Origin of the sequence: Dyadobacter chenhuakuii, from assembly GCF_023821985.2 — a bacterium.
Lineage (GTDB): Bacteria > Bacteroidota > Bacteroidia > Cytophagales > Spirosomataceae > Dyadobacter > Dyadobacter chenhuakuii.
The window spans coordinates 1730142-1787812 of the sequence record NZ_CP098805.1 but is presented as its reverse complement, the minus strand read 5'-3'; the positions used below and the strand labels follow the sequence as shown (position 1 = coordinate 1787812).

Below are 57671 nucleotides of genomic sequence, written 5' to 3'. Positions count from 1 at the left end.
GCCTACAACAATCCCTTCATTATTAAGGTAACCCAATGACATATAGTAAGATACCTTGTCATTTTTGCCCGAAAGACTGATCGTATGATCCTGGCGCAAGGCTTTTTGATAGATCTTGTTATACCAGTCCACGCTGCGGCCTTCTTTGTAATTTTTTATTTCAACAGATTGTAAACCAAGTCGTTGCAGCCAGATGGTTTCCGGGTCACCGGCAGATCCGTCAAATGCGAGCCATTGGTCCACTGTTACGCCTGCGGGCAGGTTGTTGGGATTTGTAAAACGACTTGGCTGAGCGGCTGCATTAATGTTACGCATCACCTCGCCGCGCCAAGTGAGAAAACCGTCCGGACTCAGTACTTCTTGATTTTGAGCGACTTCGGCAAAACCAATGTTGGTGTTTACATTGATGATCGTTTTACCTTCTTTTCCTTTTTTGGTGGTCACAAGAATCACACCACTGGCTGCTTTTGCACCAAAAACAGCAGCCGAGCTGGCGTCCTTTAAAACGTCAACTGTCTCAATGTCATTAGGGTTAATGTCTTCCAGACCACCATAATAGATCGCTCCGTCCAGAACGACGAGTGGTGACGATCCCGCAGTCAGGGAGTTGGCACCACGCACACCTACATTACCACCGCCTTTTGCAGATGCCGAAAACCCAACGTTCATCCCAGGAATATTTCCTCTCAGAACATCCTGTACAGACTGCGGATTTTCGTTTTCAAGCTTCGTGGCGCTGATCTGCGAAACGGCGCCGGTAAGGTCGCGTTTCTTTTGTGTTCCGTAACCAACCACGACCACTTCTTCGAGCGTTTTCTGATCAGTTGATAAGGTAATGTCTACCACGCTGGCTGTTCCCACTTCTTTTTCTTGTGTGAGATAACCAACGGCGGAAAACACGAGTACGGAGCTGTTCGCAGGCACATTGATCTGGTACTTGCCGTCAACGTCGGTGGTGGTGCCGTTTGTTGTGCCTTTAACCACAACAGTCACGCCCGGGATGGGCGAGTTGTCTTCTTTTGACAAAATCCTCCCGGAAATTGCCTTGTCGATGGTGTGATGGGAACCGACTTTCCGGTTTTTAGGCACGTTGATGGCCATTGCAGGGGGCAGTAGCAGCGCTAGCAGCATACTTCCCGTCATCACAGGTCGAAGGAATACTGTATATCCTTTTCTCATTTGTTTGGGTTAGGAAATGTTTCACATTAGCTCGCATTCAGCTTCGCTATATCAATATTTCCAGACGAAATGCTACATTTCTACCCTTACATCCGAAGTTAACTAAGTATAAAGTAGTTTATTAAAACAAAAACCCCGGCAAGAGACGCGCTCTGGCCGGGGTTTTATACTTCATCTAAACTAAATCAGAATCAGTTCATTATCAAATCAGGATCAGTTTTTTGCTTCCTTAACAGCGGTGATCGGGAATTCGCCGTCCTGTGAAACAATGGTTCCTTTCAACGACTCGCCCTCCTGCATCAGGGTAACATTGAGCAAGCCGCCCTGAAAATCCAGTTTGAATGTTATTTTTCCCTGATCAACCACCAATTCTTTCATTTCCATTTTTTCCGTGGAACCAAGCGTGCCGCTTAGCTTACCATCTTTTTCCTCAAAAGTCATTACGCCGGTTTCATATTCAGGCGGAACATTGGTCACTGTGTATTTCCAGCTTCCCACAAGGTCATTGGCTTTTAAAGTGCCGTGGGCCTGCACTGAAAACATACTGATTGCGAAAATCGCAAGGAAGAAGAACTTTACTTTCAACATAGCATTAGGATTAAGTTGTTTAACATGACTAATATACAGCAAATCTGCACACGTCAAAATTAGGGAATCAATCCAGATTACTTCTACCCAATGTTCTATTTTTCCGCAAAATATTACTGAACGAGAGGCCTCACCAACAATGTAAACGGCATTTAATGCGCAAATGCCTCATTGATCAGCGATTGCATGAGCTGCTCCGCACTTCCAGGTTTTAGATTAACGGCATTCTGGCCCGACCAAAAAATACTGAGATCCGTTCGTCCCTGCGCCAGCGCTGCTTCCCGCAACGGTCCCATGAAGCGTGACTGCAACGGAAACGGAAGCACTTCGGTTGCGTAGGGAACTTCTTCGGTAACGCGGTTACGGATCATCCGTCCCATGCGGCCCGTGAGCGATTTGGAAAGAACAGTGTAACGCGACTCGTCCGAAAGAAGCATGGCCCTATGCGCGGGGGTAGCATTGGATTCGTCGGTCACCAGAAACGCAGTTCCGAGTTGAGCGGCGTTGGCACCCAGGGTCAATGCGGCCCTAATGCCGGCACCGTCCGCAATGCCACCTGCTGCTATAATGGGTGTTTTGATCTTGGCTTTCAAATGCTGAATAAGTGCAAATGTGCCTGTTAGTGACTCCGGGGCCGGTTTCAGAAACGAAGGCCTGTGGCCGCCAGCTTCGAAACCGGATGCAACTATGGCATCGACACCGGCTTGTTCCAGCGCCAATGCTTCGTCCAGCGTGGTCGCCGCGCCAACGGTTTTAATGCCCATTTTGCACGCCTCATCGAGTATATCTTTGGACGGAATGCCAAAAATGAAGCTGAAAACCGCAGGCCGCGCTTCGAAAACTGCTTCCACTTGTTTCAGGAATTTGGAAGGAATGTTCGTGTCTAAATCCGGAAGCGGAATACCCAGCGAATCGAAATAGGGCTTAAAAAGCTGCTTTACTTTTTCCAGCTTTTCTGCCGGAAAATTTTCCAGGCTTTGGTCCACATCCGAAACCCAAAGGTTGATATTGTAAGGCTTGTTGGTCTTTGATTTAATCTCCTTATCCACGGCCAAAATCTGTTCAGGAGTAAGCGTATAAGCGCCAAAACTACCCAGCCCGCCTGCATTTGACACTGCCGCCGTAAGCGCGGCATTTGAAAACCCGCCGCCCATCGGCCCTTGTAAAATCGGATATTGAATCCCCAGAAGCTCCGTTATTCTTGTTCGGTTTTCCATTTTTTCAGACACTTAATATTAAACGTTCCTTAACCCAAATGATGTCCCGCAACGTGACCGCCATCCAGATTGATGATTTCGCCCGTTACAAAGTTGCTTCCTGCCAGGTAAAGTGCCAGCTCCGCAACATCACTTTTCTCACCAATGCGATCAACCAAGTGCAGCCGGTCGTGACGGCCCAGTTCCTGATATGTTGCGTTCAAATTTACTTCGTTTGCGGCGTTAATGACAACATTATGCCCGCTTTCCAAAACAATGTGGCGATGATGACACAAAGTAAGTCTGCCGGAAGGCGCCTGTTACGTGACCTAGATCACAAAATGTAAGTTCCTATCTGTGATGGTTGTACAGGCGGCTGAGGGTCTCGCGCGAGACGCCGAGATATGCCGCGATGAGATGCTTGGGGACAAGATTGTAAAGTTGCGGATATAAGGAGAGCAGCTCCTCATAACGTGCTTTGGTATCATTGTTCATGAAGGAAAGCAGTCGTTTTTGCGAGGCTACATAACCTCGGTTTGTGCGCCACCGGAAGAAATGTTCGATTTGGTGCAGTTCGCTGCAAAGTCTTTCGCGGTCGTCACTGGAAAGGCAAAGGACTTCCGCGTCGGTAATGCAGTCTACTGTAATGGTGGCGTTTGTATGGTTGTACATGGCGGCGTAATCCGATGTCCACCAGGTGGGCATGGCAAATTGCAGAATGTATGTCTTGATGTCGTCGTTGACAAAAAATGCTTTCAGGCAGCCTGAGATCACAAAATATTCATGCACAACCGGTTTTCCGGCCTGAATCAACGCTTCGCCTTTTTTGCACGACAGGGATTTGAAATGGGAGAAGAAATAGTCGAACTGCTCGTCGGTGAGGCTGGCTGCCTGGGCGATATGTTTCCTTAAAATTTCTTTGGCTTCTATGTTTCCGCTCATAAATTGGTCTTTTTGCAGATCTCCCTTAAATTTAAATCCAAAAGTATTTTATATAATTAAACTGCGTTTTCCAAGCATGCATTCTTTGTTATTTTTAATAGGGCTCGCTTTTATCGGCATTTCGTGCGGCGGAGAGCGCGGGCCTTTGAAAAATAAGAAAGAAAAAACCGTTGAGACCATTGATGCGCTGGGGGCATTGCCCAAATACGTCACAGATCCGCCCGGAAACAAATCAACTCCCGAAAAGATACGGTTGGGCAAACTGTTATTTTTTGATCCCATCCTGTCGGGAAATAAAGATGTTTCCTGTGCAACCTGTCACCAGCCCGAGTTCAATTATGCGGAGTTTTTGGAGACGTCGATCGGCGTCAATGGCCACGGAACGGGCAGTAAGAGGAAGTTTTCGGAAAAGAACGACATACCATTTGTAAAGAGAAACTCGCAGAGCATAGTTAATACAGCGTTCAACGGCATTAAAAATGGAGAAAGTTATGATGCCGAGACTGCGCCGATGTTCTGGGATTTGCGGGCGAAGGGTCTGGAAGAGCAGGCGCTTATTCCGGTTCGTACATTGGAAGAAATGCGCGGACATTCCTACCCGGAAGATAAAGTGATCGACCAGATTGTGGCGCGGATCCAAAAAGTCCCGGCTTATAAAAGTCTCTTTCGCGAAGCATTCCGGGAGGACGCGAACCCTGTTAATGTCGTGAATTTGACCAAAGCCATTGCTTCCTACGAGCGTACGCTTATTGCCAATAACTCGCGGTTTGATCAGTATATGCGCGGAGATAGCAGCGCATTAACGACCGGCGAGAAGGAAGGGCTGAATCTTTTTCTGAAAACGGGCTGTGCCAAATGTCATTCCGGTCCCATGCTGTCGGACTACAAGCTGCATACCCTGGGCGTTCCGGATTCGCAAAACAGGAAAGAAACGGACGCAGGCGCCAATAATGATTACGCTTTCCGGACGCCTTCACTCCGTAACCTGCGTTACACCGGCCCCTATATGCACAGCGGAAAGTTCGCGACGCTTGAACAGGTTTTGCAGTTTTACGAAGACATTGCAGGCGGGAAAATCCCGAACCCGAATGTCAAGCCCAGCCAGATCGATACATTGGCGGCTGATATGGATGTTAATTTCAGGGATATTTCCCGGATCGTGGAGTTTCTGAATGCGCTGAATGACGATAATTTTGATAAATCCGTTCCGGAGCGCGTCCCCAGCGGTCTACCGGTGTCGGGGTTATGAGGTAGAACTTCGACGCGTGGCGCTTTACCATCATGTCAAACCAAAACTCAGATCCCATGAATTATATTGACAGAAAGACATTTCTGAAAGAGTTATCCCTGCTTGCGGGCGCGTCTGTCGTATACGGGCAAGCGGGCGCGGCGGAGTTCCGGAACAAAGCGAACTTCAAACTTGGATTTGTAACTTATCTGTGGGGAAAAGATTGGGACCTGCCTACATTGATCAAAAACTGCTCGGATACGAAAATAAACGGCGTTGAATTACGCGTCGAACACGCGCATAAAGTAATGCCAGATCTCACTAAGGCAGAACGTGCCGAAGTAAAGAAGAAGTTTGCCGACAGCCCTGTGGAGCTGATAGGGCTCGGTACAAACCAGCAATATGATTATCCGGACCAGGCCAAATTGAAAGCTTCCATAGAACGCACGAAGCAGTTTATCAGGTTGAGTGCTGATGTGGGTGGCTCGGGCGTGAAGGTGAAGCCCAATGCGCTTCATGCTGATGTTCCCGTTGAAAAAACACTGGCACAAATCGGTGCCGCATTGCATGAACTGGCTTCTTACGCGAAGGACTTCGGTCAGCAGATCAGGCTGGAAGTGCATGGCGAAAAAACACAGGAACTGCCAAATATCAAGCAGATCATGGAAGCTGCTGACCATCCCAATGCCAGGATTTGCTGGAACTGCAACAAGGAAGATCTGATCGGCGACGGCTTCCAGCATAATTTCGACCTTGTAAAAAAATGGTTCGGCGACACCATCCACGTCCGCGAACTGAATCGCACGGATTATCCTTATAAAGACCTGCTAAGCAATCTGGGAAAAATGAATTACAAAGGCTGGGTCCTGCTCGAATGTCACACGAATCCCGATGACAAAGTGAAAAGCATGATGGAACAGCGCGCCGTTTTTGACCGGATGGTGAAGGAAGTTTGATCATCAATGGTTTTGCAATAATTATACAAAGCACCGACTGAATTGTGTAAAACTTTACGGAGTGCGCTGTGATACATTTGTAAAAATGAAAACAGCGATGGCTACGATAGTTGAAAACAATATAAAAGAAACCTTTCCCGTGCTGGGCATGTCGTGTGCAGCCTGTGCGGTGAGTGTAGAAAGTATGCTCAAATCCGTCGAGGGTGTGCATGATGCAGGTGTGAATTATGCGACGCAGACGGCCTGGGCGGAATACGATGATACAGTTACACCCCTGGAACTTCAGAATGCGGTCCGCTCCGTGGGTTACGACCTTGTTGTGAATGTGGAAGACCCGCAGCAAGTGCAGCAGGAAGCACAATTAGCACATTATAATGGTTTGAAAAAGAGGACAATCTGGGCGGCTGTCTTATCGCTTCCGATTGTCGTTATTGGCATGTTCTTCATGGAAGGTTCTGCCAGGGCGTTGCCTTATGGGAACTGGATTATGATGGTGCTGGCTGCGCCCGTTGTGTTTATTTTGGGCCGGAGCTTTTTTGTTAATGCTTTCAAGCAAGCCCGTTACGGAAAGGCCAATATGGATACGCTCGTTGCGTTGAGCACGGGTATAGCATTCATTTTCAGCGCATTTAATACGATATATCCGGAGTTCTGGCATGCTCGTGGTTTGCATGCGCATGTGTATTTTGAAGCGGCTGCGGTTGTAATCGCATTTATTTCGCTGGGTAAACTAATGGAAGAAAAGGCCAAGTCCAACACGACTTCGGCCCTGAAAAAACTGATGGGTTTACAGCCTAAAACAGTTACCATCATCAGCGGCGGCACGGAAGCGGAAATTCCGGTTGCAGGAGTGAAGGTGGGCGACATCATTGTAATCAAACCTGGTGAAAAGATCCCGGTGGACGGCATCGCGACGGAAGGCAGCTCGTTTGTGGACGAAAGTATGATCAGTGGTGAACCGGTTGCGGTGGAGAAAAAGGCTGGCGAAAAGGTGTTTGCGGGCACAATTAATCAAAAAGGAAGCTTTCTGTTTGAAGCCACAAAAGTTGGTGGCGACACGATTCTGGCGCAGATCATCAAAATGGTGCAGCAAGCGCAGGGAAGTAAAGCACCGGTGCAAAAGCTGGTGGACAAGATCGCCGGGATTTTCGTGCCGGTGGTCATTGGTATCGCTATTCTGACATTCATCGTCTGGATGGTTTTGGGTGGAGAAGATGCATTTACGCATGCATTACTGACGTCGGTGACCGTTCTTGTCATCGCTTGCCCGTGTGCGCTCGGCCTCGCTACGCCCACTGCTATCATGGTTGGGGTAGGGAAGGGTGCGGAAAATAATATACTTATCAAAGACGCCGAAAGCCTGGAACTTGCACACAGGGTGAATGCCATTATCCTGGATAAAACGGGAACGATAACCGAAGGCAAGCCTGCTGTCACGAAACTGGTTTGGAGTGCAGCAGCGCGGAATAAAGCGTTGTCCGAACAAATTTTATTAGCCATGGAATCGCGCTCCGAACACCCGCTGGCCGATGCGGTTGTCAATCATTTGAAGAAGGAACACGTCGGGAAAGTGCCTTTGACATCTTTTGACAGCATTACCGGCCAGGGTGTTCGGGCTGTAAGTGACGGGGTGACGTATTTTATAGGGAACAAAAAACTGATGTCGGAAGGCGGCGTGGCGATTGGCGATGAGCTGGTAACATTGGCTGAAAAATGGCAGCAGGAAGCGCAAACGGTCATTTATTTTGCTGATAAGACACAGGTTCTGGCAATCATTGCCATTGCTGATAGGGTTAAGGCGACTTCAAAACAAGCCATTGAAAAATTGCAGAAAATGGGCATTGCGGTTTATATGCTCACCGGCGACAACAAGCAAACTGCCGCAGCCGTGGCTGAACAAATTGGTTTACAACATTATAAAGCCGAAGTAATGCCTTCGGACAAAGCAGATTTTGTAAAACAATTACAGGCAGAAGGAAAAATTGTGGCAATGGTGGGTGACGGCATCAATGACAGTCACGCACTGGCGCAGGCGGATGTGAGCATTGCGATGGGAAAAGGCTCGGACATTGCAATGGATGTGGCCAAAATGACATTGATTACCTCCGATCTTAACATGATCCCGAAAGCATTAAATCTGTCCGCCAGAACGGTTAAAACGATCAGACAGAACCTTTTCTGGGCGTTTATCTACAACCTGATTGGCATTCCCATTGCGGCTGGCGTGCTTTATGCCGTGAACGGGTTCCTGCTTGATCCGATGTTGGCAGGTGCCGCCATGGCGTTGAGTTCGGTTTCGGTTGTGGGGAACAGCTTGCGGTTGAAGGCGATGAAATTGTAAGTTTTAGTTGCCTGATGGTCGGGACAACAAGAACCAAAACTTGCGGTAACCCGTTGTAAAAATGTGCATTTGCTTCATTGCGGTGCACATTTTGAACGTTCAGTTACTCGCACCTTGATGAATTCATTCCTTAATAAGAAATACGACAAACCGGTTTTAAAGAAAAATCAGCCGGATGATTCCTATAAATTCCAGCCATTGCCGGCACCCACAGGAAACTATCCTTATCACCTTGATTTAGAGTCGGTTCAGGAATTAAATGACCGTAATAAGCTGGCATTTCACATGCTCGGTGACACGGGAAGCATTCGTAATCCGGATTTTCAAAAGCTCGTGGTTGCCGAAATGATCAAGCAATATCAGCAGACTGATGGCACGGGGAAGGAACCCATGTTCCTGTATCATTTGGGCGACATTGTCTATAATTTCGGAGAAGCAAGTCAGTACAAAAGGCAATTTTTTGATCCCTACCAAAAATATCCCGGCCCTATCTTCGCCATCCCGGGAAACCACGACAGTGATGTAAACCCAGACAGCCGAGTTTCCTACCGAAGCCTGGATCCGTTTAAGGCCGTTTTTTGTGATAAGCAACCGCAAACCGTAAGTTTTAGCGGCGGGGCGGAACGAAAAAGCATGACGCAGCCTAACGTTTTCTGGTCGCTCATGACACCGGTTGCGCGCATTATCGGCATGTATGGCAATGTTACCAAGTTCGGCGTAGTTACCCCGGACCAGCGTAAGTGGTTACTGGAAGAGCTTAGGAGTGCTGATGCTGATCGTCCTGAAAAGGCCATTATTCTCTGTATTCACCACGCGCCCTATTCTGCGGATATTAACCATGGATCGAGCCTTCCGATGATCCAGTTTTTTGACGGGGTTTTCGAGCAGACCGGTGTCCGCCCGGATGTTGTTTTCAGCGGGCATGTTCACAATTACCAGCGGTTTTCGAAGCGATATTTTGATGGCAAAACGGTTCCGTTTATCGTTGCCGGTGGTGGTGGTTATGATGAGCTGCATCCTGTTGCGACCACTTCGGACAGCCGTTTTACAGCCAATAATGCCGCTTTTAATCACGTAACCCTTGAAAATTATTGCGATAACAAGCATGGCTTTTTGAAAGTCTCGCTCGAAAGAACGGAAAAAGGGATCCGCATTACCAGCGAGTTTTACACGCTTCCGCATGAAAAAACGATCGAGCCAGGAATGAATGCCATCCTGGCCGACCGTTTTGTAATAGAAACCTAGGTTCTTACTGCTTGAAAGTGATCTTGGAAAGGGTCATCAATGGTTCGATGGGCTTCGCCGTTTCATTTTTAAACAATATATAAATGTCATGTTTGCCCGTGGTTGGCTTAATGTTAACCAGAACCGGCGCGCGGGTAGGGCGACGCGGCGGTTTTACGGTTTCACCCGGCTTTTTCTGGCTTTCCAATTCGGCCATCAGCTTGGCCATATCCACTTCCGGAGCAATTTCAACATTCTGTTCACCAACGAGCGTTCCGGTAGGTGAATCCAGCCGAATCTCGATCTTGCCGCCCATGGCGCCTTCCCGTTTCTGGGCCGCGGCATTCATTTCAAGTGCCTTTATATCAGTCAGATCAGTTTCTTTGAAAGCCAGAAAGCTGTTTGCAAAAGTCACCACGCTAAAACCAAGCCCGGCTGTTCCCAGTGCTTTCATATCTGCACCTTGCACAATCGGTGCTTCGGCCGCATTCAGTTCGGGGCTTCTCAGGACGATCATTTCTTCCGTTGTCTGGGCAGGGATAGCCTTGTTGCCGCTCATAGAGCGATCCGTAAATGCCGCCCTGATCAGTACGGAGCCTTTTCCATTATCCTGTGCAGGAATTTTCGGTGTAAATTCACCTTTGACAGGCAATGTACTCAATGTCTTGTCTGTGCTGTTGAGAATGTATTTTACAATGGTCTCGGCATCGGCCACAGGCAATGCGGGGTGTGCAGGCATAGCCACTTCACCCCAAACCCCGGCTCCGCCTTTGAGAATTTTCCCTACCAATGCTTCCGTTACGCCCGGCTTACCTTTGTATTTGTTAGAAATATCTGCAAATGAGGGTCCTACCGATTTTGCGTCCACCTGATGGCACACTTTGCAATCGCTCTTGCCGATCAGCACCTGGGCAACGGCAAACTGCGTGCTCGCATCCACACTGCGCTGGCTCTGAATGACTTCGGCATAATCAAAACCCTCTGAGGCATAGTCAATGCTCACCGCAATTTCCTCAGGTTTGATTTTTCCTTCAAGCAAACTACCGTCTTCCTTATCGGTGACGTCGATGGAATAGGGAATGGGTTTTCCGGCGAAAAAGAATGTTTTATTTCCGTCCACGTTCACCGAAACCTTTGGCGGCTCGTTACCGGCAATAATTCTCAGAGATTGCGAATTGGAAGCGCCTTTGGCGTCGGTTACCGTCAGGCTGGCTGTGTAAACGCCTGGTTTGTCAAATGTTACAGTTGGCTCAGCTGTGGCAAATGTTTTCGCAGCGCCGCCGTTACCCGTGATTTTCCAGCTGTATTTCAGTTTATCTCCGTCAAAATCTTTTGTTCCGGCCGAAGAAAGCTTCGCCTGAAACGGAACTGTTCCGCCTTTTTTATCCGTAGAAACCTGAACAATCGGCTTGCGGTTGCCACCATTGTATTCAATGCGGATCAACCTCGAATTTTCACTCTTTCTGAACCAGTTGCTGCCGTATTCAAGCACATACAAGTCACCATTCGGGCCGAATTTGATGTCGATAGGCTGCACCGGATGGTAAGCTGGCAACACGCGTTCCATGGACTCATAATCACCATTCGGGCTCATAGAAATGGCCATAATCCAGCCGCGGGAGAAGTCGGCCGCGATCCATTTGTTCTCATAATAAGCCGGCCATGGTCTTTTTGGTGATTTGAAATCCGCACGGTGATAAATGGGTCCGCCTGTTGCGCTCCTTGAACCGGAACCCACGGCCGGGAATTTTTCAGAAATGCCGTAAGGATAGTAAATAAAACTAGGGGCAGTTGGTAAAAGCTCTTTCAAGCCCGTGTTGTTTGGTGAATTGTTGACCAGATTTTTCGGGTCTTTTTTTGCCAAAGGCTTGTTGGCGGCATAATCATACACCGGGAATGCCTGATCATCGCCCACAAACCAGGGCCATCCAAAATTACCCGGCTTTCTGGCTTGGTTCAGCTCATCATAACCCCGCGGCCCGATCTCCGAATCTTCGCTGGCATCCGGCCCCACTTCACCCCAGTATAAAAAGCCCGTTTTGCTGTCAACGGCAATGCGCCACGGATTCCTGTGGCCCATTGAGTAAATCTCAGGACGCGTTTTTGCCGTTCCTTTGGGATAAAGATTGCCTTCCGGAATGGTGTACGAGCCGTCTGGTTCGGGATGGATTTTTAAGATTTTCCCTCTCAGGTCATTCGTATTTCCCGCATGTCCCTGATCATCCCAGCTGGCGCGTCCCTCGCGCTCGTCGGTTTGAGCGGCTTTCTGGTTTCCGGTGTTGTTACCAACCGTCAGATACAGGTTACCACCTTTATCCCAGGTCATCCCGCCGCCCGTGTGGCAGCACACCTCACGTTGTGTAACCACCTCGATCACATCCTTTTTTGAGCTTTCTATGAGTTTGTCATCCCGCAATTCGTAACGTGAAAGAATGTGTTTTTTCTCGGTCGGATGCGCGTAATAGAGATAGATCCAATGGTTCTTTTCAAAATTGGGGTCCATAGTAAAACCCATCAGTCCTTCCTCCGCTTCCCGGGAAACGCCTTCTGCGCTAACGTATTTGGTGTTGACGGGAATCATCGCGATCAGGTCGGTGGACTGGGTGGACGCATTGTATTTTTTCAAAGCGCCCTTTCTTTCAATAATGTAAGCCGAACCGTCGGGAAGCACTTCAAAAACCATGGGTTCGTCCAGGTTCTCCGCCACCACAATGGGCGTAAAGCGGCTTTCATCCGGCTTAGGCGGACTGTCTTGAATAGTGAATGCTGCAATCAGCAAAAAAGCGGGAATCTGGGCGGTGTTTTTCAGGACACGCGAAATTCGCCGTAAACGCGGGGAAAGGTTTGTCATAGGTAGTAAACAAGAGTTTACTGGAAATATAACAAATTATCGTTAAAAATTCTTATTCCTATTTTCCCATCCAATGTTTAAAATCACCCACTTTTTCACGGCTTACCAGCGCTTCCTTATTATGCGACGGTCGCAGGCTCAGCGCAAGACGGCTTCCAAAATATGGATCGATTTTGTCAACCGCTTTGTGCGTCACCATCATCCCGCGGTTAATCCGGAAAAAACGAGTGGGATCCAGCACGTCGGCGAGCTCATCCAGGGTATAATCCACCAGCAATTTCTGGTTGTTGTCCGTTATAAAGAAGCTGTAACGTTCTTCGGTGAAGAAATAGGCGATCTCGCTCACCTCGATGGACAGCATTTTCTGACCTTGTTTTACCAAAAACCGTTGCCGGTATTCTTTCTTGCTCGTTTTCTGAAATCCTTCCAGCAATTTCTTTATTCCTTCGAGTGAGTCTTCGGCTGGTAATGCACGCATGTTTTCATATTTCTGCAGGCTCCGCTGCAAATCGTCGCGGTGTACGGGTTTCAGCAGGTAGTCAATGCTGTTGAGTTTGAAAGCCTGTAATGCATATTCATCGTAGGAGGTTGTGAAAATGATGGTGCTGGTCACCTGCACGCGGTTGAATATTTCAAAGCTCTGCCCATCTGACAACTCAATGTCGAGAAAAATGAGGTCCGGATCGGCACGGCCTGCCTTCTGGTTGTTTCTCAGCCATTCCACGGTTTCCTCAATGCTGTCGGTCACGCCGCTGATGAGCAGGTCGGGCGCGGTTTCTGTCAATAATTTTCTTAATCTTCTGACCGACAGGTCTTCGTCTTCCACGATTAGTGCGTCCATAATTTAATTTTCAGGCTATTAATGGCAGTATTACGGTAAAGAATTCGTGATTACTCTCAACGACAGGCTGTGAAATGTCCTTTTGCTGTTCGTTGAGAAGCTTATATTTGGTAATGATATTGACGAGTCCCACGCCGGTCGATTCCAGGTTTTCGGCACCGGCGGTCAATGTTTTCTTCTGCAAATTGTTACGCACCATTAAATTCCCGTCCTGAGTGCTTAATATGAAAATGGTGAGCGGCCGGCTGGCGCGGATCACATTGTGCTTGACTGCATTCTCAACCAACAATTGCAATGTTAATGGCGGAATCCTGCGGTTCATCAAATGCTTCTCCACATGTACATACAGCTTCATTCCGTCACCATAGCGCGTTTTTAGTAAATGTCCGTATGATTCAATGAAGGAAAGTTCTTTCTGCAATGTGGTGAGCTGGCTGAAATCGCTGTCGTCCAGAGAAGCGTGATTGGTTTGCAGCAAGTAACGGTAAACGCGCGCCATTTCATCCACAAACTGCTCGGCCTTCCGTGGGTCTTCGGCAATTAATGTCGACAATGAATTTAATGTATTGAACAAAAAATGCGGGCTGACCTGTGCTTTCAAACTTTCCAGTTGTCCGTTAACATTTTCCTTCATCAGCCTTTCGCGGTTCACTTCATGGTGTTTCCATCTGCCGATGGCATTAAAAGATTCCTGAATGCCCATAACCAGCATAATTGCGCCCATATTGATCAGGTAAATGGTGAGGATCTTCTGGACGGTGAGCGTGGACCCGAACAGCCCGAAACCAATGTATAACCAGGCGATCAGCAACAAAAAAATCCCGGAAATTGCCGCGTGTGCGGCTATGGATACGAAAATGCGCCTGATGGTCTGGTCCAGTCGGGGATGGCGCTGCGCAATGTTGTCACTGATCTTAGATTGAATAAAAAACGTGAAGGTCAGTAGCGAACCATTCAGTAATGTGCTTCCCGCGAATGTTTTCCAATTGCTGTAAAAACCCGGCCCCACCATGAGATAATTGAAGAAAAGCAGGAAAACCGGCATCGTCAGCACGTACGACCAGCGCGTTTTGGGGCTCAATGCACCTGACATTCCAGCTATCAATTTTCCGTTGTTCATTGTGCGCCGGCCCGGGGACTTTGGCCGCGATTTCAGTTTGTTAATGAATTCAAAAGTATACCCGCAGTGCCAAACGCGGGAATGTATGTTGTATCAATTGAATGAACAAATACATGAATTGTACCGTTTCGCATCTGTACATCAAGCGCGCACCCGGGCGGAAAGCAATGGAACGGTGACTGTAAAATGCTCGTCCGTTTCGTCCACGCGCAGCTCGCGGTTACTAAGCGCATGATATTTTACGCGCAAGCCGGTCAGCCCGCCCTGCTCGGTCGCCATCGTCCTGACTTTGTTCTGAATGTTGTTCCGGACCATAAGTCGCTGACTAAATGCAATCCCTGTTTCGATAGTCAGCGGTTTCGCTTTGCTCATTGTATTAAATTTGATCGCATTATCAATCAAAACCTGCAACACCAGCGGCGGGACGAGCAATTCGCCCGCATAAGGTTCCGGCTCTATAATGTGCAAGCTCTCGCCATAGCGCGCACCCAGCAGCCGCGCGTAGGTGTGCAGGAAAGTGAATTCAGCCTGGACCGGAACGAGCTCTGTTTTGGACGCCTGCAAAATGTAGCGGTAAATTTTGGCCAGATCTTCGACAAATTCTTCCGCCTTATCCTGGTCGTCGCCGATCAGTGCGGAAAGTGTATTGAGGCTATTGAACAAAAAATGCGGGTTAACCTGTCCTTTGAGCGCATCAAACTGGTGTTGCAGCGATTCCCTTTCCAGCTTTTCACTCTCCGTCTGGTTTTTTTTCCATTGTTCCAAAGAGTAAAAAAGGCCTAGCATGGAACACAGAAAAATGTCGAAAAAGCCGCCCAGGATCATGATCGGCCAGATATTCTGCCAGGTAAACTGCACTTCGAGGCCAGGCGTAACGCTGTAAGCCCATACATCAAAAGCAGCAAGTCCCATTGTAAGCGTCCCTACTGCCAGTAACATGGCCAGCAAGCGCGGCCGTGTCTCATCCACATGCGGAAACCTGCTGATGATCCAGCGGACCACAAGGGTAAGCATCACGATCGAAAACCAGTAAAGCGCCAGCACAAGCAATGTCGCTTTCACGAAGACCGGAAATTCCCGGAAATAGACTGTTCCTATAAAGTAATAATTGCCGACAGCGCAGAACACAGGCATAATCGCCAGATGATACCACCATTCGTATTTCGAAAAAAAACGCGGCCTCACGATAATTCAGGAAGGGTTTTGCAAGATAAATTCAAAAATAGCGAACCCTAAATAATTACTTATCAGGCCGCCGATGTTTTTTGTGGGTCCATCGGTTTCTTTTTCAGCGCCAGCCCATGGCGAGCCCCACGCCGGCTTGGGAAGCGATTGGATTGGAAACTAACGGTGGCGTGTATCTGATCTTCAAAATGTAGATCCATCGGTCGGTTACCAGGTTAAAACGCAATCCTGCAATTCCCGATGGTGTTAATGCTGGCTGTCCGTTGACTCCCGAATGCAAGCCCCGGTCATAGCGGTCGACGAAAAAGGAGGCAATTCCTGCTTCAAGGTAGGTTTCGATGGCATAATGGTCGGGATGCGGCGTGCACGAGTTTCGTTTATAGGGATTTAAGATAAAACAATGCGTTAATGCTGCCGAAAATGCAGGACTGCGAAATTCCGGCTGGCTCACCGCACCAATTCCCGCCTGAACGTCCCAGAACGACCGCTTCGTATATCCAAATGCAGCCTCGGCAACGAAGGTGCCTTTGGGAGCAATGCCAAAAATTTCTGCGCCAAAAGCCCCGCGAATGCGCGTATAGTAAGGCTGCGCGGCAGCGCAGGATGCACAAAGGATGAAGATCAGTAATAGTCTGGCGAACACGGAGTAAGGCTTTGCCTTTCAACGGTTAAATGTGCTCTATAAGTATGTCAAAAGTTACATTTGGAAAGTTACATCTGAAATGTTACCTGGCTTAGCGTCACCGATTCGGCAGGATTTTGGAATTCGATCCTAAGTCCGGTTTTCAGGGATAATTCGTCTACGAGTTTCAATCCCAGACCTGAAAGGCCTTTTCCGGCATCTTTTTGGGCGAGGATACGCTGGTAATCTTCCTCACTGAATGCTTTTCCGCCGTTTTCGATGAAAAAGGTAAGCCGGTTTTCGTTGCCATTGATGCCAAGCCGGATCAAACCGTTTTCGTCAGATGCTTTCACTGCATTTTGAAGCAGGTTACGGATAATGGCCTGTAAGTAGTAAGGATCGGTTTGCGCCATTGTCCCGGATGGAACATTGTTTTCGACGCGCAGGTTTTTGGAATCAATGTTCAGTCGCAGCAACTTCAAGCTTTGTGAAGCGATGAGGGAAACGTCAACAGGCTGGATATCAGCCTTGAACTGGTTCATCTGAGTTTTGGACCAAAGCAGCAGATCTTCCATTGTTTCCAGTAAAGATCCTGTGGCGGTCTGGATTTTTTCGCTCAATTCGGCCTTTTGCAGGTCAGAAAGCAGTTTAGGGTTCAGTTGCTGCAATTTCAAAAACTGGTAAACCTGGCTGATCGGTGAACGCAGGTCGTGGCTGATAATGCTGAAAAGTTTGGCTTTCGTATGATTGGCCTCTTCCAACTCTGCGATCAGCTTGGCGAGTTCTTTGTTTTTTTGATCTAAAATTGCTGCATTTTTCCTTTTATTCCTGTAAATAATGCCTAGCAACACCAATGATAAGGCTAGCAATGCGAGCCCGGAAATAAGCCAGATCCGCTGCTTTTGCGCTTTATCGATCTGAATGTTTTTCATCTCGATCTGCTGCTGCTTGTCTTTGTTCTGGTATTGCGCTTCCGCGTCCGCAATGCTTTTCCTGGACGATTCCAGATACAGCGAATCACGGATGGGTGCATATTTATCATAATAGGCATACGCTTGCTGCCACTGACCGGTTGCAGCGTAACATCTGGCCAGGGATTGTAAAAGAAAAGCATGAATTTCGAGGCCGAGGCCGGTGCTGTTCGGTTCGGCTGCCTTTAACAATGGTAGGGCTTTCGCATACTGCTTTTGCGCCATATACAATTCCCCGGTCATATAGTTCACCTGCGACATTAGGAATTCACCTGCCCATTTGGGTGCGAGATCATTGGCACGTTTGATAAAAATCGCTGCGCTATCCAGCTGCTTGTTAGACATATAATAGTCTGCAAAAGTGAGGTCTGCTGCTATTTTATTGGAGCGTCGGCCCGAATTCTGGTTGTCGGGCGTGATCATTCCGGCCAGACTGTCGTAGTAAATTTTTGCCATACCCGGTTGTTTCAGCAGAATGTAAACATCCGTCATGTCTTTGTAATGGTGATTGAGATACGGTTTGTAAGCCACAATGTATTTTCGTGCTTCCTTGCCATAGTACAGACCTTTTTCACCCTGCGCCATTTGGATATAGATTTCCGAAAGGCTCATCAGATCTACTACCACATCTTCACGGTCTTTGGTCACACCTTGCTCTATCAGCTTCTTTTTAATGGCGATGCCTTTCAGCAAATACTGTATCTGCGTGTTGTATTGTCCCTTTACAGAATAATAATTCCCAATTGTGGCATACAGGGAGGCTTTGCTGTTCTCATTTTTGGTAGTATCAATACTGGCCAGCATTTCCCGGAGCGCATTGTCGCTTTTGTGGGTGTGCCCCGGCGTATTATAGTACGAAAATAAGAGCCGTTGCAGGACAGTGAGAATGCGGATCGGCAACTTTCCCCTGCGTGCGTCTGCGAGAGATTGCTCGTGGAAGTAAATGGAGCTGTCGGGATCGGCGCTTTCATAAGCGAAGCCCAGATTGTAATGGAATATGGAACGGTAATACCAATCGTTGCCGGGCGCCAGTTTTAATGCGTATTTGGAAACCACTTTTTCACGTTCAACATCCTCGGCGAGGGCCAGTGTATCGCAAAGGTCAGCCAGTGCTTCGAGCTTGTCTTTTGTGGTTTTGTAGCCAGACAAGTCGGGGAGCGACTGGGCGTAAATGTTTGAAAGTAAGGCGGTTGAAACTAATAGAATCAGTAGAAATTTTTTCATATTCAAAGTCTGAGCTTTGCAATGGCTGATCGATAAGTCTTTCCAACTGGGATAATGGTGTTGTTGCAGACCACTTCCGAATGCCGCAATTCTTTGATCTGATTTAATGAAACGGCATAACTCCGGTGCACGCGCATGAAGCGGTCGGAGGGAAGCTGCTCCATGAAGCAGGTGAGCGTGGATAATGTAATGTAGTTTTTTTGCGGTGTGATGATTTTGGTATAATCCTGCATGGCTTCCAGATAAATAATGTCCTTTTGCGACAATTTTACCTGGTTATGGCCTTCTTTGATCATGAGCACATCTTTCTCGAAAAGCACTTCGTAAGCCTCGGAACGGTGCTTCATCAGCGCGTATTCCCGGATTCTGCGCGCAGTTGCTTCGAACCGCCCCTGGGTAAGCGGTTTCAGAATGTAGTCCAGGGCGGACAGTTCATACCCGTCAATTGCAAATTCGGGATGTGACGTGATGAAAACGGCCATATCCACCTCGGCCCGGATCTTGCGCAATAATTCAAGCCCGGTGAACCCGGGCATTTCAATGTCCAGAAAAACCAGATCCGGCTTAATGTATTGCTGCGCTTCATAACCTTCCAACGCGCTCGAAAAAGCGCCGCAGTTTTGCAGGAACGGGAATGCTTTCGCGAATTCGGTAATAAAAAGAAGATCCAGTGGATTATCGTCGATTGCAATAAAACGTACATGCGGGACCGTACTGCCGTTCATAAAGGAATGAGTAAATATCGGCTCAATATATGCAAAAGGATCGGCCTGAAATATCCACAAAATAAAAAGGCAGGTTAGGTTTTTGCCCGTCATTCATGCCGCAAACTTTTCACAGGGTCGGCGAGCGCTGCTTTCATGCTTTGATAGCTAACTGTAATGATGGCAATGCTGATGGTGCCGAGGCCGCACAGGACGAAAATCCACTCGTTGATGCGCGTGTGGTAGGCGAATTTTTCCAGCCAGAGATTCATCATATACCAGGCCGGGTAGGCAGCCAGGAGCAGGGATAGCAACACAAGTCTGACGAAATCCTTGTTCATTAATACAAAAATTTCCGCGACCGAAGCGCCCGAAACTTTCCGGATGCCGATTTCTTTGGTCCGCCTTTCCGCTGAGAATGATGCAAGGCCAAAAAGTCCGAGGCACGAAATAATGATGGCGACAGCCGAAAACCAATTGGCCAACGTCCCCACCTGTATCTCGCTCTGATACATGCGCTCGTATTCCTGATCCACAAACTGGTAACTGAAAATAGCGCCGGGAAGCAGCGATTCGTATTTATCTTTAAGCTGTTCCAAAGTGGCAGCTCTGTCATTTTTATTAATCCTGGCAAAGAAAAAGCGGGTTTGGAATGGTCGGAACAAGATTACTGTGGGCTCGATCATCTGGTGAACGGACGCGATATGGAAGTTTTCAACTACGCCCGTAATGGTCATTTCCATTCCGTTTACCTGGATTTGCTTGCCAACCGGGTCTGCCAGGTTCATTCTGCGGGCTGCTTCCTGGTTAATGATCACGCCGGCACTGTCCGAAGCCAGCAACGGGGAAAATTCCCGGCCCGAATGGATTTTCATTTTCAGTGTTGATGTCAGATTATGATCCCCGCTGATGACTGCGAACATATTCCTTTCCCGCTGCTGGCCATTCATCCATTCCACATAGTTGCGCCCGAATGTTCCCTGAAAAGTGGCGCTCGCGCTGGAAAATGCTTCCACGCCCGGCACTTCGGATAATGTTGTCCGCGCCTGTCTGTAACGGTTTACTTGGGACAGTTCCCTGGCTTCTATCCGGACCAGATCGCGCTGGTCGTAGCCTGGATTACGGTTTTTGATAAATTCAATTTGCTGATATACAACGCCTGTGCCTACCATCAGAATGCTCGTAATAGTAAACTGCACTATGATAAGCGCCTTGCGCTGCCATGCGGGGCCTGCTGAATTTCCCAGACCAGCGCCTTTCAACACCAGAACCGGCTTGAACGCCGACAGCACGAACGACGGATAAAATCCAGCCAGTAAGCTGGTAAGCAACAGCACGCCGAGCAGGCTCACGGAGTAGGAGGGGTCCAGCCAGTTGATGGTGATTTTTTTGTCCAGAAAATCATTAAAAAATGGCAGTATGGCATATATCAAGCCTATGCTGATTAGCCCGGCCAGGAATGTGAGGATAAAAGACTCACCCAGAAACTGTGCGACCAATGCGGATTTTTTTGCGCCGATTGCTTTGCGTATACCCACTTCTTTGGAACGCCCGGTTGCCCGAGCAATAGATAGGTTTGTAAAATTGATGGCAGAGATAATCAGGACAAAAATGGCCACTACGACAAACAACCGCACGTAACTGATACGCCCGCCGCCTGTGTAAATGCCATTTTCGAAGTGGCTTCGCAGATGCCAATCGTTGAGGCTGTATGGGAAATAGCTCCATCCGGTGACAAATTCAGGCATATGGCGTTTGGTGATGGGTTTCATCTGATCCCGAAGCTTTTTCATGTTCACGCCCGGTTCCAGAAGCGCAAACACATGGGCTTTCACTTCCACCCAGGAGGCCGTGCTCATCGAATCGGGCATCGACCGGATGAAGTCGAATTGAAGCGATGAGTTGGAAGGCACATTTTCCAGGACGCCTTCGATATAACAATGTTCGGCATTCCCGATCCGGATCACTTTCCCGACAGGATCAGCCTGTCCAAAATATTTTTCAGCAAATTTTTGCGTGATCAAAATGACATTTGGCTTGCTCAGCGCAGTTTCTGCATTGCCGTTTAAAACGGGGAAGTTGAATATTTTCAAAAATGTCCGGTCCGCCATGAGACCGGTTTCTTCATTTGTTTTTTCTCCATATGTGAACACCGCTTTGTTTTGCCAGGAGCAAGTGGCATTTACCACGCCAGGGATTTCCCGTTTCATGGCCTCGGCAACGGGCGGCGCGGTAAGCTCATAGGTCTGGGTGGTCTGTGATTCGGTCGCAATGTTGAGCATAACCTTCACAATGCGGTCGTAATTGGGATGGAATTTGTTAAAACTCATTTCATCTTTGACCCAAAGCAAAACCAGCAGCGAGGTCGTCAGCCCGATGGCTAGTCCGCCAATGTTTAGAGACGTGTACAGGCGTTGTTTGAGCAAAACCCGGAGGGCGATCTTTAAGTAATTCTTTATCATGGCTTTTTAGATTTTGGGAATTGGATCAATATGATTTCTCAAATATAGAACTAACTTATACGTTTAAAAACTAAAAGCTTAGTTTTTAAATTTTTACGTGCATCTTTTTTTGTTCGTTTCTTAGTAAAATATACATCATATCCTCTATGAGACCGCTACTTTACCTGATCACCACGGCGCTGCTTTCCGTTGCGCACATCTCAACCATTTTTGCGCAGTCCGACAAACTTTCGCCCAAGCTTTCGGCCAGGGCTGATTCGCTGTTTTCGGAATGGAACAAGCCGGGCAGTCCCGGGGCGGCAGTGGGCGTGGTTCATCAGGGTAAACTGATATATGCCAAAGGTTTTGGAGAATCGGATGTAGAAACAGGCGCGAAAAACGGACCGCAGACCATATTTCACGTCGCATCTGTGTCCAAACAGTTTACAGCTTACGGCATTGTATTGCTGGCCCAGCAGGGGAAAATTTCGCTGGATGACGACATTCGGAAGCACATTCCGGAAGTCCCGGATTTTGGTAAAACCATTACAATCCGTCACCTGATCCACCACACAAGCGGACTGCGCGACCAATGGAACCTCCTGGTTATGGCGGGCTGGCAGCTTGATGATGTCATTACAAAGCAACACGTTTTTAATCTGATCAAAAGGCAAAAAGAGTTGAATTTTGAGCCAGGCTCTGCCTTTGCGTACTGCAACACCGGTTATACTTTGCTGGCTGAGGTGGTCAGCCGAGTTGGTAAAAAGCCGTTCGCCGAATGGATGCAGCAAGAGGTTTTCAAGCCGTTGGGAATGAAAAATACATTGTTTTACGATAACCAGGAGCAGATTGTAAAAGGGCGCGCCTATTCCTTTCATAAATCACAGGAAAAAGACGGCCGATTTGAGAAAGCCATTCTGAGCTATGGTAATGTAGGTGCAACGAGCTTGTTTACAACTGTTAATGATCTGTTGTTCTGGATGAACAACTTCCGCACTTCACAGCTGGGCGGACCCGCGGTGATGAAACAAATGCTCGAACGCGGCCGTATTACCAAGGGCGATACATTGCCTTACGCTTTCGGCCTGGCGCACGGAACATACAGAGGTTTGGCTTATTATGGCCATAATGGTGCGGATGCCGGTTTCAGGTCGTCTATCACATATTTCCCGAAAGAAGATTACGGCTTTATTGTGCTGAGTAACCAGGCGGAATTTGCGCCGGAAAAGAAGGCATTTGACGTGGCGGGAATTTATATGGGTTCTTTGTTTAAAGAAGATAAATCGGTGGCGAAAAAATCTGCTGAAAGTCCGAAAAACGAAAACTATAAATTTGACTCGACCCTTTTCCGGCAATATGCTGGCTCCTATGAGCTCACGGAAGCACCCGGATTTATATTGAATTTCAGGAAAGAGGGCGACCGTTACATGACCCAGGCCACGGGACAGCAAGCGGTTGAAATGTTCCCTTCTTCCGATTCCACTTTTTATCTGAAAGTTGTGGAGGCTTCGATCGTTTTTCACAAGCCGAAAGAGGGTAAGGTGACCAAAATCACCTTACGGCAAAATGGTGAACATCCGGGTAACCGCGTGGAGCCAAAGCAGGATAAGGATATCAGCAAAGCGGATTTTGCAGGACAATATTACAGTCCGGAACTTGAAACCCTTTACACCATCAGTTTCAAAGACGACAAGTTAAAGCTCGTCCATGTGCATCACGGCGAGGTGGATCTGAATGTGGTTAATAAGGACCGCCTGAATGCGCCCTGGTGGTTTGTCCAAAATATTGAAATGGTCCGCGGCAAAGCAGGGGAGATTACCGGGCTTCGCATGACAAACGGACGCGTGGCCAATTTATGGTTTAAAAAGCTGCCCGAGAATTTCGCAAAGGAATGATCCTGCTAGCTTCTACTTGCATTTATACTGCATAGCAAGCGCCCGCTGGTTCATGTAAAATCCATCTTTGGGATATCCGGCGGCATCGTAGTTGAACTTGTAATCGAGCACCGTAACCTTCCCGCTCATGGAATTGGTTGTGATGACTTTCGTCCTGTTATTGGTAGAAAGTAAATGTTCCTGATCGTCGAAAAACGCTGCCTGGATTTTGTATAGTCTGGCAAATGGGTTCGGATTATTGTCGTATTCGTATGCGTTGGTCGAAATGAGCTCATTTTTAGTGGAGTATCTTTTCAGTGTCGCCAGATTTCCTTTTGCATCGATTTCCAGTTCAATGTAATCGTGCGCCTTTTCCACATAGCTCTTCGGGTCGTCGGCGGCGCCGGTCCGCTCGAAAAGGCTTCTTTTAACCCGGGCGATCTTGCCGCCGGACCATTCCAGATTTATTCTCTGGCGGGGAATCGTTTTCTTTTCGTACCAGGTTTTTTGGGATAACAGTCCTTCATTATTGTATTCAAATCGAGTGACATTCTCGTTTTCAGAATTGCTGATGGACGACGGCTTGTCCTCATTGTAATAATAGCTGATGGTGCTCTTTATCTTCGTCGTATCCCCAAAATAGCCGGTATAGGCATATGTGGTTCCCGTTATGAGATTTTGTTTGTCATAATTGATCTCAAATTTTGCCCCGCTACCGGTTGTATCTGTTACATAGCTCAGAAGCATGCAGGGTTCATTTTCTAAGGATGTTTTGTCAACTTCCTTGTCCTTGCAGGCAATGAATGTGAATGTAAGAATGATCAGGAAGAGCGTTTTCATTTGCGGCAAAGTTGAACGGATGGAGTTAGCACACAATTAGTTAACAAAGACGTGAACCACATTGATATACCATTCCCACACTTCCGCATTTATGGGCAAGGCCGTTCAAATAGTATAATCCTGCGTTCAAAGCCTTAACACTATTGATAAAATGCATTCAGTAGAGAATCCCAAAGGCATGAAACCACAATTGGCGCAGGTAAGATGGTACCGGATCATTCCCGTTGTTTTCATTACATACAGTCTCGCTTACCTGGACAGGGCCAATTTCGGTTTTGCGGTTGCCGGCGGAATGGCCGACGACCTGAACATTACACCCAACACATCTACATTACTAAGCTCGCTGTTTTTCCTGGGCTATTTCTTTTTCCAGATTCCCGGGGCTCAATACGCGGCGCATAAGGCAGCTAAGAAGCTGATTTTCTTTTCATTGATCCTTTGGGGAGCATTAGCCGCAGCTACGGGTATCGTTAATGATACCACTACGCTCATCGTGATCCGTTTTATGCTCGGCGTTGTGGAAAGCGCGGTTATGCCTGCAATGCTGATCCTGTTGAGCCAATGGTTTACCAAAGAAGAGCGCTCCCGCGCAAACACTTTTCTGATCCTTGGAAATCCGGTAACGGTGCTTTGGATGTCCGTACTTTCGGGTTATCTGATTGATTCAATGGGCTGGCGGTGGATGTTTATCATTCAGGGGGTGCCGGGAATTCTGTGGGCTTTTATATGGTGGAAATTGATTGACGAACGTCCGATGGAAGCGAAGTGGCTTACGGACAGCGAGAAAATGGAACTGGAAAGACGATTGCAGGAAGAACAGGTGGGCATTAAGCCAGTCAAAAACTATGCAGAGGCGTTCCGTTCCAGGAAAGTCATTTTATTATCGCTGCAATATCTTTTGTGGAGCGTGGGCGTTTACGGATTTGTGATGTGGCTGCCCTCTATTATTAAGGCTGCGCCGGATATGAATATGGTTACCACGGGCTGGTTGTCGTCTGTTCCTTATTTGCTGGCGGTGATCGGGATGCTGAGTGCCTCTTATTTTTCTGATAAATCCGGCAACAGAAGTATTTTCATCTGGCCTTTTCTGCTGGTTGCAGCCATTTGTTTATTTGCGACGGTATGGCTAGGACCCGAGAAGTTTTGGCTGTCTTACGTATTGCTGGTGATTGCGGGCGGGGCGTTATACACACCTTACGGGCCTTTTTTCGCGGCTATTGCCGATGTTTTGCCCAAGAATGTGATCGGCGGGGCGATTGGGCTTATCAATAGTCTGGGTGCGCTGGGTTCGTTTGCCGGGTCCTATCTGGTTGGTTATCTCAATAGCGAAACAGGTAATTTCAATGCTTCCTATACATTAATGTCCGGGGCGCTGGTGCTTGCCACGATCATTACATTACTTGTTATTCCAAACCCTAAGAAACTAAACATTGCCCCGGCAAAGACATTTTAAGTAGTTATTTAAATGGTCAATGACTGCGATATAGCATCTCCTTCCCGGACGATGCCGGTTTCCAGTCCTATGACATTTTGCCCGAAAAATATATCCTTTCCCTCTTTTCGGTAACCCATTAGTGCTTTCAGTGTCTCGGGGCTCTTGATCCCTGTGTTGGGATCAATGTTGACCATAACACATCGTTCACAGGGTTTTGCAACCTCAAAGCGAGTATTTCCGATCGTTATGTTTTTCCAAAGATCTTCTTCAAAAGGTGCAGTGCCCGAAACGACGAAGTTGGGGCGGAAGCGCTTCATTTCTACGGATTGTGAAAGCCTGCCGTTCAGATCGTCCAGCGAAGCCTGGGATATGAGCAGAAACGGAAAGTCGTCTGCGAAGCTCACTGTACGCTCGGTTTCGGCATAAACTGAGCCCATTTTGCGATGTGTATCAGGCGTCATTTCCACGATCCTCACAGCCTTACCAAGCCTTTCGGATAACCATTCGTCGGCAAGTGTAGAAACTGTTCTTGCTGTAATAATGTCATCCCAGATCTTCACCTCCAAATCCTCGTCGTCTTCACGCAGAAATGGAATAAGCATTTGGTTAACAGGGTCATACCGGTGTGAAATGACCAGGCCTTCGTTTGTTATTGCCACGTCCAGCAGGGCCATTTGGGCGTTGGTGCGTTGGGTGAGAAAAGTGCCTTTTTCGTCGACGATCACCCATCGCCTGTCGTATTTCAATCCCCGTTCTTCAACAAGCGATTCTCTCAAACGGATCCCTCCCAGGGATTTAATGGGATATACCCATATTTCGGATAAATGCATTGACGAAGATCGGATGTATGAGCTGATATTTGATATAATTAAGTAATTCAGGTAAAAAACCATTCCCAGAATGTTACTGGTACAATTGTTTATTACATTGGAAAATAAGAGTCGGATTAATTACACCTAACGTTTTGTAAAGCATTGAAGACGCGTATCGCTATCCTCGGCGGAGGCCCAAGTGCATTGTTTGTTTTTAAAAGATTTGTAGAGGCAGGTCAGAAAGATCTTGAAATACACATTTTTGAAAGTAAAAAACTATTAGGCGCCGGGATGCCGTATAGTTACCAAGGCTCTAACCAGGAGCATGTTACCAATGTATCTGACAACGAAATTCCCGAAATTGTAACTTCCATCCAGGAATGGATCCAGACTGTCCCTGAGGACGAGCTCATCCGTTTTGGGGTTGACAGAGATCGTTTTAATGAATATAAAGTGCTTCCCCGTCTGTTGTTCGGGCAGTATTTATCAGCTCAATTTGATCTGCTCCTGAAAAAGGCCGAACGCATCGGATTACAGACACATGTCCATAAAGGTTGCCGGGTGATTGACATTATCGACGTACCCGGGGAGAAGAAAGTGGATGTCGATATCGAACGATCGGGCTTGTCACGTTTTAACCGTGTCATTATTTGCACCGGGCATAACTGGCCTGCCAAGCACGAAGGAACGACGCCCGGTTATTATGATTCCCCATATCCGCCTGCAAAGCTCAAACTGGTTCTAAATCATCCCATAGCGATCCGTGGATCATCATTGACTGCTATTGATGCCATGCGCACATTGGCCCGGAATAACGGATCATTTCATACGGATGAGGACGGAAAAGTTGTGTTCCAACCATCAGAGGAAAGTCCTGATTTCAGGCTGGTTATGCATTCCAGAAATGGACTTTTGCCTGCCATACGCTTCCATTTGGAAGATCCGCTGCTTTCTGAAGAAGCATTGCTGACCAAGGAAGAAATCGAGCAAAACCGGGAAGCAAACGATGGTTTTCTGGAACTGGACTATATTTTTGAAAAAGCCTTTAAAGACCTGTTCCGCGACAAGGATCCGAAGTTTTACGGAAGGATCCGGGAGATGAACATAGAGCAGTTTGTAGAGTCGATGATGGCTGTGCGGGAAAAAACGGAACCGTTCAAGCTTTTCAGGAAAGAATATGCAGAGGCGGAAAAGTCGATCCGGAACGAGGAGTCCATACATTGGAAGGAGATTCTGGCGGTTTTGAGTTATGCAATGAATTATCCTGCCAAATATTTGTCAGCGGAGGACCGTATGCGGCTGCAGAAAGTTCTAATGCCGCTCATATCGATTGTTATCGCATTTGTCCCGCAAAGTTCCGCCAAGGAAATGCTGGCGCTGGACGACGCAGGCAAGCTCGAAATCGTGTCGGTAGGGGATGATAGCAAGGTTGTTCCGGAAAGTAAAGGTGGTATAACTTACCATTATAAGGACGAGTCGGGTGAAGAGAAGGCCATTTATTACAACACCTTTGTGGATTGTATCGGTCAGCCGCATTTGCCTTTTGAAAGTTTTCCGTTCAAAAGCCTCATCGCCGATGGAACGGTGATGCCCGCACATTTAAAATTCAGGTCTTCGGCAGAAGGCGGTGCAGCCATTGCAGACGGCAACGAGAATGTGGAGCAAACGGCCAGAGAAGATTTTTACCTGAAAGTGCCGGGGATTGCCATTACAGATCATTTTCAGGTTTTGGAGCGTTCAGGTTCTACGAATCGCCGGATTTATGTTATGGCCGTTCCTTACATTGGAGGTTATAACCCGGATTATTCAGGCCTGGATTTCTGTGAACAAGCATCTTTGACGATTGTGGAGAGCATTTTAAAAGAGTAAGGTGTTTTTACAAAAGTTGCTATGCCAGATATTTTGTGAATAAATAAGTATTTTGCCTGAGTGACGCGCTTGTTCTCTAACAATAATCTTAGATCTGAAATGTTCAAACCCACCTTATTTGCTTTGCTTTTGAGTTTCGCCTATGTAAGCGCGCATTCACAAGCTCTTAACACGCTGTCTGCCACGGAAAAAAAGGACGGCTGGAAACTGTTGTTTGATGGAAAAGATTTTAAAGGCTGGCATGCCTATGGCGGCAAGCAGGTGGGGACAGCCTGGATAATCGAACAAGGTGCCATTAAATTGAATGTGCCTGAACGAGCTGGAAATAAAGCACAGAATGGCGGAGATATCGTTACAGATGAAGTTGTGACCGGTGATTTTGAATTTAAGGCAGAATGGAAAGTGAGCAAATATGCCAACAGCGGCATTTTCTTTTTTGTAACAGAAGCAGCCAAATACCCGAATATGCATACGACCGGCCTGGAATTACAGGTGATCGATGATAAAATTTATGAAGGTGCCAAAGAAAATACACATCGCGCCAGCGACTTTTTCGGAATTGCCAATGCCCGTCTACGCGAAGGAAATCCGGAAGGTGAATGGAATAAAATCCATTTTATAGTGAAGAAAGGAAAGCTTACGGTGTACCAAAATGAATTCATGGTCCAGGAACACGACCTCAAAAGCGCCGACTGGAAGCAAAAAGTAGCAAACAGCGGACTCAAAGCAGCACCCATCTCCAAAGGATCCTATGACGGACGGATCGGGTTGCAGGACTGGGGAAGCACGGTTTGGTATCGCAACATTAAATTAAGAAAGCTCTGATCAGCAGCATTTTGGCAATGCCTGCATTGATCAGAGCTTTATTCAGCCGCATCAGGCAATGCTCACTTTAACCCAAGGGTCTTGTTATAATATTGAACCGTCTGAATAACAGATTGCAGATTGCTCGGCTTTTCCTGGCGGTCGCGTTCGATAATAATGTGGCCGTTGAACCGTTGTCTTTCCAGCTCCTTGAACACCGCCGGAAAGTCGATGACCCCGGTTCCTACGACTACATCCACAAGTTTTGGATCATTATAAGCCGCAATGTCTTTTAGGTGGATTGCAATGATATGGCCTTCCAGCTTTTTCAATGCTTCCACCGGTTTAATGCCACTTTTGGGCATGTGTCCGAGATCGGCACATACACCAAAATTCGGGTGCCCTTTTAGCGCTGCCAACACAGAATCGGGATGCCAGTAAGCACTTGTTCCTTTCCAATGGTTATGAATGGCCAGTTTTACGCCGTAAACGCCGGCAAGGCTGTCGATGCTATCCCACATTTTCACTGGCGGTTCGGCAGTCACATATTTCACATTAAATTGTTTCGCTATCTCAAATTCCTTTTTCCAATCATTTACCGTCGGGCCGCCTACGAGGTAAATACTTTCCATTTTGAGGTCGGTTTTGCCAAGAATCGTTTTCAGTTTTGCTATGCCGGAAGGCGATAATTTCATCATGGCTGAATCCTTTAATTCCGGACCGGCCTTCGCAAATGTGAAACCTTCCACATATTTTAAGCCGGCGCTATCCGCTTTTGCCAATTGGCCTTCAAAGGAATAGGGGTTAAATGTATAAAGTGCTACGCCTAATTTCCAATCCCGCGGAGCCAAACGACTCATAGCCAGAAAAGTGAAACAAGTAACAATTAATAAGGAAGATTTTAGCAGAACAGATCGTGTCATAGGATTTGATTTTGAGAGAATAAGCACATTATCCGTTCTTTTTACTAGTCGGACTGTGTTTAAGTGGATAATGCCTGATCCAGCATAGAAGCTGTATTTTGACAATTAAGTCCATAAATCAGGCATAAAATCAGAAAATGTTTTGCGGTTATGAAAGTTAAATGGTACTTTTGGAATCATAAAATTGTTATCAATAATAACAATTACTCAACTTCCATCATGAACCAGACGACGCCAAAAAGCGATCTTGCTAAGCGGCTGCAAGACGAGATCCTTTCTTTGCAGGGCTTTAAGACCGCATCGGAGGGGGCAAAAAACTCGTTTGATTATGGAGCATTGGAAAAGGCATTTCCGAACCAGGTTTTCCCGACTGGTGCGGTTCATGAATTTTTGAGTGGTGCCAGGGAAGACGCAGCGGCAACCACCGGTTTTATGATGGGGCTGCTGGGTAAATTGTTGCAAAAGGGCGGGGCTTGTTTATGGATCAGCATGAACCGCACACTGTTTCCTCCGGCCATGAAGTTTTTCGGCATTGAGCCGGACAGGGTTATTTTTATAGATCTACTGAAAGAACAGGACGTGTTATGGGCTGTGGAGGAATCATTAAAATGTGAAGCGCTCACTGCCGTGGTAGGAGAGCTCAATGAAATCACATTAACCCAATCCCGCCGATTGCAACTTGCTGTGGAGCAAAGCCGTGTGACCGGTTTTTTGCATCGTTGCAATCCGCGGAGCCTGAACACATTAGCTTGCGTTTCGCGCTGGAAGGTGACACCTATTCCCAGTCAGCTGGAAGATGATATGCCTGGTGTAGGTTTTCCCCGCTGGCACGTACAGCTTCTGAAAGTGCGCAACGGGGAACCCGGTGAGTGGAAAATGGAATGGTCGGACGGGCGATTTAACTATCTGGAACAAGAAGTAAAAATGGCGACTCCTTTCCGCAAATCTACTTCGCCATCTGCCGCTTAAAGAATGCCCAGGTTTCTTCGAAAATGTCGAAATCGGTCAGGAATTCGTGTTTGCCGTTGATGACTTTTAATAAGGTTACTTCGGGTTTTCCCTTCTTCTGGTAGGTGTATTTTTCGACCGTAACATCGTTGGTTTTGTCGCCATCCGGCATCATTGATTTGACAGGCTCACCGCTGTAACCATCCAGTTTTGCCCAATATTGAAATGACTGATCTGTCGCGCGTACAGTGCCTAGCGTTACACCCGCAGTCTTCACTTCACCGCCATTATACGGGTTGGTTTCATCGGCCGTTCCGTTGGTAATCATGACCGGCAGCGGTTTGTTCATAGCCGCACAATCCATATTCTCATCCGTCGGAAGGTTGGCGACAATCGCCGAAATGGCCCGGATCTTATCAGGCATGGTCAGCGCCAGTTTGTACGACATATGCCCGCCACCCGAAAAACCGGTTGCAAAAACGTTTGCTTTGTTAATCTTGTATTTATCGGAAAAGAAGTCGATCATTCCGGAGAAAAATGCTTCTTCATTCAAATTTTCCTTGTTGGCAATTGCTGTTGAGGCTTTTCTGCATTCATTCCAATATCGCTTATAACCAGCCGGATAAACCAGCACAAGATTTTCAGCCTCGGCCCTGGCTTGCAGCTTAGCAGCTCTCGGCGCAAATCCCATCGGTTCACCACCCGAGCCATGCATCAGAAAAACAAGGCTTGCACCCGGCTTGACCTTCACGGATTTATCATAAACAAAAACGCGGTGATGGCCTTCAATGAGCAGGGAATCAGAAACCAACTGCGCATTTGCAGCCATGGAAATTGAAAGCAGCGAAGGAAGAATGAACTTCAACATATTGGAAATAGGGGCTAAAATGTTATGGCGCAAGTTACCTTTTAGCCGATGTTTTCTCTACAAATCCTTGAAATAAACTCAGCAGCCCTGTCTTATGCATTTTCAAGCGCAGCGATATCGAATTTACTCATCTGCATAAAAGCCTCGATCACCCTAGGCGCCTTTTCAGGATCTGACATTAATTTGGACAAAACACTTGGCACAACCTGCCACGACATCCCGAATTTATCATCCAGCCATCCGCACTGATTATATGATCCGCCTTCTCCTAATTTCTCCCAGTAATAATCGATTTCTTCCTGCGTATCGCATTCAACCACGAAAGAAGTTGCCGGAGAGAACTGGTAATGCGGACCGCCGTTCAGCCCCATAAATTTGAACCCGTTTAGCTCAAATGTCACCACCATCGGATTCTCAGAAGTGATCTTGGAACTTTTAAAAATAGAACAATAGTAATCCGCAGCTTCCTTCGCATTTCCATTATACCAAAGGCAAGGATAAAGTGGCTTGATCATGTTGTTGGGCGTTTTAATTTCAAATGGTCAGTATTTACCTTATTAAGATTAAAATTCCATTTGCTACTGATTGGGTGTTGGTAGATATGATTTCTGATCAGTTGTGAAAAGCTTAGTCAGTGGCCAGGAGTTATAATTTTTAGTAGAATAAAGATTTTGAATATCTTTGGTTTTTCAGAACACACTATAACTAAAATGAATATTGAAAGTTACACGACCGAGCTAGTCGGTGAAAGGGAGTTTAAGTTTTTCAGTGAAGGCAAGAACGGTCGTTTTGAAATGAGGATCCGTTTTGACTATCTAGATGATGACTTATATAATCTTGCTTTTGGGGTGTGGGATGAGGATGCTCAAAAGTTGGATGATTGTATCGAGGTTCGGAACGGTGATATGAACAAGATTCTGGGCACGGTAGCGAGTAAAGCACTGGATTTTTTGGAAAATAACCCAGAATCAAGCGTGTTTGCTACCGGAAGAACTCTTCCTGGTAAACTGGCCGTAAGGAACCGTAAATATCAAATGGGAATCAATATGTATTATGCTGAGCTGATAGACCGCTACCATATTTATGGTTTCAAGGCCGCTATTAACATTACCGGAAACAACCTTCGTTCACTAACTGAATGGGTAGGAGACTGGGAACCGTTCAGGAAAAATGCCAATTATGATGCATTCTTGATTAATTTCAAATGATTGGCTAACTTTGAATATAACAAAATTCGAACACACATATGCCAGCGATCGCAATTGAAAAAGATAATCTGAGTAGACCAGGTAAGTCAAACAAAGATTTATTTCATAATGAATCCTCGTTACCCATTGTGCCACTTTCCAAAACCGAAGAAGTAAAGATCTTCCTCAAAAACAATCCGATCCCAAAAGAATTTTTGAAAAAAAGAACCTGCTGAGATTTTAAGTCTAATAAAGATTTCTTGATTACTCAGCAGGGACATTGTACAATCTATTTCTTTACGCTTAACCTTGCACCTTCGCCAAATATGCATCCAACTGGTCGAATGTTCCGTTGAATCCTTGGTGCATGTTGTCCATGATTGAAAAGTAAGTTTCTTCCTGGGCGGGTGTTGCGTTGATGGGGTGGCCCTGGATGGTTAAGGTTGTTATGCCGTCATTTTCTTCCAATGTAATCTTGTTGAAAATTTCCAAAGGGAAATCCATCGGAAATGGTGAAGTGATGATGTTTCCTTCGGCATCGGCAAATGAGTTGATGAATTCCAGCAGATCGGCACGCTGAATGTTTTTATACTGAAATAACCCCCACATGACGTGGCCGTTCCCTTCCATTTTGTAATGCGTACTCCCACCTGTCCGGAAGTCAAAACGCTCCACGGATAGATTGCTGCCGGCGGGGCCCCACCATTCGCCAAATGCTTCGGGCGATGCAAATGCGTCGAATACAAGCGTTTTGGGTGCTTTAAATTCCCTGACAATTTTTAATCCGTCTTTTTTTTCTGTTTGCTGGTCCATATTATTGATTGTTTGATTGATTCGTATTTGATTCTTTGCCTGACTCGTCATTTGCTTGAATACGGCTTAAATAGCTTCCCAGAGAATCGAGTTTTTCATTCCAGAATTGTTTGTACTGATCTACCCAATCCGATACTTCACTTAGCGAATCGAGCTTCGCCTCGCAAAATCGCTCACGCCCTTCCTGCCTGACAACCACCATTCCGCACTCTGTCAGAATCTTAATGTGCTGGGATACAGCTGGTCTGCTGATCTCAAAATTTTCCGCAATGGCATTGAGATTCATGGATTTATGTGCGATCAGGCTGATAATCTGCCGCCGGGTAGGATCTGCTATGGCTTGAAAAACGTCACGTCTTGCTTCAATGGACATATATGTAAGTGTTTGCTTACACAATATTATATGTAAGTATTTACTTACGCAAATTTTATGTGATAGAAGTTAAAATATAATGTAGATCAATGTGAATAATTACCTTCCTGGTTGTCAAGCAAAGGTCCTCTGGCAGGGAAATTTATTACCACTTCAATGCAAAGCAGATGAAAGACATAGATCAGTGGCTGGAACAGTTTAAGAAGCTTTGGGAAGATCGATTTAACCAACTAGATGAAGTATTAATAACTTAAAACCAAATGATTATGAAAGCTAACCTGTTTTTGAATTTCACAGTTGACAAGGAAAATAAAAAAATAAACGTTGAACGGGAATTTGCTGCTACGGTAGCGAAAGTTTGGGCAGCCTGGACCGAAAAAGAACTTCTGGAACAATGGTGGGCGCCAAAACCCTGGAAAGCAAGGACCAAAGAAATGGATTTCCGTGAGGGTGGGCACTGGTTATATGCCATGGTCGGGCCGGAAGGAGAGGAGCATTGGGCGCGCATGGAATACAAATCTCTCACAACACAACAATCCTATTCAGCTGTGGATCATTTCTGTGATGAAAGTGGAAAGCCAAGCGATTTTCTTCCAGGCTCTCAATGGCTCATATCCTTTAATGAAAACAATGGCAATACGATCGTGGATGTTTTAATAACATTCAACGAACTTTCCGATCTGGAAAAACACCTTGAAATGGGTTTCAAAGAGGGCTTCCTGATGGCATTCGAAAACCTCGACGAAGTGTTGGAACAGCAGCAGTAATTTATTCTATATATCTCTTAAAAGCTCCTCAATCTCCGGCCTGGTTGAGGGGCTTTTTTGTTGGTGTCTGATAAAACAAAGTAAAGAAAATTCTTGCGACTAAACAAGAGATTTGATATCATTGTGACCAAATAATAGATATCAAAAATATCATTTATATATCAATTAATTAATAATCAAGTGTTTATGTGAAAAAATTACCATTATGCAACAGCGCTTTGCCAACATATGGTTCCGACATTTAATCACAGACTGGGTTGTGACTGAACGTCCTGAGCTTGCTAACGAGCAGTTTGTTTTGGCGGCTCCCGAGCGTGGAAGAATGGTCGTAAAAGCGGCCAGTCCAAAAGCGATTGAAAGCGGGATCATGGTAGGAATGGTGGCTGCTGATGCCCAGGCCCTTTTTCCGGCTTTAGAGGTGATAGATGACGACCCTGGTAAGGCAGCCGGGTTGCTGAACGAGCTGGCAGAATGGTGCATACGCTATACGCCCATTGTTGCAGTAGACTTGCCCGACTGTCTGATGCTTGACATCACAGGATGTGCACACCTGTGGGGAGGTGAGCGGGCTTACTTGAAAGACATCGTCATCAAACTCAGGCACAAGGGTTATGAGGTAAGCGCCGCCATAGCGGATACAGTGGGCAGTGCTTGGGCAGTTGCGCATTATGGCCAGGATAAGCGCATTATTCCGCCAAATGGCCTTTCCGGTGCATTGTTGCCTTTGCCACCGGCGGCCTTACGGCTGGAAGCAACAGTTCTGGAACGCATGCAGAAGCTGGGGTTGTATCAGATCCGGGATTTTATTGATATGCCGCGTTCGGTGCTTCGCAGGCGCTTCGGGCAGCAGCTTTTAGATCGGATGGACCAGGCTTTCGGACATGCCATAGAGATTATTCAATCGGTTAAACCGGCGGTGCCTTACCAGGAAAGGTTACCGTGCATGGAGCCGATTGTGACGGCCGTTGGTATTCAGATCGCTTTAAAACGGCTTTTAGAAATCATTTGCCGTCGCTTGGTGAAGGAAGGGAAAGGGTTGCGGACAGCCGTTTTTACAGGTTACCGCGTGGATGGAAAAGTGGTGCAGATCGACATTGTGACCAACCGGGGATCATTTAATGTAATGCACCTTTTCAAGCTTTTTGAACTAAAAATATCCACCCTCAGGCCAGGAATGGGTATTGAGCTATTTGTGATGGAAGCCCCTGTTACAGAAGATGTTACTGAGGTCCAGAAAAAGCTTTGGAATACGCAGGCAGACTCGGGAAATGTAAATCTGATCGAGCTGCTGGACAGGCTTGCAGGCAGGGCAGGCATGGAGACGATCCACCGGTATCTTCCGGATGAACATTACTGGCCGGAAAGATCTGTGAAAATCGCTGATTCCCTGTTAGAAACGCCCCAAACGGCATGGCGAATCGACAGGCCCAGGCCGATCATTTTATTGGCAAACCCGCAACTGATCGATGTGGCTGTGCCTGTGCCGGATTATCCGCCGGTGCTGTTCCGTTTTAAAGGAACGGTCCATTATATGAAACGCGCCGACGGCCCGGAGCGGATTGAAAGGGAATGGTGGCTGGAACAAGGCATGCATAGGGATTACTATTGTGTTGAAGATCAGGATGGTGCGCGATTCTGGATTTTCCGGCTCGGACATTATGATCATGATGATTCCAAATGGTTTATCCACGGTTTTTTTGCTTAAATAAATATGTGCTACACGGAATTACAGGTGACGACTAATTTCAGCTTCCTTCGTGGTGGATCGCACCCGGAGGAATTGGTGCAGCAGGCATTGTTATTTGGATACAAAAAAATCGCGATCACGGATCGGAACAGCCTGGCTGGAATTGTCCGGGGCCATGCGGCTGCAAAAGGAAAGGACATTCGTATCATTCCGGCTTGCCGCCTGGATTTGCTGGATGGGCCCAGTTTGCTGGCTTATCCTACCACGCAACAAGGTTATGCCCAGCTTTCTTCTCTGTTAACCGAAGGCAACCTGAGGGCGGAAAAAGGTCAGTGTCATTTATACAAAGTAGATGTTTTTCGGCATGCAGGTGAAATCAAGTTTATAGTGGTTCCTCCTGCCGCTTTGAACAGTCATTTTGATTTTGAACCTGATTTCAAACAAGCATTAAAAGAATACAAAAGGGCTTTTGGCAAGGACGTTTACATTGCTGCGGCCCGCTCGTACCAGGGCGATGATACGAAGAAGCTGCACCAGATTTCGCAGCTGGCCCATCAGCTGGACATTCCTATGGTGGCCACCAATGATGTGTATTATCATAATCCGGTGCGAAGGGAATTGCAGGATATTCTTACCTGTATCCGTGAAAAATGCACGATTCACAACGCAGGATTTAAGCTTTATCAGAATGGGGAAAGGTTCCTGAAACCGATTGATGAAATGCAGCGGCTGTTCAGGCAATATCCGGATGCGATCCAGCGCACACAGGAGATTGCGGACGCCTGCCAGTTTTCGCTGAATGAACTCAAATATGTTTATCCTGAGGAAATTACGAGCTCCGGAAATTCGGTAATGATCGAGCTGGAAACGCTAACCTGGAAAGGGGCCAGGGAGCGTTTTGGCGATTGTATTCCTCAAAAAGTTGAAGATGCGATTGCATATGAAATGAAATTCGTTGAGGAAATGGATTATGCGCCCTATTTCCTTACCGTTTATGACATTGTCCGGTTTGCGCGTGAACAAAAGATACTTTGTCAGGGCAGGGGATCAGCCGCTAACTCCACGATTTGCTATTGTCTTGGCATTACGTCGGTGGATCCTTTGGAAATTGATCTGCTTTTCGAGCGGTTTATATCTTCCGCACGCAATGAGCCACCCGACATTGATGTGGATTTTGAGCATGAGCGCAGGGAAGAAGTGATCCAGTATATCTATAAAAAATATGGACGTGACAGGGCCGGCATTGTGGCTACGGTAACACAAATGCATCAGCGAGGGGCCATCCGTGATGTTGCTAAGGCAATGGGCATGTCGCTGGACGCTATTAATCGCCTGGCCAATTCAATCTGGGAGTTTACAGATGAATGGTTTGAGGGCAAACGTGTTGCTGAACAGGGATTTAACCCTAATGATCCGCATTTGCTCAAAATCCTGGACCTGACCAGGCAGTACGTTGGATTTCCCCGGCAGCTAGGGCAGCATACCGGCGGTTTTGTGATTACGCAAGGCAAACTTTCCGACCTGTGCCCGATCATGAATGCGCGCATGGTGGACAGAACCTGCATTGAATGGAATAAGGATGACATTGATACCCTGGGATTTCTCAAAATCGACGTGCTTGCTTTGGGAATGCTCACCTGCATCCGGAAAGCTTTTGATCTGGCCAAAAAACATTACGACAAAGACTATACGCTGGCCAACATTCCCCAAAAGGACGAAGGTGTTTATGATATGATCTGCAAGGCGGATACGATCGGTGTGTTTCAGATCGAAAGTCGTGCACAGCAGTCCATGTTGCCCCGATTGAAACCAAGATGTTTTTATGACCTTGTTATTGAAGTTGCTATTGTACGTCCTGGCCCTATTCAAGGGGATATGGTGCATCCTTATTTACGCCGTAGAAATAAGGAAGAGGAAGTAATTTATCCTTCCAAAGAATTGGAAGACATTCTGGGTAAGACACTGGGCGTGCCGTTATTTCAGGAACAGGCTATGAAAATCGCGATTGTGGCAGCCGGTTTCACACCTTCGGAAGCGGACGAATTGCGGCGGAGCATGGCTACTTTCAAAGTGAAAGGAATGGTAACCCGGTTCGAGAAAAAGCTTGTGGCCGGTATGACGGCACGTGGTTACACCGAAGAATTTGCATTGCGCGTTTTCAGGCAGTTAGAGGGATTCGGGAGCTATGGTTTTCCCGAAAGCCATGCTGCAAGTTTTGCATTGCTGGTGTATGTTTCCTGTTATCTGAAATGTTATTATCCCGATGTGTTCGCCGCTGCATTATTAAACAGTATGCCGATGGGTTTTTATCAGCCGGCCCAGATTATCATTGATGCGAGGAAGCATGATGTGGAAGTAAGGCCTGTGGATATCAATTACTCCGATTGGGACAATTTATTGGAAGAGAAAATCGGGGTATACTGCCCGATCAGGCTGGGTTTCAGGCAGATTAAGGGAATGCGGGAGGAAGATATTGCTGCGTTGCTAACGGCAAGGCAACGGCCATTTACAAACATTCATGCCCTGCGTCATGCTGGTGTTTCGCAAGCTGCCCTGGAAAAACTGGCCGATGCCGATGCATTCAGGTCCATAGGGCTGGACCGGCGGCAGGCGCTCTGGGAAGTGTCCGCAATGAACGACAGGCCTATCGGATTGTTTGAAGGCCAGCCATCGGAAAGCGCGTCGGAAGCAGCCGTGAATTTGCCTCTCATGAGCGCTTCTGAGCATGTGGTTCAGGATTATGCTTCAACTTCTTTGTCCTTAAAGGCGCACCCGGTCAGTTTTGTGCGGGAAAAATTGGAAATGCTTAATGTTTTTTCAACTAGAAAACTGGATCAGATCGGAAATGCAATGAAGGTGAAAGTCGCAGGATTGGTGTTGGTAAGGCAGCGGCCCGGAACTGCCGGCGGGGTTTGTTTTATTACCATTGAAGACGAAACAGGCTTTGCAAATCTGGTCGTATTTCAAGGTCTTTTTGAAAAATACCGAAAGGAAATCCTGTATGCCAGACTGTTAATGGTTGAAGGGAAGTTGCAGCGGGAAGGAGATGTGACGCATGTAATTGTATCAAAATGCTACGACCTTTCTGTTTTACTCAAAAAACTGACAGCCGTTGAGGATGAAAAACCAAACATTCTGACCCTTTCACGAGCGGATGAAAAGGATGAGTATGCTACAATGGCCGTGAACAAAAGGACACAGGTCCGCAAGGATGTGCAAACAGAGATTTTTCCCAATGGTCGAAATTTCAGATAGCGCTTTTCCAACACATTACCGGCCGAACCTCAGACCTGCTGAAACACCCACCCGGTAAGGCTGATAATAAAACGGGTCGCCTGATCCGGTGAATTTCACCGGACTGAATTCTGCATAGGGGCCAATGTGCAGAGAAGTTTTTCTGTTAATCGGGAATTGCTTGCCGATGCCCGCATTCACCCAGCCAATGCTTTGCTTTCTGATCATTCCATACGAATATTCCAGTCCTGCGGACGCATAATATTTGCCCACCGAAGCATTTCCCCATTGCACCTGCTTGTTGACGCCAATCCCTAAAAGACTAAATTGATTCTCCTGACTAACCCGCGTTCCCTGGCGTATCACGACAAATTTACCCTGGTCCACCGTGTGTACAACGTAGTCATTACCAGCTATTTCGTATGAATAGGATTGCTGAAAACGGCTATAATGCAGCATAAACTGGAAACCTTTTTTCTCCGCACCCACACTGACTTTATATCCCAGGGAACGAAGAGAAAATGTAGAAGGGAATTCAAAATTCTGGAAACTCTGGCCACCAGCCGGCACTGTCAGGATCTGGTAAGATTGCAGCACAGCCGCATTCACAAGCCAGTTAAAATGGCCTCTTTGATAACGAACAACGGGTTTAACATCAGCCTTTGAAATATCAATATGCGGTAATCTGGAATGTCCAGCTGTAAAGTTATATGGTTGATTATCAAGTCTATCAGCGGTAATGTCAATGGCTTCACCAGGAGCCGGTTCCGCACCAGGCTGTGCTTTTTCAGAGTTGACAATAATGTCTGATTCAGCATCATTACTATCGCTTTCAATCAAGCTTGGCATTTCGTGTAGCTGGGATTTAAACGACTCATTCTTCAACTCACCTTTCGAACCAGCCAAACTGTTTTGATCAACATGATCTGAATTCTTAAACGTTGCCTTTGATAAATGAATAACCTGACTTGCCACAACCGACTTTTTGGAAATTTCCCGTTCCAAGAAATCGGACTCCTTAACCGATGATCCTGAGGCGGGCGATCCCGCGGCAGACGCTTCTGCGGCGGGCGATCCCAGACTGGAATTTTTTACGTCAGCTGCATGTACGGAAGTTAGTTTCTTAGCTCTGTTATTTAAGAAATGTTGGTCTGTAATGATGCCGGTAACGGCTATGCCTACGAACAACAGGCTGAAAAACAAATACTTCCACTGCGGAATAGGTTTGATATTGGCGCGAATTTTCTCAAATGCAGACGGGTCAGGCGTGTTTTCAAAATTGTCGAATTTGCGTTTAAGGGCTGACCGCAGTGCCTCATTGAGTTTGTTCTCAGTAGTTTTCATGATGCACGATCCCTTTAAGTTCTAATTTTTTTAACAGCAAATTACGCCCCCTCATAAACTGTGACCGTGAAGTCGCGTCGGGAATGGAGAGTAATTCGCCAATTTCAGCATGTGTATAGCCGTCGATCAGGTGCAGGTTTATAATGGTCCTGTATTTGTCGGGCAGCTCGTTGATGATAGCCAGCAAATCTTCTACATTCAACTGGTCAACAATTTTTTCATAATCGTCGGATTCCAACTGAATATCCATATTGTGAATAGAACCATTGAGGTCCTGTTGCTTCGTGGTGCGATGATAATAGTTAATCGCCGTCCTGACGACCGTTACTTTAACCCAGCTATCCACAGATTCCGGGTCTTTCAAATCCTGAATGTTATTGAAAATCTTGATAAATGCTTCCTGAAAAATATCTTCTGCTTCCATTTTTGTCCTCGCATAACGCTGGCAAACACCCGTTAACCGGCCTTTGTATCGCTCATAGAATGCAGTCTGCGCACCCGGATCCTGCTTTTGACAAGCTTTCACCAAGGAGGTCAGGTTACTGAATTTCTTTGAGAGAAAAAACTTCATAAAGTACGGAACATGAGCACGTTGTGAGTAAATCTGTTACGATATAGTCAATTTTATTGAAAATAAATAAAGTACATTTTGTTAACCAGTTTACCATCCTTGTCAAACTGCAAATCACAAAAATCAAAAGTGGTATTATTGAGATATCGGATCCAATAGCATTTCTCTCCGCGGTACTCTGCCATCCACTGCATGCCGGCGATCGGCTGGCTGGAAAATCCGGCTAATTCTTTCGAAGAGTCCAGATATTGCTGCATTGCCTCTGGCAATTTATCATAATTCGGCGGCCCATTAAGGTCTTCCGGCTCATTGAATGCCCTGCTAAACCATTGTAAATCACCTTCGTCGTTGAATATAAAAGTTGCGTAGGTTTTCACTCCCGCCTTGTCAAAACTGACCTGCACCTCGTAAGACTTTTTATAATTCACATCAACTTTCAGTTCCAAACCTTCGTATTTAATCTGTGGATCAGCATTAATGAAGTTTTGTGCTTTTTGCGGCAGCGTGCTCATGTCACGATATAAAATCCAGTAGAGCGTTTCCCCGAATGCCGCACCTGCAACCCGATTATCAACATACACCCAGTTAAAACTATAGTCACTTCCATGCAGGTTATATATCAGCCTGTTATATTCATTCGGAGCAACCGCTCCGATCATGTCCCGGTTCACACTAAACGTTCCTCCCCGGAAAGCACTTTTTTCCACCAGCGCCAGCATTTTTGGAGGTGCACTTTCTCCACTAAAACGATAGGTCTCCCAAATTTTCGTACTGTCGGCAAGCGACACATACTTATTGGCTCCCTCATCAAATTTCACTTCCCAAACCAGCTTTTCAACCAGCGGTTTAAACACCAGGTTTTCTGCATTCGGATACCACTGTTTTACTTGTGCGATCACTTTCGAAGGCACTGGTTCCGGTTCAAGTGGCTCTAACTGATTCACTTGGTTACAGGAAACAACGGAAAGCAAACAAATGACGCACAATAAAAAAACTCTCATACCAACTAAAATCTTATGTATTCAAACCCATAGACACCATATCAAAATCAAAGCGTTGCGTTAAATTGAAATATATTTTTTTAAATAAAATCTCAATAAACATGCAACGTATTAAAAGATGATTCGTGTCGTTAGTGTGAGCATTAATAATAGTTTTCCTTTCATCTTTATTACCACGTATATATTCATAGGTTAAGCTAAAATATAGCTTAATCAAGTCCTTTTTTTGTTGCTATTGTGATATGCACGGATGGTAACCATGAAACTATTGGCCATAGATAAAATTCCCTTCCGTTATGATCAATTATGTCAAATCAAAACCAAAAGTTATTTCATTTGTATCGGGCTATAATTTTATTCTTAAACAGAAAAAATTTTATAGACCATTTAAAAATGTAGCATCTTCCCATAATTTTAAAACTGTCGACAGTGCTAATTTTATCAATGTTTTAATCGGTCTGTCATTTATTTACCTGACATTACCAGTCATTATTTTTATAAATGGCTATTTAAAATTGGAGCTCGCTATTCCTTTGAATGCACTCATTTGTTTTTCTCTTTATAAATCTTTCGCGGAAACAGTTCAATTCAATCAAGTGTCGAAATCTTTCCGTCACGCTTATTACTATGCATTGAATCATCGCAATGCCTTGATTTTCCTGGCAACATTAACTTTTGTATGGCTTCTGTTTTCAAGCATTGGCGGCATCGGTTACCGGAATTTCGACTCGGGAATCAGGAGTTCGTTGCTGTGGCATTTGAGTGTGGATCCATGGCCGGTTTGGTTTTCGCCTGCGTACATGGGGGAGCGGTTCGGATTCACTACGGACAAGCCGTACGTTTATTATTTTGCTTATTATCTGCCTGCTGCACTTGTAGGGAAGGTTTTTGGATGGAAGGCCGCAAATTTTGCTTTGTTTGCCTTCTCCTATGCCGGCACTTTGCTTTCTCTGTCACTCGTCGCATTTTCACAAGTGCAGAAAAGCCTGCTCGGCATATTTTGCATCTTTATCAGCATTTGTTTCTTCGGTGGCTTCGACTATGTTGTGAACCTGCTTTTTCATATGACAGAAGACCGGGCTGAGACCTGGCTGACACCATTCTTTTATTTTTCAAATATGTGTAATTTATATTGGTCCCCGCAACATTGTATTCCTGCGTGGATTATGATTGGCATTTTATTAAATCGAAGATATATTAATCCCACTCTCAACAAGATTATGGCCATTGCTGTGGTGTCACTTATTCTTTGGTCGCCATTGTGCATGCTGGGATTACTGCCTTTTTTTATTCCTCATTTTATCAATCATTGGAAGCAGTATCTTTCTTTTTCGTTGATTAACATTTCTGCATTTATTTTATTCTGTGTGCTGATCTTGTTTATAGCATCTAATGACTTTTCATTTCCAATACATTTCTCTATTCTGGTTTTTAGTGATTTTTGGAAAAGATATCTGCTGTTTATTCTGGTAGAATTTATTTTTATTCTTCCAATCATACTTTACAAAATCAGTCATTTTAGCACTGACGAGATGCGATTTATTTTCACAGCTATATTTTCTTTAATTCTTATTCCATTTATTATTCTTGGCACCTGGAATGATTGGGCTATTAAAGTTTGCATGCCTTCGATATTTATCCTCAGTATTTTTGTAGGTAAGCAATTTATTTTATTGATAAAATCTAAAAGCACAATGCTTTATTACGCTGGCTTCTTGTTTTTCCTCGCTTCTTTAACCGCAGCCGAAGAGCTTATTTTTAGCGCGACGCACTACGAGATTAGTTTCAGGTTTCCGCCGGAACTTCGTGATTTCGGACCGGGATATATTGTGAGTCAGCAGTTGGGGAAGGGGGATAGTTACTTCTTTAAGTATCTTGCGAAAGCCCAGTAAATCAGCGCTTTATCTTATGCTGTTATGCACCCAGTGCATAGGTTCGTTCAGGCGGAATGGCTGGCTCTTTTTGCGCAAAAGAATGTGCAGCGAATCATTGCCGCTTTTCCCGTAAAGGAGCATGCGCGAGCTGTCCGGTTCTTTATAATGCAATGTTAAGTTGCGGGTTGAGTCTCTGTATTGCATTTCAAATGTCTTTTTCGCAGTGTCTGCTTTGTAAGTAAAATACTCCCGTCCGTAGCGCATCAGCGGGCTGTCCGCAGGCTGACGTTTGATGCTGCCGCCATTCCATTTTTCAAAAATCACATTATCCCAGCGGATTGTGTCCGCAAGAAGCGTTAGTGGCTTTTTGTTAACCTCAAATGCTTCCACATCGAAAAATCCCTCGGTAACAGTCGGTTTGTCCAGAGGCATATATCCACCTTTCCCGTACGCCGACATATTTCCGTAAAAAGAAATCAGGCAAAACACAGCGATGAATAAGGTTTTCAGCGCTATTCTGGTTGTCCGTTGCCATTTTTTAGTGAGGTTAATTACGGGAATGGATAACCTAACAGGTTGATTTTGAATGAAAAATGCCCATAGCTTTTGCATATGCGGCACCAGGAGGAAGATGGCCATGAGCAACAGCGCCGTGCTGAAAAGTTTCACCTGAATGTCAAAAAAGAAATTCAGCGCCACCACGTGCCCTATCACACCCACCAGGATCATCGCACCAAAAGCCGTGGTGCGCCGCGAGAGCATGAGCAATCCACCGAGCACTTCGCAAATGCCTGAGAATATCTCGTAGGAGGGAGAGGAGCCGATGAAAAGCCACGCAAAACGCATTGACGTGAATTCGCCAAGCGGCGTGGCAAGCTGACTAATGCTGGGTTCCGGCATCTGCATCGGGAAAATTTTGATAAACCCGTAAGTAAACATGCTCATTGCCAGCTGGTAACGTACAATCACTTGCAGCCACGTGTAAAGTGCATTATACTCCCGTCTTCGTGCATCCACAAGCGACCAGATCGCGGTCCCGATAGAGGAAATGAACAGCATGATCCCATTCCAGGTCCAGTCGTCTACCGTATCGCCGCTGCCGTTGGGCGTAATTTTGATATCGATGTGCAGGGTATGTTTTTTCACCAGCTGAATCAGCCAATCCGCCGCGCCCCAGTGCAGGTCGTTGAAGAAACTCAGCAAGTCCCCGGTGAAAGGCATGCTGGAAGGCCAGGTCCACGGAGCAATGTAGAGTATAAAAAATAGGAAGAAAAAGCGAAATGCAACTTTTTCTTCCCATTTCCAGGAGCGTTCTGTGAGTGTAGCGGAGGCGTCCATATAATTGATCGGGCATATTTTGACCAATTAATATAGAAAGAAATTCTCTTTATTTATCCATTATAGCGCACACCTGTAAAACGAAGCCCTGTAAACCCATCCCAGTTATAGACCCATTCCGTCCAGCTGCGTTCCAGATATTTGGCTTTTAATTTTTGGTGCAACGATTCAGGCTGTTCAACGCCGTTAACGATCAAAAACATGTTATGGAGCTTGTAGGAAAGGTTTTCACGGGTTGTGATGATGCCCTCAGCCAGCAAATCCTCGATAAGGTTTTCCTGCATTTGGACTTCCTGCGCCTTTCTGTTTTGGCGATTTTCTTCGGCCAGCGCTTCTATTTCTTTATGCAATTCATCAATCTCAGCATTTCGTTTGTCTAAAATTGCAGAAGAAGTGCTCACCACTTGCTCTTGAAAATTAGCAAGTGTCATGTTTTTCGATAATTGCTCCTTCCTTTTATCAAATGCATCAGCAAGCATCCTGGCTTCTAGCCTTTTGGAGTGAATGTCGCTTTTTTCCTGCCAGACTAATAAATAAGCCTTATAATGTATCTGCTCCGCTTTTTTCAGATCCTTGGCCTTGATAGCAGCTCTTAACTCAGCTAGTAATGCTGAAATGCTCGATGCTGAATCGTTTTCAAGTTTTTTCGGGTTTGTAATAATCCGCTTGCTTGTCATGGTTGGAGCCAAAACTTTTGGTTTGTCTAAGCCGGGAGTCGCTTTTTTAAGAGTAAATGCCTGCTGCCGAATTGCTGCAACGGGCTCTGTATCAATTGTTTTCACAGGTTCAAAATAAACTGCTGAAATGAACGCGACGGCGATCAGGCTGCTGGTTATTGAAAATGTCTCCATGGTCGTTAGCTGTTTGTTCTTGTTGTAAATAATCCTTTTAATGCGGTTCAGTAGATGGTTGCTGGTGCCGACAAACGATAATCCGCTGCTGGATAATCTCAGCTCCTGGAATGCTACAAGCGCCTGCACCAATATTCCGCGCTCCTTCATAACCCCGATCACCAGCTCGTCACAGCAATTTTCCCTCTCCAACCGAATCAATTTCGATAGCCATAGGAAAGCAGGGTTGAAGAAATAAATGTTTTCTGCCAGACTTTGAAGCAGATTGACCAGATAATCCTGTCGCTTTACATGCGCTATTTCGTGTAAGAGAATGGCTTCAACCTGTTCGTGGGGTAAACTCGTGAAAAAGCCCAGCGGGACGATGATTACCGGTCTCCAAAATCCTTGCAAAACCGGCACCTTTAAAATCCCGGATTCCAGCAGAAGAATCTTTTTATACAAACCCATCCGGGCGGCAGCCTGGCGAATTTGCCAGTTCCAGGCATCATTAACCGCCTGCACTTTCGTGTGCCTTATCCTGTGCAGGTGCATGAGGCCGCTAACTGTCCTTAATGATTTGAATAGAAAGATTGTTAGCCAGACCATTATAATTTGCATCTGGTAATCGTCTGTAAATCTGCTAACTCCGTTTGCAAATGATGTACTGAATTGCTGCGTTAAGAAGTGATCTCGTGCAAGAGCAATTTCACTATTATTGGCAATGCTGTGCGCAGCAAATGTCACATTCAAATCATTGATTTCATTTTGATAAATAATGAAAAAGGTGAAAGCATTACTTACGACAAAAAGCAAAAGCAGCCCCGCAAGCAAATTATAGCGGAGCGCTGGCCGCGATCTGCCGGTAGTGAGCAAAATTATCCCGGTTAGCATTGCAACAATCAGCCCTTGCCATAGCGAATGGATCAATGTCCAGCACAATGCTGTCGCCAAAGGTTGAAAATCATGTGGATTTAAAAAATCGATAGCCATAATTACAATGCGGTTAAGACCACTTTCACAACTTTTGATAAAGGTAGGAAATATTTCGTACGAACAAATGTTTATGGATATTTTTTAGAACCTCTCTTTAAAGGAGCCGCCCAAAACGGAGCTTTATCAATTTAATTTCACTTCATAGCCTGTTATGATGTCTTTGCCCGCCATTGATTTGAAATACAAAAAATAAGCGTAGCCGAAATCAGCCACGCTTATCACAACACATCTATTAGTCACACAAAGTTTCTGGCTTTGTACGATCAAGGGTGAAGTGAACTTTCGAACATTTTGGCCAGTACAACCGGATCGCTGATCTCACTTTCGGGCGAGTTGGCGAATACCGCAACTTGCACGCTGCCGAAGTCGATCACCATTGTTTCGCAGTTTTTACCATTGCCTCTTTTCCAGTAATAAGCGCCCTTAGATCCGTTCAGCTTGCCGTCAAATCCGAGGAGCTTGTTTTTCATCGCAAATACGGATTCCATTTTTATCACCTTAAATGTCTTAACCGCATATTGCAGCTTTGCAAATTGGGAAGCGCTGATATACAGGCCCGTAGCACCACCATTAATCAGGTTATCTTCCTTCAGCAAGCCTGGTTCTGAGCCGGATCTGGACGGATATCCCTTCGTTGCTTTTTCCGCGCTAAGTGGCCCTGTCGGAGACCAGGCTCGCCATTCTATTTTGTCTGCATGTTCCAGTCCGGCTGCGCCAAAAACATAGGTCCTTACAAAATTTCCATAAATCGTGGTCGCTACGTAATAGACACTCGAATTCGTTGGTTGAGAATTTAGTGTATTCAATAGTCCGCTATCGCCTTGTTTGGCTAACTCTTTCGCATGTACATACGGTAGGATCAATGCCAGCAACTCATAATTCGCATCAGAGAACTGGTAGGCCTTTTCATTAAAAACGGTTGTGTTTATCGGACCTTCAACTGTTTTTTCCAGGTCATTCAGATTGGCATAATCGATCAATCCAGTGCGGTGTGCAAGTAGCCGTTCAAATGTCAGCGCTTTAAAGCTTGCACTTGGCACCCAGCCCTTGGGCAAATAATTGTGAACAGTGTGTCCGAGCGTTAAGTTATATTTTTCCAAAACCCGCATGACGGCCACCGCTGTTACATATTGCGTAGCGGCAACAATTTCCTGCCTAGCGTTGGCGCCATGAAATTCGAAGTTTGACTCGATCTTCTTTCTGGCGTAGCCGTCCCCACCATTGTTCACGTAAAATTCTTTCCCGTCTTTAATGATGGAATAGCCAAATCCCGCAACCTTATTTTCCAGATACGTTTCAATGCGATTTGCAAATGCCACCTCGTCAAATTTGGTAGGCACACCTAGTTTAGCCGACTCGTCCGAACCGTCGAGCTCGACTTTTTCGTTTTCGGACAGGATTTCCTGATCCTTGCAACTTGTTGAGAATAAGACCGCGCCGAGCATTAAGCCACAGCTAACTGTTTTGAATAAGTGATTTTTCATTGGATTTGAGTAGTTACCTTTTTAAATGATTGATGTGAATATTTGATGGCAACAAAGGTATTGCAGCAGGGAAAGCCGAACTTTTAAGGGTTCGTTAAAAAGTATAAAAAAATATAAAATTGGTGACAGTAGTTTTTCCTCGAGAACAGGATCCTGGGAACGGTTATTTTACACTCCCGCTTTGAAACTGTGTGTGGAACGGATTACACTAAAATGAATAACAGCATATTACTTATCGACGATGATCCGGATGATCATGATATATTTGAATTTGCATTGGAAATGGCTTACCCAAAAGCCACTTGCGAGCATTCCTTCAACTGTCAGGATGCGGTTAACAAAATAAAGGACAGGCTTTTTCCTTTGCCAGATAATATTTTTCTTGACTTCAACATGCCGAAGATGGAGCTTCCAAAATGCCTGTTTGCAATCAATGAGGCACTGGGCGTAAACCATGTGGATATTGTTATTCTAACCGGCCTGAAAGTGAGTGATCTTCCCAACTATCAATCTTTCGGTGTGATGAAGGTTATTTCAAAGCCTAGCACCATTGAATTGTTGGCAGGTGAAATTAAAGATGTGATGGGTTACAAAGCGAGCGCGTAATGTTGCTGCCAATCCTTGAACTTTTATTTACAAAATATATTTGCAGAGTGATAATTTACATTTAATTTACGTAGAAATAGTTGTAAATTGAATGTGACCCTGCATGCATAAAACCTTTACGCTCCTCTTTTCTCTTCTTTACTTATTTACCCCTTCGTTCGCTCAGCATAAGCAAGCAATATTCCGACATTTAACTACCGGAAACGGCTTATCTCAAAACAATGTGACCTGCATTGTGAAAGACAGGCGCGGTTTTATGTGGTTTGGCACCCAGGACGGGCTGAATAAGTTTGATGGTTACAAATTCACAGTTTACCGGAATGATCCCCGTAACCCGCAGAGCATCAGCCACAATTATATTCATACGATATTCGAGGATAAACAGGGCAGGCTCTGGATCGGGACGGACGATGGAGGGCTGAGCCGGTTTGACAGTGAACAGGAGACCTTCACAAACTATCTGCACAAAGCTGGGGATAACAACACCGTCAGCCACAATAAGGTGCACGCCATTGATCAGGATAAGGCTGGAAATCTCTGGCTGGGCACCATAGGAGGAGGTGTCAGCGTCTTTAATCCGGAAAAGAACACATTTCAAAATTATTCAAATAGTCCTCGCGTTGCCGGCAGTTTGAGCCACAATGTGGTGAGCGACATTACGGTCGATCGGAAGGGGAAAGTCTGGATAACCACCAGCGGTGGCGGGCTAAACCGTTTCGATGCGGCTGCAAAAAAGTTTGTCATTTACAAAAACGATCCTCAAAATCCGGCATCCCTGAGCAGCAATGATCTGAATGAGGTTCTGGAAGATTCGCGCGGCAGAATTTGGGTGGCGAGTGAGGGCGGAGGCCTTAATCTTTTGAATGCGGACGGAAAAACATTTACCATTTTCCGGCACAATGATCAGCAACCGACGGGACTATCTCATAATGATGTTATCTCGCTGGAAGAGGACAAAAACCACAGACTTTGGGTAGGAACCAGGAACGGGGGGATCAACGTGTTGCAGGAAAACAACCAATTTGCCCATTACAAATATGACAAGGACGATGCGAGCGGGCTAAATAATGGATCGATATACAGCATGTTTTGCGATCCGCAGGGCACCATGTGGGTCGGCACTTATAGCGGCGGGATTAATGTAATGGACCGGGAACCATTGAAATTTGGCTTGTTGAAAACGAACATTAACGATCCGAAAAGCCTGAATAACGATAACGTACTCACTGTTATTGAAGACAATGAGGGAAAGATATGGGCCGGGACAGATGGAGGAGGAGTGAACGTGGTGAACCTTGAAACCAGCCAGACCACTTATTTTACACACAATCCTAAAAACGAAAGCAGCATCGCGAGTAATTACGCAATCGCTATTTGCGAGGACGCTGACGGAAACATATGGGTGGGAAATTACAAGGGCGGTTTGAGTTTGTATGATAAGAAAATCAATGCATTTAAGAACTTAAATCAAAGTGAAAATCCGGCTTCTACAATTTATGCCAACGTTCACGTGATGATCAATGATGAAAGCGAGCATTGCCTGTGGATCGGCACGTCGAGAGGTTTGCTGAAATACGATAGAACTTCGGGGAACTTGACGCAATTCCGGGCCGACGCCAATGTTCGGGGCTCTATCAGCAGCGACATGGTTCTCTCGTTATTGATGGATTCTGCTGGGAATCTCTGGGTAGGAACCGAGGGAAGCGGGCTGAACCGTTACAATAAGAAAACCAACCAGTTTACCAAATTCACATCGGATCCTGCACAAATCACAAGCTTGTCCAATAACCAGGTCAATGCTATTTATGAGGATAAAAACGGGCACATTTGGGTTGCGACCAGTGGCGGGCTCAATTTGTTAGACAAGAAAACCAATACTTTTAAGCATTATCAGCAATCGGATGGCTTGCCTAATAATGTCGTTCAGGCAATTACTGAGGACGACAGGGGCTTGCTCTGGATAAGTTCTAATAAGGGCCTTTCCAGGTTTAATCCAAAAACCGGTGAATTCCGCAACTTCGATTTCAGTGATGGCTTGCAGCAAGGTTCTTTTAACCGTCTTTCCCTGTTTAAAAACAAAAAGGGAGTCATATATGTCGGAGGGCAATATGGGCTCAATTTTTTCCATCCCGACAGCATTAAGTACAATGCATACGTCCCACCCGTCTTTATCACTGATTTTCAGATTTTCAATCAACCCATCAAAAACCAGGAGGAGGGATCGCCTTTAAAAAATCACATCAGCGTAGCCAAAGAAATTACCGTTTCCTACGCGCAGTCCATGCTTTCCTTTGAATTTACCGCGCTGAATTACACACTTTCTGAAAAGAACCAGTATGCATACCAACTCGTTGGTTTTGACAAGGACTGGATTTACAGCGGAACGAACAGAAAAGCAACTTACACCAATCTCGATCCTGGTAAATATGTTTTCAAAGTAAAAGCTTCCAATAATGATGGAGTATGGAACGACCAGGGAACAAGCATTGTCCTGCACGTTACGCCGCCATTCTGGAAAACGCTATGGTTCCGCACATTGGCGGTTTTGTTGGCAGCAGGCCTTATTTATTGGTTCTACCGCTGGCGGATCGGCGCTATGAAAAAGCAAAAGGATTTATTGCAAAAGCAGGTTGAAGAACGCACCGTTGAGGTGATCCGGCAAAAGCATGAACTTGAACTGCAATCCGCCGACCTGCAAACAATGAATTCCCGTTTGCAGAACCAGCACGAAAGAGAACTGGTGGCAAGGCAGGAAGCGGAAAAAGCGAACATGGCCAAAAGCGTGTTTCTGGCTACGATGAGCCATGAGATCCGCACGCCTATGAATGGGGTGATTGGTATGGCGTTGCTGCTGGCGCAAACGCCTATGAATGAGGAACAAACCGAGTATACAGACACCATTATCAAATGTGGTGACAGTTTGCTCATGGTAATTAATGATATCCTGGATTTCTCGAAGATTGAGTCGGGGAATATGGAGCTGGAACACATTAGTTTCAATCTTCGCGATTGTATTGAGGCGGTTTTGGATATATTTTCTTCCAAAGCGGCGGTAATTGGTCTGGATCTTGTTTACCAGATCAGTCCGCAGGTTCCTAACCAGATCATCGGCGACAGCCAGCGGTTGCGCCAGATCCTGATCAACCTTGTCGGGAATGCGATCAAGTTCACGCATGAGGGTGAAATTCTGGTGATTGTAAAACTGGTTAAGTATGTCAGTGATGACGAACTGGAAATCAGCTTTCAGGTTCAAGATACGGGCATAGGCATCCCGGCAGACAAGCTGGATCGCCTGTTTGTAGCCTTCTCACAGGTCGACTCGTCTCATACGCGCAAGTACGGAGGCACGGGACTCGGGCTGGTGATCAGTCAGCGGCTCGTGGAACTGATGGGCGGAACAATCAGTGTTGACAGCAAGCCTGGCAAGGGAACCAGCTTCCATTTTTCTATCCAGGCACAGGTCAGTCATGAATCCCAGCGGCAATATGTGCATTTCAATACATCTGAAAACGACGGCAAAGCAGTCCTGGTCGTTGATGATAATGAGACCAATCTGCGGATTTTCCATGCACAAATGGAGCAATGGAAACTGGTGCCCACGCTTGCGTCTTCGGGACAACAGGCGCTCGAAATTCTGGATAGCGGCATGAAATTCGACCTGATCATTACGGATCAGCAAATGCCTGAAATGGATGGCGTTACGCTGGCCGGGATCATTAAGCGGCGCTTCCCAACATTGCCTCTTTTCCTGCTTAGCTCGGTAGGCGACGAAAAACGGCATACTTTCAAAGATCTATTCGCCGCTATTCTCACCAAACCGGTTAAGCATCAGCAGCTTGGGCAGTTGATCCAGATGGAGCTGAAAAATCAGGGCGACTCGGCCAAGCTGGTTTTACCTGCGGTGCAATCGCCACTCTCGGGGGCATTTGCTATTCAGTATCCACTGCACATTCTGATTGCGGAGGACAATCAGATTAATGAGAAACTATTTGTCAAAATACTCGGAAAACTGGGTTACAGCCCGATCGTAACCCGCGACGGCGCTGAGGTGGTTGCCAAAACCTTTACCAGAAAGTTCGACGTTGTTTTCATGGACGTTCAAATGCCCGAAATCGACGGTCTGGAAGCCACGCGCCTGATCCGCAAACAGGAGATCGAGCAGCCTTACATCATTGCCATGACCGCCAACGCCATGAAGGAAGACCGCGAAGAATGCCTCGCCGCCGGCATGGACGATTACATTTCCAAACCCCTGCGCTACGACGACATTACATCGTCCTTAAAGAGGGCATATCTGGCTTGCATTTCGGCTGGGTAAAAGTGCTTGCAAGTATTCTGCTACGAACAGGCCGTGATCTTTTCGCCAAGGATTCTTAATGTACCGGCTAAACAAACTCAGCGTTTTCGGGAGCATTGCTAAACCACCGTTGGCGTTGAGGTTAGGATTTTTATTATCTTGCATTGCGTAGTTGCGCTTGCCCGAAATTTTTGAAAATGCTTGAAAATTTGACTGTATTCCTGATTGACGATGACATCGAAGATCAGGAAATTTTTTCTATTATGCTGGAAGACGCACTTCCTGATGCCAAATGCGTTTTTGCCAAAGACGGGATCCAGGCGCTCGAAAAACTGGAACAACCCGCATTCTCCCCAGATGTCATCTTCATAGACATCAATATGCCCAGAATGAATGGTATGGAATTTTTAGCAGAAATGAAAAAAAGGCCGTCGCTCATTCATATCCCTGCTGTTATGTATTCAACTTCCGATGAAAAGGCTATTGTTCAGCAATGCAAGGCACTCGGAGCATCAGGGCTTATTAAGAAACACGCCAACACGGATGAGGTAAAGGAAGAAATTAAAAGAATCGTAACGACCCTTTTCTAGTCATTTCATGGTAGACAATGAGTTAAAAAAGCTGGAATTCCTCGCAGGAGGAGGCGAAATGGGCGAACGCATCCGGCAATTTGATTGGGAAAAAACAAAACTCGGCATCCCCGAACGATGGCCGCAAAGCCTTAAAACCTGCGTGCGGATCATGCTCAGCTCGAAACAACCGATCTGGATAGGCTGGGGGGATGAATTGATTAAATTTTATAATGATGCATATATCGATATCGTTCGCGGGAAGCATCCCGTTGCATTAGGGCAGCCGGCTTCGGTGGTCTGGAAAGATATCTGGAAAGACATTGAACCGCTGCTTTCGCGGGCAATGAAAAAAGACGAAGGGACCTACGTGGAATCCCAGCTGCTGATCATGGAACGAAGCGGCTTTCCGGAAGAAACGTATTATACTTTTTCCTACACACCCGTGCTGGGCGCAGACGGATTTCCATCAGGCATAATCTGCTATAATACAGCTGATACAGACCGGATTATCAACGAGCGGGCATTGAGAACAATGCAGTTGCTCGATACAGTTGCGCAGAAGAAAAACGAACAGGAGGTGTACGCGCAGGCAACAAAAGCGCTTGCAGGGAATCCCCAGGATTTTCCTTTTTCTATGGTCTATAAGGTCAAAATGGATGGCAGCAGCGCCGAGATCGTCGCTTGCTCCGGCTTTGAGGAGGCTCCTGTGAGTGGGTTGATAGACCTGACCAACCCGGAACTAGCCGCTCCCGGCATTACAACGGCCATTCAGGAAAATCATATCGTGGAATCGGTCGTGGATGGTCAGTGGAAAGAGATCCCGAAAGGCGCCTGGGACATTGCGCCGCGGATTTTTGTGGATATTCCTATAAAATCCGCTAACCGCCAGTTTCCATTGGCAGTGCTTACCGTAGGGCTCAATCCATATCGCAAATTCGATGACGCATACCGGAATTTTATTCAACTGATTGCGGACCAGATTGCGCTGGGTGTGAACAATACGCTCGCGTACGAGGAAGAGCGGAAGCGCGCTGAGGCACTGGAAGCATTGGATAAGGCTAAGACACTATTTTTCACCAACATTAGCCACGAGTTCCGGACGCCACTGATGCTGATCCTTGGACCACTGGAAGAATTGCTGAACAAGCCTGCCGGCAACCTTAATAATGCGGAAAGGCAGAGTATTGAAGTAACACATCGGAATGCTTTGCGACTATTGAAGCTCGTCAATTCGCTGCTGGATTTTAGCCGCATTGAAAGTGGCCGCCATCAGGGAAATTTTGTATCGACAGATCTGGCAACATACACCCGTAACCTGGCGGCGAATTTCAGATCGGTGATAGAAAGCGCTGATCTTCAATATAATGTGGAAGTTGACGACAACCTTCCGCCGGTTTATATGGACCGTCAGATGTGGGAAAAAATTGTCTTCAATCTGTTGTCGAATGCTTTCAAATTTACACTGGAAGGCACTATAACAGTGAGACTTTTTGCCAATGGTGACCATGCCGTGCTTACAGTGACCGACACCGGCGTCGGGATTCCGGAGAACGAGCTGCCGCATATGTTTGAGCGTTTCCACCGGATCCAAAGTACGGCCGGCCGAACATATGAGGGGACGGGGATTGGGTTGTCGCTGATTAAGGAGCTCATTTTGCTGCATAATGGTAACATCGAAGTGGAAAGCGTTGCAGGTGAGGGAAGTTGCTTTACGGTTTCCATTCCTTTTGGCACTAAACATTTATCCCATACCCAGATTCTGGAAGATGACGGCGGCCTGGCGAATGCGGGCTCAAATGTATATGTACAGGAAGCAGCGGCGCTGGTGGACATGCAATCGTTATTGCCAGATGGTGGCAGCCCAGAGATTGAGGCAGGATCAGGAGAAGCAAATGAACTGGTGCTGATTGTAGATGATAATGCGGATATGCGCCAGCACATTGAGTCATTGGTCTCAACCAGATATGAAACTATTACGGCAACCAACGGCCTGGACGCACTCGATAAAATACAAAAATATAAGCCTACGCTTGTTTTGAGCGACATTATGATGCCGGAAATAGATGGTATCGAATTGCTCAGGCGCGTAAAAGCCAATCCGGAGACCAGCCAGCTTCCTGTGATCCTGATCACCGCCCGGGCCGGAGAAGAATCCAAAATTGAAGGTTATGAAATCGGCGCGGATGACTATCTGGTAAAACCATTTTCATCTAATGAAATGCTCGCCAGGATTACATCCCAGATCAAAATTCAACGGGCCCGCAAGCGGATCGAGGAAAGCCAGAAGTTATTTACAGAAGAGTTGGAGCAGCAGGTGCAGCAACGCACAAAGGATCTTTTATTAGCCAATAAGGAACTGGAATCGTTCAACTACATTGCCAGCCACGATTTACAGGAACCGTTGCGAAAAATCCAGACATTCATCCATTTAATCCAGAAAAATAAAGCCGACGAGAACGCCGCAGACATGTATTACCGGAAAATTTCATCGTCGGCACAGCGCATGAGCGAACTGATACAGTCGGTGCTGACATATAGCCGGCTGGCTAAGACAGGCGACGACCATACTGCGGTGGACCTTAATGAAATTGTAGCGAACATTGAAATCGATTTTGAATTGCTTATTGCTGAGAAACAAGCTGTTATCCTTTACGAGAATCTGCCCGTTATCAGGGCAAATGGTTTTCAGATCAACCAGCTCTTCTCTAATC

44 protein-coding genes (2 of these 44 cut by a window edge) are annotated in these 57671 nt (G+C 46.2%); 18 read left to right on the top strand and 26 right to left on the bottom strand.

The features are described 5' to 3' along the window. The 5 genes from NFI80_RS07465 to NFI80_RS07445 form a co-directional block, all read right to left on the bottom strand. Positions 1-1179, bottom strand: the beginning of a protein-coding gene (locus NFI80_RS07465; RefSeq protein WP_235163606.1) for a SusC/RagA family TonB-linked outer membrane protein. Its footprint begins 2007 nt before the window's first position; the window shows 1179 of its 3186 coding nt (coding positions 1-1179); the start codon lies at positions 1177-1179; its stop codon lies beyond the left edge, outside the window. Between the two features lie 213 nt (positions 1180-1392). Next, on the bottom strand, positions 1393-1767 hold the full coding sequence (locus NFI80_RS07460; RefSeq protein WP_235163607.1) for a hypothetical protein: 375 nt from the start codon (positions 1765-1767) through the stop codon (positions 1393-1395). A gap of 152 nt (positions 1768-1919) precedes the next feature. After that, a complete protein-coding gene (locus NFI80_RS07455; RefSeq protein ID WP_235163608.1) occupies positions 1920-2984 on the bottom strand; it encodes an NAD(P)H-dependent flavin oxidoreductase in 1065 nt (354 codons plus the stop codon). Between the two features lie 29 nt (positions 2985-3013). Then, positions 3014-3187, bottom strand: coding sequence for a hypothetical protein (locus tag NFI80_RS07450; protein ID WP_235163609.1), 174 nt, complete (start codon positions 3185-3187; stop codon positions 3014-3016). Between the two features lie 127 nt (positions 3188-3314). After that, a complete protein-coding gene (locus NFI80_RS07445) occupies positions 3315-3905 on the bottom strand; it encodes a Crp/Fnr family transcriptional regulator (RefSeq protein ID WP_235163610.1) in 591 nt (196 codons plus the stop codon). A gap of 76 nt (positions 3906-3981) precedes the next feature. On the opposite strand from NFI80_RS07445, the gene NFI80_RS07440 reads away from it, so the two are divergent. From NFI80_RS07440 to NFI80_RS07425, 4 genes are all read left to right on the top strand, one after another. Next, a complete protein-coding gene (locus NFI80_RS07440; RefSeq protein ID WP_235163611.1) occupies positions 3982-5154 on the top strand; it encodes a cytochrome-c peroxidase in 1173 nt (390 codons plus the stop codon). A gap of 56 nt (positions 5155-5210) precedes the next feature. After that, positions 5211-6089: a sugar phosphate isomerase/epimerase family protein gene (locus tag NFI80_RS07435; protein ID WP_235163612.1), complete on the top strand. Its 879-nt coding sequence runs from the start codon at positions 5211-5213 to the stop codon at positions 6087-6089. A gap of 97 nt (positions 6090-6186) precedes the next feature. Continuing rightward, positions 6187-8430 (top strand): heavy metal translocating P-type ATPase, encoded by a 2244-nt coding sequence (locus tag NFI80_RS07430; protein ID WP_235163613.1) that lies wholly within the window; start codon positions 6187-6189, stop codon positions 8428-8430. 117 nt (positions 8431-8547) lie between these two features. Beyond that, on the top strand, positions 8548-9675 hold the full coding sequence (locus NFI80_RS07425; protein ID WP_235163614.1) for a metallophosphoesterase family protein: 1128 nt from the start codon (positions 8548-8550) through the stop codon (positions 9673-9675). A gap of 4 nt (positions 9676-9679) precedes the next feature. Here the strand turns inward: NFI80_RS07425 and NFI80_RS07420 are convergent, their stop codons facing one another. From NFI80_RS07420 to NFI80_RS07385, 8 genes are all read right to left on the bottom strand, one after another. Then, on the bottom strand, positions 9680-12505 hold the full coding sequence (locus NFI80_RS07420; RefSeq protein WP_235163615.1) for a PQQ-dependent sugar dehydrogenase: 2826 nt from the start codon (positions 12503-12505) through the stop codon (positions 9680-9682). 58 nt (positions 12506-12563) lie between these two features. Next, entirely contained in the window at positions 12564-13346 is a 783-nt protein-coding gene (locus NFI80_RS07415; RefSeq protein WP_235163616.1) for a LytR/AlgR family response regulator transcription factor, read from the bottom strand. 10 nt (positions 13347-13356) lie between these two features. After that, positions 13357-14439 (bottom strand): sensor histidine kinase, encoded by a 1083-nt coding sequence (locus tag NFI80_RS07410; RefSeq protein WP_235163617.1) that lies wholly within the window; start codon positions 14437-14439, stop codon positions 13357-13359. 168 nt (positions 14440-14607) lie between these two features. After that, positions 14608-15651: a sensor histidine kinase gene (locus NFI80_RS07405; RefSeq protein WP_235163618.1), complete on the bottom strand. Its 1044-nt coding sequence runs from the start codon at positions 15649-15651 to the stop codon at positions 14608-14610. A 103-nt stretch (positions 15652-15754) separates the two neighbouring features. Continuing rightward, on the bottom strand, positions 15755-16294 hold the full coding sequence (locus NFI80_RS07400; RefSeq protein WP_235163619.1) for a hypothetical protein: 540 nt from the start codon (positions 16292-16294) through the stop codon (positions 15755-15757). 68 nt (positions 16295-16362) lie between these two features. Further along, positions 16363-18468, bottom strand: coding sequence for a tetratricopeptide repeat-containing sensor histidine kinase (locus NFI80_RS07395; RefSeq protein WP_235163620.1), 2106 nt, complete (start codon positions 18466-18468; stop codon positions 16363-16365). Positions 18469-18470: 2 nt separating this feature from the next. Further along, entirely contained in the window at positions 18471-19193 is a 723-nt protein-coding gene (locus NFI80_RS07390) for a LytR/AlgR family response regulator transcription factor (RefSeq protein WP_235158887.1), read from the bottom strand. Positions 19194-19282: 89 nt separating this feature from the next. Further along, entirely contained in the window at positions 19283-21634 is a 2352-nt protein-coding gene (locus tag NFI80_RS07385; RefSeq protein WP_235163621.1) for an ABC transporter permease, read from the bottom strand. Positions 21635-21780: 146 nt separating this feature from the next. Here NFI80_RS07385 and NFI80_RS07380 point away from each other — a divergent pair, with 146 nt between their 5' ends. Next, positions 21781-23508, top strand: coding sequence for a serine hydrolase (locus NFI80_RS07380; RefSeq protein WP_235163622.1), 1728 nt, complete (start codon positions 21781-21783; stop codon positions 23506-23508). 12 nt (positions 23509-23520) lie between these two features. Here NFI80_RS07380 and NFI80_RS07375 read toward each other — a convergent pair whose 3' ends face one another. After that, on the bottom strand, positions 23521-24327 hold the full coding sequence (locus NFI80_RS07375) for a hypothetical protein (RefSeq protein ID WP_235163623.1): 807 nt from the start codon (positions 24325-24327) through the stop codon (positions 23521-23523). Between the two features lie 151 nt (positions 24328-24478). Between NFI80_RS07375 and NFI80_RS07370 the strand changes: the two genes are divergently transcribed. Next, complete coding sequence (locus tag NFI80_RS07370; protein WP_235163624.1) at positions 24479-25780, top strand: MFS transporter; 1302 nt, start codon at positions 24479-24481, stop codon at positions 25778-25780. An 8-nt stretch (positions 25781-25788) separates the two neighbouring features. Here NFI80_RS07370 and NFI80_RS07365 read toward each other — a convergent pair whose 3' ends face one another. Continuing rightward, a complete protein-coding gene (locus tag NFI80_RS07365; RefSeq protein ID WP_235163625.1) occupies positions 25789-26592 on the bottom strand; it encodes an MOSC domain-containing protein in 804 nt (267 codons plus the stop codon). Positions 26593-26736: 144 nt separating this feature from the next. On the opposite strand from NFI80_RS07365, the gene NFI80_RS07360 reads away from it, so the two are divergent. Both NFI80_RS07360 and NFI80_RS07355 read left to right on the top strand, forming a co-directional pair. Beyond that, entirely contained in the window at positions 26737-28443 is a 1707-nt protein-coding gene (locus NFI80_RS07360) for an FAD/NAD(P)-binding protein (protein ID WP_235163626.1), read from the top strand. A gap of 99 nt (positions 28444-28542) precedes the next feature. Further along, a complete protein-coding gene (locus NFI80_RS07355; RefSeq protein WP_235163627.1) occupies positions 28543-29268 on the top strand; it encodes a 3-keto-disaccharide hydrolase in 726 nt (241 codons plus the stop codon). Between the two features lie 62 nt (positions 29269-29330). Here NFI80_RS07355 and NFI80_RS07350 read toward each other — a convergent pair whose 3' ends face one another. Continuing rightward, entirely contained in the window at positions 29331-30170 is an 840-nt protein-coding gene (locus NFI80_RS07350; protein ID WP_235163628.1) for a sugar phosphate isomerase/epimerase family protein, read from the bottom strand. Positions 30171-30320: 150 nt separating this feature from the next. Between NFI80_RS07350 and NFI80_RS07345 the strand changes: the two genes are divergently transcribed. Further along, on the top strand, positions 30321-31139 hold the full coding sequence (locus NFI80_RS07345; protein ID WP_254414170.1) for an ImuA family protein: 819 nt from the start codon (positions 30321-30323) through the stop codon (positions 31137-31139). On the opposite strand, the gene NFI80_RS07340 is transcribed toward NFI80_RS07345, so the two are convergent. Both NFI80_RS07340 and NFI80_RS07335 read right to left on the bottom strand, forming a co-directional pair. Continuing rightward, complete coding sequence (locus NFI80_RS07340) at positions 31117-31986, bottom strand: CE1 family esterase (protein ID WP_235163630.1); 870 nt, start codon at positions 31984-31986, stop codon at positions 31117-31119. The genes NFI80_RS07345 and NFI80_RS07340 overlap by 23 nt on opposite strands. A gap of 92 nt (positions 31987-32078) precedes the next feature. Then, entirely contained in the window at positions 32079-32501 is a 423-nt protein-coding gene (locus NFI80_RS07335; RefSeq protein WP_235158872.1) for a VOC family protein, read from the bottom strand. A gap of 195 nt (positions 32502-32696) precedes the next feature. On the opposite strand from NFI80_RS07335, the gene NFI80_RS07330 reads away from it, so the two are divergent. Beyond that, a complete protein-coding gene (locus tag NFI80_RS07330) occupies positions 32697-33194 on the top strand; it encodes a DUF6934 family protein (protein ID WP_235163631.1) in 498 nt (165 codons plus the stop codon). 282 nt (positions 33195-33476) lie between these two features. On the opposite strand, the gene NFI80_RS07325 is transcribed toward NFI80_RS07330, so the two are convergent. Continuing rightward, on the bottom strand, positions 33477-33986 hold the full coding sequence (locus NFI80_RS07325; RefSeq protein ID WP_235163632.1) for an SRPBCC family protein: 510 nt from the start codon (positions 33984-33986) through the stop codon (positions 33477-33479). 1 nt (position 33987) lies between these two features. After that, the gene (locus NFI80_RS07320) at positions 33988-34359 is read right to left on the bottom strand and encodes an ArsR/SmtB family transcription factor (protein WP_233798532.1); all 372 of its coding nucleotides are present in this window, start codon (positions 34357-34359) and stop codon (positions 33988-33990) included. A gap of 266 nt (positions 34360-34625) precedes the next feature. Between NFI80_RS07320 and NFI80_RS07310 the strand changes: the two genes are divergently transcribed. From NFI80_RS07310 to NFI80_RS07300, 3 genes are all read left to right on the top strand, one after another. Then, positions 34626-35126 carry an SRPBCC family protein gene (locus tag NFI80_RS07310; RefSeq protein WP_235163633.1) on the top strand — a complete coding sequence of 167 codons (501 nt, stop codon included), beginning with the start codon at positions 34626-34628 and terminating at the stop codon, positions 35124-35126. A gap of 205 nt (positions 35127-35331) precedes the next feature. Further along, positions 35332-36831, top strand: coding sequence for a Y-family DNA polymerase (locus NFI80_RS07305; protein WP_235163634.1), 1500 nt, complete (start codon positions 35332-35334; stop codon positions 36829-36831). Between the two features lie 6 nt (positions 36832-36837). Then, positions 36838-40068: an error-prone DNA polymerase gene (locus tag NFI80_RS07300; RefSeq protein WP_235163635.1), complete on the top strand. Its 3231-nt coding sequence runs from the start codon at positions 36838-36840 to the stop codon at positions 40066-40068. A 15-nt stretch (positions 40069-40083) separates the two neighbouring features. Here NFI80_RS07300 and NFI80_RS07295 read toward each other — a convergent pair whose 3' ends face one another. From NFI80_RS07295 to NFI80_RS07285, 3 genes are read right to left on the bottom strand one after another with little or no spacing between them, the layout of a single operon-like run. Next, entirely contained in the window at positions 40084-41391 is a 1308-nt protein-coding gene (locus NFI80_RS07295; protein WP_235163636.1) for a hypothetical protein, read from the bottom strand. After that, complete coding sequence (locus tag NFI80_RS07290; RefSeq protein WP_235163637.1) at positions 41378-41962, bottom strand: RNA polymerase sigma factor; 585 nt, start codon at positions 41960-41962, stop codon at positions 41378-41380. The genes NFI80_RS07295 and NFI80_RS07290 overlap by 14 nt, the downstream gene beginning before the upstream one ends. A gap of 53 nt (positions 41963-42015) precedes the next feature. Next, positions 42016-42906, bottom strand: coding sequence for a hypothetical protein (locus NFI80_RS07285; RefSeq protein WP_235163638.1), 891 nt, complete (start codon positions 42904-42906; stop codon positions 42016-42018). A gap of 653 nt (positions 42907-43559) precedes the next feature. On the opposite strand from NFI80_RS07285, the gene NFI80_RS07280 reads away from it, so the two are divergent. Beyond that, positions 43560-44855, top strand: coding sequence for a hypothetical protein (locus NFI80_RS07280; protein ID WP_235163639.1), 1296 nt, complete (start codon positions 43560-43562; stop codon positions 44853-44855). A gap of 9 nt (positions 44856-44864) precedes the next feature. Here the strand turns inward: NFI80_RS07280 and NFI80_RS07275 are convergent, their stop codons facing one another. From NFI80_RS07275 to NFI80_RS07265, 3 genes are all read right to left on the bottom strand, one after another. Beyond that, complete coding sequence (locus NFI80_RS07275) at positions 44865-46175, bottom strand: hypothetical protein (RefSeq protein ID WP_235163640.1); 1311 nt, start codon at positions 46173-46175, stop codon at positions 44865-44867. 53 nt (positions 46176-46228) lie between these two features. Next, positions 46229-47998, bottom strand: coding sequence for a M56 family metallopeptidase (locus NFI80_RS07270; RefSeq protein WP_235163641.1), 1770 nt, complete (start codon positions 47996-47998; stop codon positions 46229-46231). 266 nt (positions 47999-48264) lie between these two features. Then, positions 48265-49485 carry a serine hydrolase gene (locus NFI80_RS07265; protein WP_235163642.1) on the bottom strand — a complete coding sequence of 407 codons (1221 nt, stop codon included), beginning with the start codon at positions 49483-49485 and terminating at the stop codon, positions 48265-48267. 213 nt (positions 49486-49698) lie between these two features. Between NFI80_RS07265 and NFI80_RS07260 the strand changes: the two genes are divergently transcribed. From NFI80_RS07260 to NFI80_RS07245, 4 genes are all read left to right on the top strand, one after another. Continuing rightward, positions 49699-50091 carry a response regulator gene (locus tag NFI80_RS07260; protein WP_235158857.1) on the top strand — a complete coding sequence of 131 codons (393 nt, stop codon included), beginning with the start codon at positions 49699-49701 and terminating at the stop codon, positions 50089-50091. Positions 50092-50194: 103 nt separating this feature from the next. Continuing rightward, positions 50195-54409, top strand: a complete 4215-nt coding sequence (locus tag NFI80_RS07255; protein ID WP_235163643.1) for a hybrid sensor histidine kinase/response regulator — start codon at positions 50195-50197, stop codon at positions 54407-54409. A 176-nt stretch (positions 54410-54585) separates the two neighbouring features. After that, positions 54586-54978, top strand: a complete 393-nt coding sequence (locus NFI80_RS07250; RefSeq protein ID WP_235163644.1) for a response regulator — start codon at positions 54586-54588, stop codon at positions 54976-54978. Positions 54979-54985: 7 nt separating this feature from the next. Continuing rightward, on the top strand, positions 54986-57671 hold the 5' portion of the coding sequence (locus tag NFI80_RS07245) for a sensor histidine kinase (RefSeq protein WP_235163645.1). The gene runs 335 nt beyond the window's last position; the window shows 2686 of its 3021 coding nt (coding positions 1-2686); it begins with the start codon at positions 54986-54988; the stop codon falls past the right edge of the window.

Coding starts and splice junctions, on each gene's coding strand:
- NFI80_RS07380 (WP_235163622.1), top strand. CDS start 21,781: ATGAGACCGCTACTTTACCTGATCACCACGGCGCTGCTTTCCGTTGCG.
- NFI80_RS07410 (WP_235163617.1), bottom strand. CDS start 14,439: ATGTCAGGTGCATTGAGCCCCAAAACGCGCTGGTCGTACGTGCTGACG.
- NFI80_RS07255 (WP_235163643.1), top strand. CDS start 50,195: ATGCATAAAACCTTTACGCTCCTCTTTTCTCTTCTTTACTTATTTACC.
- NFI80_RS07440 (WP_235163611.1), top strand. CDS start 3,982: ATGCATTCTTTGTTATTTTTAATAGGGCTCGCTTTTATCGGCATTTCG.
- NFI80_RS07390 (WP_235158887.1), bottom strand. CDS start 19,193: ATGAACGGCAGTACGGTCCCGCATGTACGTTTTATTGCAATCGACGAT.
- NFI80_RS07460 (WP_235163607.1), bottom strand. CDS start 1,767: ATGTTGAAAGTAAAGTTCTTCTTCCTTGCGATTTTCGCAATCAGTATG.
- NFI80_RS07265 (WP_235163642.1), bottom strand. CDS start 49,485: ATGAAAAATCACTTATTCAAAACAGTTAGCTGTGGCTTAATGCTCGGC.
- NFI80_RS07365 (WP_235163625.1), bottom strand. CDS start 26,592: ATGCATTTATCCGAAATATGGGTATATCCCATTAAATCCCTGGGAGGG.
- NFI80_RS07385 (WP_235163621.1), bottom strand. CDS start 21,634: ATGATAAAGAATTACTTAAAGATCGCCCTCCGGGTTTTGCTCAAACAA.
- NFI80_RS07430 (WP_235163613.1), top strand. CDS start 6,187: ATGGCTACGATAGTTGAAAACAATATAAAAGAAACCTTTCCCGTGCTG.
- NFI80_RS07275 (WP_235163640.1), bottom strand. CDS start 46,175: ATGGACGCCTCCGCTACACTCACAGAACGCTCCTGGAAATGGGAAGAA.
- NFI80_RS07370 (WP_235163624.1), top strand. CDS start 24,479: ATGCATTCAGTAGAGAATCCCAAAGGCATGAAACCACAATTGGCGCAG.
- NFI80_RS07455 (WP_235163608.1), bottom strand. CDS start 2,984: ATGGAAAACCGAACAAGAATAACGGAGCTTCTGGGGATTCAATATCCG.
- NFI80_RS07250 (WP_235163644.1), top strand. CDS start 54,586: ATGCTTGAAAATTTGACTGTATTCCTGATTGACGATGACATCGAAGAT.
- NFI80_RS07435 (WP_235163612.1), top strand. CDS start 5,211: ATGAATTATATTGACAGAAAGACATTTCTGAAAGAGTTATCCCTGCTT.
- NFI80_RS07425 (WP_235163614.1), top strand. CDS start 8,548: ATGAATTCATTCCTTAATAAGAAATACGACAAACCGGTTTTAAAGAAA.
- NFI80_RS07335 (WP_235158872.1), bottom strand. CDS start 32,501: ATGATCAAGCCACTTTATCCTTGCCTTTGGTATAATGGAAATGCGAAG.
- NFI80_RS07355 (WP_235163627.1), top strand. CDS start 28,543: ATGTTCAAACCCACCTTATTTGCTTTGCTTTTGAGTTTCGCCTATGTA.
- NFI80_RS07340 (WP_235163630.1), bottom strand. CDS start 31,986: ATGTTGAAGTTCATTCTTCCTTCGCTGCTTTCAATTTCCATGGCTGCA.
- NFI80_RS07290 (WP_235163637.1), bottom strand. CDS start 41,962: ATGAAGTTTTTTCTCTCAAAGAAATTCAGTAACCTGACCTCCTTGGTG.
- NFI80_RS07310 (WP_235163633.1), top strand. CDS start 34,626: ATGAAAGCTAACCTGTTTTTGAATTTCACAGTTGACAAGGAAAATAAA.
- NFI80_RS07320 (WP_233798532.1), bottom strand. CDS start 34,359: ATGTCCATTGAAGCAAGACGTGACGTTTTTCAAGCCATAGCAGATCCT.
- NFI80_RS07445 (WP_235163610.1), bottom strand. CDS start 3,905: ATGAGCGGAAACATAGAAGCCAAAGAAATTTTAAGGAAACATATCGCC.
- NFI80_RS07345 (WP_254414170.1), top strand. CDS start 30,321: ATGAAAGTTAAATGGTACTTTTGGAATCATAAAATTGTTATCAATAAT.
- NFI80_RS07420 (WP_235163615.1), bottom strand. CDS start 12,505: ATGACAAACCTTTCCCCGCGTTTACGGCGAATTTCGCGTGTCCTGAAA.
- NFI80_RS07415 (WP_235163616.1), bottom strand. CDS start 13,346: ATGGACGCACTAATCGTGGAAGACGAAGACCTGTCGGTCAGAAGATTA.
- NFI80_RS07350 (WP_235163628.1), bottom strand. CDS start 30,170: ATGACACGATCTGTTCTGCTAAAATCTTCCTTATTAATTGTTACTTGT.
- NFI80_RS07295 (WP_235163636.1), bottom strand. CDS start 41,391: ATGAAAACTACTGAGAACAAACTCAATGAGGCACTGCGGTCAGCCCTT.
- NFI80_RS07305 (WP_235163634.1), top strand. CDS start 35,332: ATGCAACAGCGCTTTGCCAACATATGGTTCCGACATTTAATCACAGAC.
- NFI80_RS07325 (WP_235163632.1), bottom strand. CDS start 33,986: ATGGACCAGCAAACAGAAAAAAAAGACGGATTAAAAATTGTCAGGGAA.
- NFI80_RS07375 (WP_235163623.1), bottom strand. CDS start 24,327: ATGAAAACGCTCTTCCTGATCATTCTTACATTCACATTCATTGCCTGC.
- NFI80_RS07260 (WP_235158857.1), top strand. CDS start 49,699: ATGAATAACAGCATATTACTTATCGACGATGATCCGGATGATCATGAT.
- NFI80_RS07270 (WP_235163641.1), bottom strand. CDS start 47,998: ATGGCTATCGATTTTTTAAATCCACATGATTTTCAACCTTTGGCGACA.
- NFI80_RS07395 (WP_235163620.1), bottom strand. CDS start 18,468: ATGAAAAAATTTCTACTGATTCTATTAGTTTCAACCGCCTTACTTTCA.
- NFI80_RS07330 (WP_235163631.1), top strand. CDS start 32,697: ATGAATATTGAAAGTTACACGACCGAGCTAGTCGGTGAAAGGGAGTTT.
- NFI80_RS07300 (WP_235163635.1), top strand. CDS start 36,838: ATGTGCTACACGGAATTACAGGTGACGACTAATTTCAGCTTCCTTCGT.